This window comes from Pseudoxanthomonas sangjuensis (assembly GCF_010211755.1).
GTDB lineage: Bacteria > Pseudomonadota > Gammaproteobacteria > Xanthomonadales > Xanthomonadaceae > Pseudoxanthomonas_A > Pseudoxanthomonas_A sangjuensis.
On sequence record NZ_PDWR01000005.1, the window covers coordinates 113,410 to 154,025 of the forward strand.

The 40,616-nt window shown below is 70.3% G+C and carries 40 protein-coding genes and 1 pseudogene (1 of these 41 running past the window's edge); 17 read left to right on the forward strand and 24 right to left on the reverse strand.

The genetic code is table 11. The features are described 5' to 3' along the window. The 3 genes in view from recD to recC are tightly spaced (each overlapping or abutting the next) and all read right to left on the reverse strand, a layout consistent with a single transcriptional unit that may run on beyond the window. Positions 1-1,180: the 5' portion of an exodeoxyribonuclease V subunit alpha gene (recD, locus tag CSC71_RS04085; RefSeq protein ID WP_162373068.1), read on the reverse strand. It extends 659 nt beyond the left edge of the window; 1,180 of the gene's 1,839 nt are visible here — the first part of the coding sequence; the start codon lies at positions 1,178-1,180; its stop codon lies beyond the left edge, outside the window. Next, positions 1,177-4,779 carry an exodeoxyribonuclease V subunit beta gene (gene recB, locus CSC71_RS04090; RefSeq protein ID WP_162373069.1) on the reverse strand — a complete coding sequence of 1,201 codons (3,603 nt, stop codon included), beginning with the start codon at positions 4,777-4,779 and terminating at the stop codon, positions 1,177-1,179. The genes recD and recB overlap by 4 nt, the downstream gene beginning before the upstream one ends. Continuing rightward, complete coding sequence (gene recC / locus CSC71_RS04095) at positions 4,776-8,105, reverse strand: exodeoxyribonuclease V subunit gamma (protein ID WP_162373070.1); 3,330 nt, start codon at positions 8,103-8,105, stop codon at positions 4,776-4,778. Before recC ends, recB begins: the two co-directional genes overlap by 4 nt. Positions 8,106-8,278: 173 nt before the next feature. Between recC and CSC71_RS04100 the strand changes: the two genes are divergently transcribed. The 6 genes from CSC71_RS04100 to CSC71_RS04125 all read left to right on the forward strand — a co-directional run bounded on the left by CSC71_RS04100 (position 8,279) and on the right by CSC71_RS04125 (position 12,381). After that, on the forward strand, positions 8,279-9,067 hold the full coding sequence (locus CSC71_RS04100; protein ID WP_162373071.1) for an ABC transporter ATP-binding protein: 789 nt from the start codon (positions 8,279-8,281) through the stop codon (positions 9,065-9,067). Further along, positions 9,067-9,819, forward strand: coding sequence for an MlaE family lipid ABC transporter permease subunit (locus CSC71_RS04105; protein ID WP_162373072.1), 753 nt, complete (start codon positions 9,067-9,069; stop codon positions 9,817-9,819). Before CSC71_RS04100 ends, CSC71_RS04105 begins: the two co-directional genes overlap by 1 nt. 4 nt (positions 9,820-9,823) lie before the next feature. Beyond that, positions 9,824-10,345: an outer membrane lipid asymmetry maintenance protein MlaD gene (gene mlaD / locus CSC71_RS04110; protein ID WP_162373073.1), complete on the forward strand. Its 522-nt coding sequence runs from the start codon at positions 9,824-9,826 to the stop codon at positions 10,343-10,345. Then, positions 10,342-11,004, forward strand: a complete 663-nt coding sequence (locus CSC71_RS04115) for an MlaC/ttg2D family ABC transporter substrate-binding protein (protein WP_162373074.1) — start codon at positions 10,342-10,344, stop codon at positions 11,002-11,004. The genes mlaD and CSC71_RS04115 overlap by 4 nt, the downstream gene beginning before the upstream one ends. Continuing rightward, positions 10,997-11,281: an STAS domain-containing protein gene (locus tag CSC71_RS04120; RefSeq protein ID WP_162373117.1), complete on the forward strand. Its 285-nt coding sequence runs from the start codon at positions 10,997-10,999 to the stop codon at positions 11,279-11,281. The genes CSC71_RS04115 and CSC71_RS04120 overlap by 8 nt, the downstream gene beginning before the upstream one ends. Before the next feature lie 74 nt (positions 11,282-11,355). Continuing rightward, entirely contained in the window at positions 11,356-12,381 is a 1,026-nt protein-coding gene (locus tag CSC71_RS04125; RefSeq protein ID WP_162373075.1) for an MlaA family lipoprotein, read from the forward strand. Between the two features lie 151 nt (positions 12,382-12,532). On the opposite strand, the gene CSC71_RS04130 is transcribed toward CSC71_RS04125, so the two are convergent. After that, positions 12,533-13,078, reverse strand: coding sequence for a glutathione peroxidase (locus CSC71_RS04130; RefSeq protein WP_162373076.1), 546 nt, complete (start codon positions 13,076-13,078; stop codon positions 12,533-12,535). 32 nt (positions 13,079-13,110) lie between these two features. Further along, positions 13,111-14,454, reverse strand: coding sequence for a DNA recombination protein RmuC (locus CSC71_RS04135; protein ID WP_162373077.1), 1,344 nt, complete (start codon positions 14,452-14,454; stop codon positions 13,111-13,113). 171 nt (positions 14,455-14,625) lie between these two features. Here CSC71_RS04135 and CSC71_RS04140 point away from each other — a divergent pair, with 171 nt between their 5' ends. Further along, positions 14,626-16,041, forward strand: coding sequence for an amino acid permease (locus CSC71_RS04140; protein ID WP_162373078.1), 1,416 nt, complete (start codon positions 14,626-14,628; stop codon positions 16,039-16,041). 17 nt (positions 16,042-16,058) lie between these two features. Then, the gene (locus tag CSC71_RS04145) at positions 16,059-16,415 is read left to right on the forward strand and encodes a DUF488 domain-containing protein (protein WP_162373079.1); all 357 of its coding nucleotides are present in this window, start codon (positions 16,059-16,061) and stop codon (positions 16,413-16,415) included. 19 nt (positions 16,416-16,434) lie between these two features. Here CSC71_RS04145 and CSC71_RS04150 read toward each other — a convergent pair whose 3' ends face one another. The 3 genes from CSC71_RS04150 to CSC71_RS04160 form a co-directional block, all read right to left on the reverse strand. Then, a complete protein-coding gene (locus tag CSC71_RS04150) occupies positions 16,435-17,511 on the reverse strand; it encodes a DUF5694 domain-containing protein (RefSeq protein WP_246191962.1) in 1,077 nt (358 codons plus the stop codon). A 91-nt stretch (positions 17,512-17,602) separates the two neighbouring features. Continuing rightward, on the reverse strand, positions 17,603-18,343 hold the full coding sequence (locus tag CSC71_RS04155) for an SDR family NAD(P)-dependent oxidoreductase (RefSeq protein WP_162373080.1): 741 nt from the start codon (positions 18,341-18,343) through the stop codon (positions 17,603-17,605). A 115-nt stretch (positions 18,344-18,458) separates the two neighbouring features. Then, positions 18,459-19,628 (reverse strand): class I SAM-dependent rRNA methyltransferase, encoded by a 1,170-nt coding sequence (locus CSC71_RS04160; RefSeq protein WP_162373081.1) that lies wholly within the window; start codon positions 19,626-19,628, stop codon positions 18,459-18,461. Between the two features lie 72 nt (positions 19,629-19,700). On the opposite strand from CSC71_RS04160, the gene CSC71_RS04165 reads away from it, so the two are divergent. Both CSC71_RS04165 and CSC71_RS04170 read left to right on the forward strand, forming a co-directional pair. Beyond that, on the forward strand, positions 19,701-20,486 hold the full coding sequence (locus tag CSC71_RS04165; RefSeq protein WP_162373082.1) for a rhomboid family intramembrane serine protease: 786 nt from the start codon (positions 19,701-19,703) through the stop codon (positions 20,484-20,486). A 44-nt stretch (positions 20,487-20,530) separates the two neighbouring features. Continuing rightward, positions 20,531-21,652: a glycoside hydrolase family 18 protein gene (locus tag CSC71_RS04170; RefSeq protein WP_162373083.1), complete on the forward strand. Its 1,122-nt coding sequence runs from the start codon at positions 20,531-20,533 to the stop codon at positions 21,650-21,652. Positions 21,653-21,657: 5 nt separating this feature from the next. Here CSC71_RS04170 and CSC71_RS04175 read toward each other — a convergent pair whose 3' ends face one another. Both CSC71_RS04175 and CSC71_RS04180 read right to left on the reverse strand, forming a co-directional pair. Beyond that, entirely contained in the window at positions 21,658-22,308 is a 651-nt protein-coding gene (locus tag CSC71_RS04175) for a DUF2238 domain-containing protein (RefSeq protein ID WP_211367846.1), read from the reverse strand. Between the two features lie 16 nt (positions 22,309-22,324). After that, positions 22,325-24,646: a TonB-dependent receptor gene (locus tag CSC71_RS04180; protein ID WP_162373084.1), complete on the reverse strand. Its 2,322-nt coding sequence runs from the start codon at positions 24,644-24,646 to the stop codon at positions 22,325-22,327. A 187-nt stretch (positions 24,647-24,833) separates the two neighbouring features. On the opposite strand from CSC71_RS04180, the gene CSC71_RS04185 reads away from it, so the two are divergent. After that, positions 24,834-25,847 (forward strand): TIGR00266 family protein, encoded by a 1,014-nt coding sequence (locus CSC71_RS04185; RefSeq protein ID WP_162373085.1) that lies wholly within the window; start codon positions 24,834-24,836, stop codon positions 25,845-25,847. Here the strand turns inward: CSC71_RS04185 and CSC71_RS04190 are convergent. The 4 genes from CSC71_RS04190 to bufA2 form a co-directional block, all read right to left on the reverse strand. Next, entirely contained in the window at positions 25,844-26,323 is a 480-nt protein-coding gene (locus CSC71_RS04190) for a DoxX family protein (protein WP_162373086.1), read from the reverse strand. The two genes, CSC71_RS04185 and CSC71_RS04190, sit on opposite strands and share 4 nt — an antisense overlap. 70 nt (positions 26,324-26,393) lie before the next feature. After that, complete coding sequence (locus tag CSC71_RS04195) at positions 26,394-27,179, reverse strand: HvfC/BufC N-terminal domain-containing protein (RefSeq protein ID WP_162373087.1); 786 nt, start codon at positions 27,177-27,179, stop codon at positions 26,394-26,396. After that, positions 27,176-28,021, reverse strand: coding sequence for an MNIO family bufferin maturase (bufB, locus tag CSC71_RS04200; protein WP_162373088.1), 846 nt, complete (start codon positions 28,019-28,021; stop codon positions 27,176-27,178). Before bufB ends, CSC71_RS04195 begins: the two co-directional genes overlap by 4 nt. 65 nt (positions 28,022-28,086) lie before the next feature. Continuing rightward, entirely contained in the window at positions 28,087-28,395 is a 309-nt protein-coding gene (gene bufA2, locus CSC71_RS04205; RefSeq protein ID WP_211367848.1) for a BufA2 family periplasmic bufferin-type metallophore, read from the reverse strand. 242 nt (positions 28,396-28,637) lie between these two features. Here bufA2 and CSC71_RS04210 point away from each other — a divergent pair, with 242 nt between their 5' ends. Next, positions 28,638-29,558, forward strand: a complete 921-nt coding sequence (locus CSC71_RS04210) for an AraC family transcriptional regulator (RefSeq protein ID WP_162373089.1) — start codon at positions 28,638-28,640, stop codon at positions 29,556-29,558. 18 nt (positions 29,559-29,576) lie between these two features. Here CSC71_RS04210 and CSC71_RS04215 read toward each other — a convergent pair whose 3' ends face one another. The 3 genes from CSC71_RS04215 to CSC71_RS04225 form a co-directional block, all read right to left on the reverse strand. Further along, positions 29,577-29,825, reverse strand: coding sequence for a hypothetical protein (locus tag CSC71_RS04215; RefSeq protein WP_162373090.1), 249 nt, complete (start codon positions 29,823-29,825; stop codon positions 29,577-29,579). Then, a complete protein-coding gene (locus CSC71_RS04220) occupies positions 29,822-30,862 on the reverse strand; it encodes a chymotrypsin family serine protease (RefSeq protein ID WP_162373091.1) in 1,041 nt (346 codons plus the stop codon). The genes CSC71_RS04215 and CSC71_RS04220 overlap by 4 nt, the downstream gene beginning before the upstream one ends. A 134-nt stretch (positions 30,863-30,996) precedes the next feature. After that, positions 30,997-31,482 (reverse strand): Lrp/AsnC family transcriptional regulator, encoded by a 486-nt coding sequence (locus tag CSC71_RS04225; protein WP_162373092.1) that lies wholly within the window; start codon positions 31,480-31,482, stop codon positions 30,997-30,999. 126 nt (positions 31,483-31,608) lie between these two features. On the opposite strand from CSC71_RS04225, the gene phhA reads away from it, so the two are divergent. After that, on the forward strand, positions 31,609-32,496 hold the full coding sequence (gene phhA, locus CSC71_RS04230) for a phenylalanine 4-monooxygenase (protein WP_162373093.1): 888 nt from the start codon (positions 31,609-31,611) through the stop codon (positions 32,494-32,496). Between the two features lie 150 nt (positions 32,497-32,646). Here the strand turns inward: phhA and CSC71_RS04235 are convergent, their stop codons facing one another. Further along, a complete protein-coding gene (locus tag CSC71_RS04235) occupies positions 32,647-33,105 on the reverse strand; it encodes a hypothetical protein (RefSeq protein ID WP_162373094.1) in 459 nt (152 codons plus the stop codon). A 121-nt stretch (positions 33,106-33,226) separates the two neighbouring features. Here CSC71_RS04235 and CSC71_RS04240 point away from each other — a divergent pair, with 121 nt between their 5' ends. After that, complete coding sequence (locus CSC71_RS04240; protein WP_162373095.1) at positions 33,227-33,931, forward strand: 2OG-Fe(II) oxygenase; 705 nt, start codon at positions 33,227-33,229, stop codon at positions 33,929-33,931. Positions 33,932-33,983: 52 nt separating this feature from the next. On the opposite strand, the gene CSC71_RS04245 is transcribed toward CSC71_RS04240, so the two are convergent. Beyond that, complete coding sequence (locus CSC71_RS04245) at positions 33,984-35,084, reverse strand: PA0069 family radical SAM protein (RefSeq protein WP_162373096.1); 1,101 nt, start codon at positions 35,082-35,084, stop codon at positions 33,984-33,986. A gap of 179 nt (positions 35,085-35,263) precedes the next feature. Between CSC71_RS04245 and cls the strand changes: the two genes are divergently transcribed. From cls to CSC71_RS04260, 3 genes are all read left to right on the forward strand, one after another. After that, the gene (gene cls, locus CSC71_RS04250; protein WP_162373097.1) at positions 35,264-36,718 is read left to right on the forward strand and encodes a cardiolipin synthase; all 1,455 of its coding nucleotides are present in this window, start codon (positions 35,264-35,266) and stop codon (positions 36,716-36,718) included. A gap of 80 nt (positions 36,719-36,798) precedes the next feature. Further along, entirely contained in the window at positions 36,799-37,059 is a 261-nt protein-coding gene (locus CSC71_RS04255; protein WP_162373098.1) for a hypothetical protein, read from the forward strand. A gap of 16 nt (positions 37,060-37,075) precedes the next feature. Continuing rightward, positions 37,076-37,828 (forward strand): pyridoxine 5'-phosphate synthase, encoded by a 753-nt coding sequence (locus CSC71_RS04260; RefSeq protein WP_162373099.1) that lies wholly within the window; start codon positions 37,076-37,078, stop codon positions 37,826-37,828. A gap of 10 nt (positions 37,829-37,838) precedes the next feature. Here the strand turns inward: CSC71_RS04260 and CSC71_RS04265 are convergent, their stop codons facing one another. The 5 genes and pseudogenes from CSC71_RS04265 to CSC71_RS04285 form a co-directional block, all read right to left on the reverse strand. Next, the gene (locus tag CSC71_RS04265) at positions 37,839-38,237 is read right to left on the reverse strand and encodes an ExbD/TolR family protein (RefSeq protein WP_162373100.1); all 399 of its coding nucleotides are present in this window, start codon (positions 38,235-38,237) and stop codon (positions 37,839-37,841) included. Positions 38,238-38,457: 220 nt separating this feature from the next. After that, complete coding sequence (locus CSC71_RS04270) at positions 38,458-38,868, reverse strand: ExbD/TolR family protein (RefSeq protein WP_162373101.1); 411 nt, start codon at positions 38,866-38,868, stop codon at positions 38,458-38,460. Between the two features lie 3 nt (positions 38,869-38,871). Then, positions 38,872-39,297 (reverse strand): ExbD/TolR family protein, encoded by a 426-nt coding sequence (locus CSC71_RS04275; RefSeq protein ID WP_162373102.1) that lies wholly within the window; start codon positions 39,295-39,297, stop codon positions 38,872-38,874. Between the two features lie 52 nt (positions 39,298-39,349). Next, positions 39,350-40,111, reverse strand: coding sequence for a TonB-system energizer ExbB (gene exbB / locus CSC71_RS04280; RefSeq protein ID WP_162373103.1), 762 nt, complete (start codon positions 40,109-40,111; stop codon positions 39,350-39,352). Positions 40,112-40,216: 105 nt separating this feature from the next. After that, positions 40,217-40,534, reverse strand: a pseudogene (locus CSC71_RS04285) (energy transducer TonB); the annotation flags it as partial. Positions 40,535-40,616: the final 82 nt, after the last annotated feature.

The window sequence follows — 40,616 nt, forward strand, 5'->3', positions numbered from 1 at the left end:
GCAATTGCAGGGCCGCGTCGGCATCGCCGTCGCGCACCGCCTCGGCCAGCGGCGCCAGTCGCAGCGATTCCTGCTGGCGGTAGCCGCGGCGCAGGTGCACGCGGCGCGCGGCGAAGGCGCGGGGGGCGTCGTCCGCGGCGGGCGACGCAGAGAGCAGCGGTTGCAACAGCCTCGCATCCTCGGCATCGAGGGAAGCGCCGTCGCCGGCCGCGTGCAGGATCGCCGCAAGCACGTCGCCGGCCTCCACCGACGGTAGCTGGTCGGGGTCGCCTAGCAGGATCAGCCGCGCGCCGTCGGCGACCGCTTCCACCAGTTTCGCCATCAGCGGCAAGTCGACCATCGAGGCTTCGTCGACCACCACCACGTCGTGCCGCAGCGGATTGTCCGCGCCGTGGCGGAAGTCGACCGATTCCGGAATCGTGCCGAGCAGGCGGTGCAGCGTGCGCGCCCCGGTCGGCAAGGCATCCAGCAGGGTCGCGTCGACCTTGCCCTGCAGCTTCCGCAATGCCGAACGCAGGCTCTCGGCCATGCGCTCGGCGGCGCGGCCGGTCGGCGCGGCGAGCGCGATGTCCGGCAGCGGCTGTTGCTGCTGCACGGCGCGCGCGGCCAGCAGCACCAGCAGGCGCGCGATGGGCGTGGTCTTGCCGGTGCCGGGGCCGCCGGTGACCAGCAGCAGCTTGTGCCGCAACGCCATCGCCGCGGCGCGCGCCTGCAGGTCCTCGCCGGCTTTCGCCTCGGGGAACAACACGGCGAACAGGTCGCCGAGCGGTTCGACGCCGGCGTTCGATTCCGGCGACGCGGCGATGCGCTGCAGGCCGGAAGCCAGGCGCCGCTCGTATTCGCGATAACGGCGCAGGTACAGCAGTCCGTTCTCGAGCACCAGCGGCGCATCTGCGGGGGAAACTCCGGCCGGCGCCGCCGGCTGCGCCACCCAGCGCGAACCCGCCAGCGCCCGCAGCCAATCCGCCGTCGCCGGCCACGCGAACGCGCCTTCGACGTGCAGCTGCGGCCGCGACGGATCGAACGCCGCATGTCCCTGCGACACCGCCAGCGACGCGAGTGCGGCGGCGGCCAGCACTTCGTCCGGCGTGGCGCCGTCGAGCCGGCGCAGGCTCTGCGCGAAGGCGTGGTCGAGGGTGCGCAGCGCGCCGGCGCGGGCCAGGTCGTCGAACAGGCTCATGCGGCGCTCCGTTCGCCATCGCGACCGAACAATCCGTCGAGTCCATCGACCAGTGCGGCATCGAACTTGCGCTCGTGGATGCCGCGCCCATCGCCGCGCGCCGCGTCGATGCCGCGGCAGAACAGGTAGCGGATGCCGCCGAAGTCGCGTTCGTAGTCGTACTCCGCGCCGCGGCGGAAGCGCAGCCAGCGGTGCAGCGCCACGGTGTAGACCAGCGCCTGCAGGTCGTACTCGCTGTGCCGCATCGCGCGTTCCAGGCCGGCCGCGGCGTAGTCGCCAGCGAGGTCGTTGGACTTCCAGTCGAGCACGTAGCAGCGTCCGCCATGGAAATAGGTCAGGTCGATCTTGCCGGTCATCAGGCCTTCCAGCTGCCGGCGCGCGCCGAAGCCGTTGCGGTCGCGCGAGACGCCGTGCTCGTGCAGCAGCTTCAGCAGCTCCCGTACCGCGGTCGGCTGCAGCGAGAAGTGGAACTCGATCTCGGCGCGACGGCGGTCGCCCGGCACGTCGCACAGGCGCACGCCTTCGGGCATCGTCGCGGTGAGCGCGTTGCCGATCAGCGGCGTCAGCGCGGCGACGCCGTCGTCGAGCGCGTCGTCGGCGAAGCCGCGGCCGATCAAGGCCTCCCGCAGCACTTCGTCCTGCCCGGCCGGCGCAGCCGGGCCGACCCGCCAGCCGCGCCACGCGGCGAAGTCGCAATGCTCCAGCGCATCGTGCAGCGCGCTGCCGTAACCGGTGCCGGCGAAGCGCGGGTCGCGCTGGGCGTCGCCGGATTCCCCCGCGGCGGCGGTATCGTCCTCCGGTTCGTCGGCGGCCGGGCTCTCGTCGAGCGCGGTCGTGGTCGCGCCTTCGCCGGCATCGGCTTTCGACAGCTGGCTGAAGCTGTATACCCACCAGTCGCGCGACAGTTCGACGCGCGGTTCGCGCGCGGCGGCGACCTCGGCGTCGGCTTCCGGCGGCAGGCGCTTCGGCGCGGGGCCGACCTTGCCGTCGTCGAGGAAGATGTCGGCGCAGGCCTCCAGTGCCCCTCTATCCGCGAGCATCTTCCACAGCGGCGTGGCATGCGCGTTGTAGAACGGCCCCGCCGCGATCCACAGCGCGTGCTCGGCGCGGGTCAGGCCGACGTAGAGCAGGCGCGCGTCCTCGGCGCACTGTTCCCGCTTCCAGCGTTCCACCGCATCCTTCCAGCGCGAACCGTCGCCGGCCTTCCAGTGCAGCTCGCGGCCCTTGTCCCTGTCGTAGGCCACGCAGTTGCGGTTCGGCGCCTTGTGGTCGCGGCCGATGCCGGCGTACGGCAGGAACACCAGCGGGTATTCCAGGCCCTTGCTCTTGTGCAGGGTGACGATCTGCACGCGCCGGGCGTCGGATTCCAGGCGCAGTTGCTGCGCCTCGTCGTTTTCGTCGGCCTCGGCGATGCGCCGCTGCAGCCAGTCCGACAGGTCGCGCAGGCCGAGCGTGCGCGCGTGCGCTTCCTGCAGCTGTTCGCCGAGCTGCAGGTAGTTGCTCAGGCGGCGCTCGCCGTCGAGCAGGCCCATCAGCCGCTGCGCGTTGGCCGCGCACAGGTCGGACACCAGCGCGAACGGACCGTTGCGCAGGTAGCGCTCGCGCCATTGCATCAGCGCGTGCAGGCGCGAGCCCATCGCGTTTTCGTCGGTTTCCAGCGCGGCCACCATCGCGGCGCTTTCGCCCAGCAGCACGGTCGACAGCAGCGCGCGCAGCCGACCGGGGTCGCCGGGTTGCAGCAGCGCCTGCAGCAGCGCGGACAGGTCGCGCGCCTCGTCGGTGTCGAACAGGCTGTGCTTGCCGGCGGCGACGGCGGGAATGCCGACCTGCCCCAGCGCGTCGCGGATGCGGGTGGCTTCGTAATGGCTGCGCACCAGCACGGCGATGTCGCCGGGGCGCACCGGTTCGCCGTCGATACTGGCCTTGCCGGCGCGCGCGTCGGACAGCACCGAGTGAATCGCGGCGACGCAGGCGCGGGTGGCGGCATCGCGCGAGTTGCCGGCATTGAGCTCGCCTTGCTTGTTGAGCTTCCCAGCGTCGGGCTCGATCATGCGCACGGTCAGCGCCGGCGCGGGCTTGCCGTTGCGGACGAAGTTTTCGTCCTGGCGCTTGCCGCCGGGGCGGACGGTCTCGAAGGCGATGCCTTCGATGTCGAACGCGGTTTCCTTGCCGGCGATCTCGTACAACCTGTCGATCGCGCGCAGCACGCCGGGGCGCGAGCGGAAGTTGTGCGACAGCGGCGGCGCAGGCGTCGCTTCCCGCTTCGCCGCGAGGTAGGTGTGCACGTCGCCGCCGCGGAAGCCGTAGATGGCCTGCTTGGGGTCGCCGATCAGGAACAGCGCCGGCTCCGTCCCGTCGCCCGCCTCGCCGAACACGTTGCGGAAGATTTCCCATTGGCGCTCGTCGGTGTCCTGGAATTCGTCGACCAGGGCAATGGCGTACTGTCTGCGCAGGTTGCGGCGCAGTTGTCCGGCGTGCGCGCCCTGCAGCGCGTCGGCGACGCCGCCGATCTGGTCGTCGAAGCTTTGCACGCGGCGCTCGCGCTTGGTCGCGGCGAGACGGGTGCGCGCTTCGGCGCGGATGCGGTGGAGAAGCTGGATGCGGCGGCGCTCGGCGTATGCGTCGCAAGCCTCGCGCATCGACAGATACGCCTCGACGGCCGGCGAGAGCGGCGACCTTGGGGTCTTGCCGGCATGTGCCTTCTTTGTGCCCTTTTCCAGCTCCGCAGCGGTCAGCTTGGCGAGCCTCGTCTGCGGCACGGCGCCGATGCCGGCCCCGGCGCAACAGCGGTCGAGCTCGCGGCGCAGCGGTTCGACCCAGTCGCGCCTGTAGCTGTTGCGGTTCATGACGTCGCCATCGATGGCCGACAGCAATGCGTCGAAGAATGCCGCGCCGTGCTTCACGTACGCGGCAACGAGCCCTTCCGCTGCCGCCTTCAGCCGCGGAAACGGGTCCTCGCCAAGCTCTTGTGGCTCCGGCAGCAATACCTTCTGCTTCACCAAGGCCGGCAAATCCTTCGCCAGGTCTTCGGGCTTCGACCACAACGCCGACAAATCCTCGGCCTCGACCGCATCGGCCGCATGCACGCGCCACAGGTCCGCGGCCAGTGCCTCGAACAACTCGTGCTCGCTGCCCAGCAACTCGGGCGCGGCGAAGGCGATGCCGGTCTCCAATGCGTGTTCGCGCAGCACGCGGGCGCAGAAACCGTGGATGGTGAAGATCGAGGCGAGGTCGATCTCCAGCGCGGCGGTGCGCAGGCGGCGCTGCAGGGCGGCCGGGGTTTCCTCGCTGCGTTCGAGATGGCGCTCGACGATCCGGCGGGTCAGCCGCTTTTCCGGGTTTTCGTCGGCGGTCGCCCCGGTGCCGACCAGGCCGGCCGCGAGTGCCAGCCGCTCGCGGATGCGCCGGCGCAGTTCCTGCGTGGCCGCCTCGGTGAAGGTCACCGCCAGCACCTGGCCGATGCGCAACTGCTTCTCGACGACGAGGCGCACGAACAGCGTGGCCAGCGCGAAGGTCTTGCCGGTACCGGCGCTGGCCTCGATGAGGCGGATGCCGTGCAGTTCCAGCTCCAGCCCGGAGTCGTCGCCGCGCGCGGTCATGCGCCCTCCCCTGCATCGGCGAAGCCCGTGAATACCTCGCCAGCGCAAACCGCCTTGAACACCCGATGCGCGGTTTCCGCGAATTCGCGCGACACGTCCTCGCCCGCGAACGGGTCGGCGCCGCGCAGGGCCAGCCGGATCGACGGCGATGCGCTTTCGGCGTCGATGTACTCGCCGCCGTACCACTGGTCCTCGGCCTTCTGCCGCGCGCGATCCGGCCGGTCTTCCTTGTACCAGGCCCAGCCGCTGCGCGGGCCGTACTGCAGCGGCGCGCGCAGGCCGCGCTGGCGCAGGTCGAGCAGCGCGGCGAGCACGCGTTGTGCCTGTTCCTTGTCGAAAGGTTCGAGCACGTGCGGGCCGATGTCGCCTTCGCCATCGTCGACGAACTCGACCAGCGGCAACCGGATGCCCTGCGCCGCCGCGGCCAGGCGGTCGATGCCGTGCCGCACCCACGAGGTGCCGTTGCGCTGGCCGATGCGCACGCGGGCGATGCCCCCGGGATAGGCGTCGACGAGGTTGCCGTGCAGCTTCCAGCCGTCGATGCCGACCTCGACCGGCAACGATTGCGGGCGATCCTCGCCACGCCAGTCGGCGAACTTCGCGGCGTACGGCGCCACCTCGTCGACCAGCTTGCGCAGCCCGCGCCGGCCGACCTCGCCCGACGGCACCAGCGCCCGCGCGCGCAGCCGTGCGTACAGCGCGTCGGGGTCCACGCCGGCGAGCAACGCGTCGAACACCTGCTGCTTCAGCGCCCAGCCTTCCAGCCCGCGCGCGGCCACCTGCAGCGGCTCGACGTCCTCGACCGTGTTGGCTTCCTCGGGCAGGCGCAGGCCGAGGCGCTGCGACAGGAAGCGCCCGGCCGGGTCGAGCAGGAAGCGCTTCAGTTCGTCCAGCGACAGTTCCCGCTCCATGTCCTTCGGCGGCGGCAGCGTCGCATCGAACCATCGCGGCAACGCTTCCCGCGTACCGGAAGCGCCCGCCGCCGCCGGCCGCCATTCGCCGCGATAGCTGAAGCGCCGCGTCTCGGGCTCCTCGTCGCCGCGCCGCTGCCGCTTCGCTTCGCCGAACGCCTGCGGCGAGAACGGCTGCAGCGGGTGGCGCACCACGAATTTCCTGCCGAACGCTTCGTCGTCGGCATGGGGCCGTTGCGCCACGGCCAGCAACTCCGCCACCAGCGGCGAAGGCTCGCGCGTGCTGCCGTCGCGCGGGTCGGCGCCGAGGTAGCTGAGGTAGAACACGTCCTGCGCGGCGGCGAACAGCTGCAGGAACAGGTAGCGGTCGTCGTCGCGCAGCGAGCGGTCGCCGGCGCGGCGCGCCGGCGTGCCCAGCGCGGTCGCCAACCGGTTGAGCCCGGCGGACGGATCGCGGCGCGGGTATTCGCCGTCGTTCATGCCGAGCACGCAGAGGGCGCGGAACGGCAGCAGGCGCAGCGGCACCATGCGGCCGAAGCCGACGCCGCCGCTCATCAGCGGTGCGCGGGTGTCGGCTTCGCCGAGAACACTGGCGAAATGCGCGCGCACCGCCTCGGCCGGCACCTCGCCGTCGAAGCCGGCGTTCGCCGCACCCTTCGCGAATTCGTCGACGTGCCTGCGCAGGCGCTCCAGCGCGCGCTGCGCGTCGTCTTCGCGCGGCTGGCGCGGGAACAGCGCGTCGAGCAGGTCGAGCAGGCGCCGGCGCCATTGCGCCGGCGCCGCCGCTTCGCCCAGCAGCTTCTGCTGCCGCGCGAGCAGGCGCAGCAGCCGCAGCAAACGGTCGAGCGCATCCAGCGCGCTGCCTTCCAGCCGCGGCCACGGCGCGACGCCGCCGATGTCGGCTTCGTCGCCGCTGGCGTGGCCCAGCAGCAGGCGGTCGATGGCGAACGCCCAGGTGCCGGCATCGTCGCGCGGGGCGCCGGCGCGTTCGCGGTGTTCGGCGTTGATGCCCCAGCGCGCGCCGGCCTCGCGCAGCCACGCCTGCAGCTGGTCGAGCTCGGCCGCGGCCAGTCCGCCGTTGCCGGCCAGCGCGGGGCTGGCCAGCAGGTCGAGGATCTCGTGCAGGCCGAAGCGCGAGGCCGGCAGTTGCAGCAGGCGCAGGAACAGGTCGGCGACCGGTTCGCTGGCCAGCGGGCTGGCGTCGGCGACGGTGTAGGGAATGAAGTCGGCGTGGCCGCGGCGGCCGCCGAACACGGCTTCGACGTAGGGCAGGTACGGGTCGATGTCCGGCGCGAGCACGGCGATTTCGCGCGGCTGCAGCGGCGGATCGAAGCGTTCGTCGTCGAGCAGCGCACGCAACTGGTCGTGCAGCACCTGCACTTCGCGCAGGCGGGTGTGGCAGGCGTGGACCTGCAAGCTGGGGTCGTCCCGTTCGATGGCGACGCGCTGCGCGGCGGGCTTCGGTTCCCGGTTGAGCAGGTCGGTTTGCAGCCGGTGCAGCAGGCTGTCGCCGAACGGTTCGGGATAGGTGCCGAGGTCGATGGTCGGGTGCACGACTTCGTAGCCGCCGAGCACGGCCATGAAGTCGCGGCCGACGGCGCCCCAGTCGCGCAGCAGCGGGTTGTCGTCGTCGCCTTCGCCGAAGGGATCGAGGCCGGCGCGGAGCTTTTCCTTCAGCGTCTGCAGGTCGCCCCAGAATTCCCGGGTCGGCGAGGGCAGGTAGAAGTGCAGGGTGCCGGCGCGGGCCTGGGTGGCGATGACGCGCAGCACGTCGGGGGAGACGTTGAGGGTGGCGAAGACGAACAGGCGCGGGGGCAGGCCTTGCGGCACCGCCCCGGTTTCGCCGAAGCGGGCGAGGTAGTCGCCGATCCGGCGGGCGCGGTGCGCTTCGCCCCTGGCGAGGTGACGCCACAGCGTCGCCTGCGGGTCGTCGGGTTCGGCGCCCTGCTCCCAATCGAGCAGCCAGTCGCGGCGCCAGGCCTGGTATTTCTCGAAGATGTCGGCGAGCTCGGCGGCCAGTGTCCAGGGCTTGAGCGGGTCGGCGTCGGCCAGGTAGTCGCGCAGGGGCCGCATCGCCGGCTTGCGCATCAGGGCGGGGTCGCGCAGGGCGGCGTAGAGGCGCCAGTGCAGGGCCGGCGCGTCGAAGGCGTCGCCGCGGTCGCGGAGGTTTTCCTTCAATGCGCGGGCGACGAATTCGCCGGGGGCGAGGAATTCGAGGTTGGCGGCGATGCCGTGGGCCTGGGCCAGTTCCGCCTGCAGCCAGCGCTTCATCGCGGCCTGGGGAACGAGGATCACGTCGGGGGCCAGCAGGTCCTGCCCCGGCGCGGGCCGCTTGAGCTCCCCGGCCAGCAGACCCGCCAGCACCTGCAGCGAGTTGGAGTGGTAAAGGCGGAAGTCGGCGGCGGTCCCCTGCATCAGGCCATGATGCCCAATGGCCATCGCAATTGCCGAGACCTTGCGTTCCGGCGCATGCGGGCGGGCGACGACGCACGTCGAATACCATACCGACGGGTGCAGGTTCGGTTCAGCCCGTACCGGCGAAGCTTGAGCGTTGTTTTTCCGTTAACCCGTTGCCCGCCTCCCCATCGATGACACCCACCGACGTCCCCGCCATCCGCCTTGCCGGCCTGCAGCTGGACCGCGGCGCGCGCACGATCCTGCGCGGCATCGACCTGGTCGTGCCGAAGGGCAGCATCACCGCGGTGCTGGGGCCGTCGGGCTGCGGCAAGTCGACGCTGCTGTCGGCGATCACCGGCGAGCTGGTGCCGGCGGCGGGCACGGTCGAGCTGTTCGGCCGGGCGGTGCCGCGGCGCAGCCGCGAGCTGCTGGAGCTGCGCAAGGGCCTGGGCGTGCTGTTGCAGGGCAACGGCCTGCTGACCGACCTGACCGTGGCCGAGAACGTGGCGTTGCCGCTGCGCACGCACACCAAGTTGCCCGAGCCGCTGGTCCGCCGCATCGTCGACTTCAAGTTGAACGCGGTCGGCCTGCGCAACGCCGCCGAACTGTACCCGCGCGAGCTGTCCGGCGGCATGGCCCGCCGCGTGGCGCTGGCGCGGGCGCTGGCGCTGGACCCGCCGATCGTCATCTACGACGAGCCGCTGACCGGCCTCGACCCGATCGCCAGCGGGGTGATCATGAGCCTGATCCAGCGCCTCAACGACACGCTGGGCCTGACCAGCGTCATCGTCAGCCACCACGTGCACGAGACCCTGCCGATCGCCGACCAGGCGGTGGTGATCGCCAACGGCGGGCTGGTGTTCTCCGGCACGCCGGCGGAACTGCAAGCCTCGCCCGACCCGTTCGTGCGCCAGTTCCTGCACGGCGAACCGGACGGCCCCATCGCGTTCGACGCGGGCAAGCGCGCGGAGGCTGCGTAATGGCGTTCGCCGAATCGGTCCGCGCGCTCGGCTCGGCCGGGCTGTTCTCGCTGTCGGTGCTGCGCGCGTCGAAGCCGACCCGCGACTTCTTCGCCGAACTGACCCGCGAGATCTACAAGATCGGCGGGCGCTCGCTGCCGATCATCGTGGTCGGCGGCGCCTTCGTCGGCCTGGTGCTGACCCTGCAGGGCTACCGCACGCTGACCACGTTCGGCGCGTCGGACGCGCTGTCGACGCTGCTGGGCCTGTCGCTGTACCGCGAGCTGGGCCCGGTGCTGACCGCGCTGCTGTTCATCGGCCGCGCCGGCTCGTCGATCGCCGCCGAACTGGGCCTGATGCGCGCCACCGACCAGATCAAGGCGCTGGAGCTGATGGCCATCGACCCGGTGGCGAAGGCGGTGGCGCCGCGCTTCTGGGCCGCGGTGCTGACCGTGCCGCTGCTGACCGGCTTCTTCTGCTCGCTGGCGATTTCCGCCAGCTGGTTCGAGGCGGTGCGCGTGCTCGGCCTCGACAACGGCACGTTCTGGTCGGCGCTGCAGAACAGCGTCGACTTCTGGGACGACTTCGGCGTGGCCCTGCTGAAGTCGGCGATCTTCGGCGGCACCTCCGCGCTGGTCGCCGCCCACGTCGGCTACCACGCCGAACCGACCATCGAAGGCACCTCGGTGGCGACCACCCGCGCGGTGGTCAACGCCTCGCTGCTGGTGCTGATGTTCAATTTCGTCCTGTCCGCCCTGCTTTTCAGGAGTTGATCCCATGTCCATCCGCGGACCCCGCCTCGAATTCGCCGTCGGCGCCTTCCTGCTGCTGGCACTGGCCTCGTTGCTGGTGCTGGCGATCGCCTCGACCAACCGCAACTTCGGCTTCGGCAAGCACGACTACGAACTGAAGGCGCGCTTCAGCAACCTCGGCCAGCTGCGCAAGCAGGCGCCGGTGAAGATCGGCGGCGTGGTGGTCGGCCAGGTCAGCGACATCCAGCTCGACCCGGTCAAGTTCGATTCGGTGCTGACCCTGACCATCGACGACAGGTTCAAGGACCTGCCCGCCGACACCGCCGCCGGCATCCTCACCAGCGGCCTGCTCGGCGAGAACTACGTGAACCTGTCGCCGGGCGGCGACCCCGAGGTGCTCAAGCCCGGCGACGAGATCGCCTTTACCCAGCCGGCCGTGGACCTGATCCAGCTGGTCGGAAAGTACATGTTCAGCGGCGCTGGGAATAATGCGGCCGGCAACAATCCGCCCCCACCACCTCCGCCGGAGGAAGGAAACGCACAATGAAGTCGAATCTGCTCACCGCCGCCGTCGCCGCCGCGCTGCTGGTTTCGGCCCCGTTCGCCGCCAGCGCGCAGCAGGCGCAGGCCACCGCGCGCGTCGCGCCCGCGCCGCAGAGCAGCGCCAGCAAGCTGGTGCTGGACAGCAGCACGCGCATCCTGACCACGCTGGAGAAGCGCCGCGCCGAATTCCGCGCCAGCCCGGCCGCGCTGAACGCCTACGTCGACAGCGAGTTCAACCGCCTGTTCGACCGCGAGTACGCCGCGCGCCTGGTGCTGGGCCTGCACGGCCGCGGCGCCAGCGACGCCGACGTCAAGCTGTTCGCCGACGCGCTGGCCGACAACCTGCTGGCGCGCTACGGCACCGCGCTGCTCGATTTCGACGGCCAGCTGAAGGTGCGGATCAAGTCCGAGGCCGCGCTGCCCGGCGGCCGCGGCGTCAAGGTGTCCAGCGAGTTCCTGCGCGCCAGCGGCGAGCCGGTGCCGGTCGACTACCTGATGCGCAACACCGGCGGCCAGTGGAAGCTGTTCGACGTGATGATCGAAGGCATCAGCTACGTGCAGACTTTCAAGAACCAGTTCGACGCGCCGTTGCGCACCAAGAGCATCGCCCAGGTCGCCGCCGACCTGCGCGCGGGCAGGCTGCAGGCCGGTGGCAATAACTGAGGCCGGCTGCCGCCGCGACGGCGACGCGCTGGTGTTCGCCGGCGCGCTCGACCGCACCGCCGCGGGCGCGTTGTGGACGCAGGCCAGCGCCGCGCTGGAGGGCGTGCAACGCTTCGTCCTGACTTCGGTCACTACCGTCGACAGCGCCGGGCTGGCATTGTTGGCCGAACTCGCCGCGCGCGCGCGCGCGGCGGGCGCGGCACCGGCCATCGAGGGCGAACCGCCGGGGCTGTCCGACCTGCGCGCGGCCTACCGGCTGACCTCCGGCCTGGCCTGATCCGCACCGGCGCGACGCCCCGCTCCGGCATCTCCAGACGTCCGTTCCGCGCTTCACCAAGGACCCCCACCCCAATGAAGCCGTACCGCCTCGCCATCGCCGCCGTTTTCGCCGCGCTCGCCTCGGCCTGCGCCAGCGCGCCGCCGTCGGCCGCATCGGCCGATCCCGTGCCGCAGATCGTCGCCGCCGACGCGCCGGCCGACGCCACCGCCGACGACGCGGGGCCCGCGGCGGAAGCGCCGCCCGCCGAAGCCGCCGCGGACGAACCCGCGGCCGCCAGCGCGGCCGAGCAGGACTTCGCCGCGATCTACGGCCAGGACTACGACCCGGTCGCCGACCCCACCCTGCCGCCGGAAGCGCAGCTGCCGGTCAGCTACGACCCGTGGGAGAAGTACAACCGCAAGATGCACGCGTTCAACAACGCGGTCGACCGCGGCATCGCGCGGCCGCTGGCGCGCGGCTACGTCAAGGTGGTGCCGAAGCCGGTGCGCACCGGCGTCAGCAATTTCTTCGACAACCTGCGCTCGCCGCTGTCGATGTTCAACCTGTTCCTGCAGGGGCGGCCGAAGGACGCGTGGGACACGCTGGGCCGCTTCCTGATGAACACCACGTTCGGCATCGGCGGCCTGTTCGACCCGGCGAGCAAGGCCGGCGTCGCGCGCCACAATGCCGACTTCGGCCAGACGATGGCCGTGTGGGGCTGGCGGCGCTCGCGCTATTTCGAACTGCCGCTGTTCGGCCCGCGCACCGTGCGCGACGCCTTCGGCGTGGTCGGCGACATCCCGCTGTCGCCGACGCACTTCATCGAACGGGACGCCGTGCGCGTCGGCCTGCAGGGCGTGCAACTGGTCGACACCCGCGCGCAACTGCTGCCGCTGGACGGCATGCGCGACGGCGCGCTCGACGAATACGCGCTGGTCCGCGACTCCTGGCTGCAGCGGCGCAACTACCAGATCCAGCAGCGCGTCGGCGAGAAGAAGGACCAGGACGAGTCGCTGCCCGACTACCTGCGCGAACCCGACAGCATGCCCGACGTGCCGGCCAACGCGATGCCGATCCCGGTGACGCTGCCGGTGCCGAGCATCGACGGCGGCGGCTGAGCCGCCCTTCCCGCGGCATCGCGAAAAATTGCCGGGAGCAAATTTCGGCATCGCGTCGGCGATGGCCCGAAGGGTTGCCGCCATGGATGGCGGCAACAAAAAAGACCGCCGGATGGCGGTCTTTTCCGTTGCGGGGAACCCGTCGCGGGCGTCAGGCGGCCAGCGCCGCGTCGATGGCTTCGCGCAGGCGCGGATCGTCGGCGCCGATGTCCGGCGCGAAGCGGGCGGCGACCCGGCCGTCCTTGCCGACCAGGAACTTCTCGAAGTTCCACAGCACGCCCGGCGGCGGATTGACCGGAATGCCGAAGCCTTCCAGCCGCGCGCGGTGCGGGCCTTCGCCGATGCGTTCCGGCTGCGCTTCGGTCAGCGCGCGGTACAGCGGATGGGTCGCGTCGCCGGTGACCGCGATCTTCGAGAACAGCGGGAAGGTCACGTCGTAGTTGGTACTGCAGAACTGCGCGATCTCGGCGCCGCTGCCCGGCTCCTGCTGCTTGAAGTCGTTGGCCGGGAAGCCGAGGACCTCGAGGCCGGCGGCGCGTTTTTCGCGGTACAGCTTCTCCAGCCCCTCGTATTGCGGGGTGAGCCCGCACTTCGACGCGACGTTGACCACCAGCAGCACCTTGCCGGCGTAGTCGCCGAGCGTGGCCGGGTTTCCGTCGATGGTCGTCAGCGGGATGGCTTGCAGGGGAGTCGTCATGGCGGTCGTCCGTGGCGGGGGAGAAACGGCCATTATGCGCCGTCGTCTCCCGCATCGCCGAGCAGGCGCTGCGCATCCTCGCCCGGCAGGGCCTCGATGCCGCGCAGCTGCCGCTCGATCGCGCGCGTGCGCACGCCGGCCTGCTTGATGCTGTTCTGCACGGTATCGAGCTGGCCGTGCGCCTTCTCCAGCACGGTGGCGAACTTGCCGAACTCGGTCTTCACCGCGCCGAGCAGCTGCCGCACTTCGCTGGAACGCTTCTCGATGGCCAGCGTGCGGAAGCCCATCTGCAGGCTGTTGAGCAGCGCGGCCAGCGTGGTCGGGCCGGCGACCACGATGCGGTGCTCGCGCTGCAGCACGTCGACCAGGCCCGGCCGGCGGATCGATTCGGCGTACAGGCCCTCGGTGGCGAGGAACAGCACCGCGAAGTCGGTGGTGTACGGCGGCGCCACGTATTTCTCGTTGATCGACTTGGCCTGGACGCGGATGGCGCGCTCCAGTTGCGTGCCGGCCGCACGCATCGCCTCGACGTCGCCGCGCTCCTGCGCGTCGAGCAGCCGCTCGAAATCCTCGCGGGGGAATTTCGCGTCGATCGGCAGCCACACCGGCACATCGCCGTCGTCGCGCCCGGGCAGGCGGATCGCGAAATCGACCATCTCGCCGCCATCGGGCCGCACCTTCACGCCGCGCGCGAACTGCTCGGGCGCGAGGATCTGTTCGAGCAGGCTTTCCAGCTGCACCTCGCCCCAGCCGCCGCGATCCTTGACGTTGGTCAGCACGCGCTTCAGGTCGCCGACGCCGGTCGCCAGCTGCTGCATCTCGCCGAGGCCGCGCTGCACCGCTTCCAGGCGCTCCGACACCAGCTTGAAGCTCTGCCCGAGCCGCGCCTCCAGCGTGCTCTGCAATTTTTCGTCGACGGTGGCGCGCATCTGTTCCAGCTTCGCCGCGTTGTCGCTCTGCAGTTCGCGCAGCCGCGACTCCAGGGTGGCGCGCATCTCGCCGATGCGCTGCTCGTTGCGCTGGGTCAGTTCGCGCAGCTGCGCGGCCAGGGTGTCGGCGAACTGCTGCTGGCGCACGGCCAGCTCGGTGCGCGACTTGTGCGCGTCGTCGGTCAATGCGGCGCGCAGTTCGTCCAGCCGCTGGTCGGTGCGCAGGGTCAGGTCGGTGAGGCTGCGGCCGAAGCCGTCGATGCGGGTTTCCTGCTGGCGCGACAGGCCGTCGAGCTGCTCGCGCAACTCGCCGCGGCCTTCGCGCTGTTCCTCGCGCAATGCCTTTTCGAGCCGGGTTTCCGGGCGGCGCAGCAGCAGCGCGACCAGCAGCACGATGACGACCGCCACCAGGACGACGAGTACGACGAGCAGGGTTGGGGAATCCATGCGCACAGTGTAGCCGGGGCGGTCTCAACGGCTGCTACCGCGCCCGCTTCGCCGGGGCGGTCGCGTCGTACCGGCGGGAAACGAAGGCAGCGGCGCGGGCCTGCCCGGCTTCCCGGCCGCCTCCGCCGCCATGCGAGAATCCCGGCATCGACATCGAGGGGAAGGGACCGCATGAGCTGGCTGCGCCGCAAATCCATCGACCTGGTCACCGCGCACGAGGAAGGGCGCCGGCTGCTGCCGACGCTGAGCTGGCCGCACCTGGTCGCGCTGGGCATCGGCGCGATCGTCGGCACCGGCATCTACACGCTGATCGGCGTCGGCGCCGGCCTCGCCGGACCGGCGGTGCTGGTGTCGTTCGTCGTCGCCGGCGTGGTCTGCGCCTGCGCCGCGCTGGCCTACGCCGAGATGGCCACGATGATGCCGGCCGCCGGCAGCGCCTACACCTACAGCTACGCGGTGCTCGGCGAGACGCTGGCGTGGATCGTCGGCTGGAGCCTGATCCTCGAATACACGCTGGTGGTCAGCGCGGTCGCGGTGGGCTGGTCGGGGTCGGCGCAGGAATTCCTCGCCGGCATCGGCCTGCCGCTGCCCGCGGCGCTCGCCGCCGGGCCGCACGCCGGCGGCATCGTCAACCTGCCGGCGGTGCTCATCACCTTCGTCGTGGCCGGCCTGCTGATCGTCGGCACGAAAGAGAGCGCCACGCTCAACGCGGTCCTGGTGGCGGTGAAGGTGGTCGCGCTGACGGTGTTCGTCGCCATCGCCCTGCCGCACTTCGACGCCGGCAACCTGCATCCGTTCATGCCGCACGGCTTCTTCGAGAGCATCGGCGCGGACGGCAGGAAATACGGGGTGATGGCGGCGGCGGCGATCATCTTCTTCGCCTTCTACGGCTTCGACGCGATCTCGACCGCGGCCGAGGAAACCAGGAACCCCGCCCGCGACCTGTCGATCGGCATCGTCGGCTCGATGCTGGCCTGCACGCTGATCTACGTGCTGGTCGCGCTGGCCGCGGTCGGCGCGCTGAGCTATGCCGTGTTCACCCAGAGCGCGGCGCCGCTGGCGCTGATCATGCGCGAGCTGGGCCAGGGCACGGCGGCGGGGATCGTGTCCGGCGCGGCGGTGGTCGCGCTGCCGACCGTGCTGCTGGCGTTCTTCTACGGGCAGAGCCGCATCTTCTTCGTGATGTCGCGCGACGGCCTGCTGCCGCGCTCGCTGTCGAAGGTGGGCAGGCGCGGCACGCCGGTGGCGATCACCGTGTTCACCGCCGTGCTGACCGGCGCGCTGGCCGGGGTCGCGCGCCTCGACGAAATCGCCGCGCTGGCCAACGCCGGCACGCTGATCGCGTTCGTCGCCGTCGCCGCCTGCCTGCTGGTGCTGCGCAAGCGCGAGCCGCAGCGCCCGCGCGTGTTCCGCACGCCGCTGGCGTGGCTGGTCGGGCCGGTCGCGATCCTCGGCTGCGCCTACCTGTTCTGGAGCCTGCCGACGAAGACCCAGCTGTGGTGCCTGCTGTGGAACGCGTTCGGGCTGGTCGTCTACCTGGCCTACAGCCGCCGCCGCAGCCTGCTGGCGAAGGGCGTGGACGCATGAAGGTGTAGGATGTCCGCATGGACATCCGGCTCAAGCGCGCCTACGAACCGCCGTCGGCCAGCGACGGCGCGCGCATCCTCGTCGACCGGCTGTGGCCGCGCGGGGTCAGGAAGGAAGCGCTGAAACTGACGCTGTGGTGCAAGGACATCGCGCCGAGCCCGGCGCTGCGCCAGTGGTTCGACCACCGCGCGGACCGGTTCGACGAATTCGCCGCGCGCTATCGCGCCGAGCTCGCCGCGAACCCGACGGCGACGGCGGTCCTGCGCGACCAGCTGGCGCACGGCCGCGTCACCCTGGTGTACGCGGCGCGCGACCCGCAGATCAACCAGGCGGTGGTGCTGCGCGACTGGCTGCGCACGCACGCGAAGGGCTAGGGCGCCCGGCCGGTCCGCCTCACTCCAGTACCCGCTCCGCATCGACGATCTCGACGCCCTGCATCTGCCCGAGCAGGGAATCGAACCAGGGCTTGTGCGTGGAGCCGACGACCGACAGCACGCGCGCGCCGGGATGGGTGCGGAACGTGGCGCGGATGTTGGCGACCATGCGCAGGTTGCGGGTTTCCCAGCCGGCCACGTACCAGCGGCCGTAGTGCCGCGGGCTGGGTTCCTGCACGGCCGCGCCCATGTCGCCGCCGATCTGCACGCGCAGGGTTTCCGGATCGTTGACGAAACGGTACAGGGCGAGCAGGTCGCCCTCCTCCACCAGCGCCCGCATGCGTTCGCGCAGCGGCCCGGTGCGCGGCCTGGCCGAGTCCCACGCGCCGCGGATCGCCTTCTCGAAGGCGGGCTCGTCGTCGATGTCGTAGCTGTCGCCGGTGTGGTCGTCGATCGGATGCACGCGCTGCAGGCCCAGCCGCGCGGCCAGGCGCGCGGCGATCCGGTAATCCTCGTTGTTCGACGCCTCGTACTTGCGCAGCTGCGCCACCAGCGCATCGTCGAGCCCGTCGCCGGCGCGGCGCTCGGCTTCCGGCAACTGCAGCCACTGCACCAGCGCCGATGCCGCCTCGTTCGCGGCGAGGAACAGCGCGGCGAGGCGGCGGCGCTGCGCCGCGGTCGGCCGCTGCGGCCAGTCCTTCAGCGTCTGGTGCGCCGCGGCGATCGCCGCCGGCACGTCCAGCCCGGTCGCGGCATGCGCCGCGGCGTTGTCGTGGCAGTAGGGATTGTCGGCGATCGGCCCGTAGACGGCGGGATGCCGCGCCATCAACTCGCACTGTTCGCCCGGGATCGACTCGATGGTGACGATGTCCGGCTTGAACGCGGCCAGCCGGTCGAGCACGGGCCGCAGCGCCGGGTCCGGATCGAAGTCCTTCGGCAGGTCCTGCGACAGGTGCACGGTGCCGAGCACCAGCACCTGCGCGGGCGCGCCGGCCAGTTCCGCGTCCAGCACCGACAGGTCGACGGACTGCGCCGACGCGGTGCCCGCCATCGCCAGCGCGAGCAGGGTTGCAGGGGTTGCCAGTCGCGGGCGCATGCCTGTTCCTCCGGATAGCCTGCCGCGCAGGTTACCCGCCGCGGCGCCGGCCGCGTGTGTGCTATTGGTTCACCAACCTAAGGGACCGCGATCAGCGCGCGGTGTAGCCGCCATCGACCAGGTGGTAGCTGCCGGTGATGAACGAGGCCTCGTCCGACAGCAGGAAACAGGCCAGCGCCGCGACCTCCTCCGCGGTGCCGAGCCGGCCGGCCGGGTGCAGCGCCTTCAGTCCGTCGTAGGTCGCGCGGTCCAGGCCCGACAGCAGCGGCGTGTCGATGAACGCGGGGCCGACCGCATTGATGCGCAGGCCCTTGTCCGCGTATTCCAGCGCCGCGGTCCTGGTCATGCCGACCAGCGCGTGCTTGGCGGCGACGTAGGCGATCGAGCCGGGCCAGCCGACGCTGCCGAGGATCGACGACATGTTGACGATGGCGCCGCCGCCGGAGGCGAGGATCGCCGGGATCGCGTATTTCATCCCGTAGAACACGCCGTGCAGGTTGACGTCGATGACGTGGCGCCAGTCCTCGATGGGATAGTCGGCGGTCGCATGGCCGGGTCCGCCGATGCCGGCGTTGTTGACCGCCAGGTGCAGGCCGCCGAAGGCGTCGGCCGCGCGCGCCACCAGCCGCTGCACCGCCTGCGCGTTGGCGACGTCGAGCTCGAAGGCCAGCGCGTCCTTCAGGCTGCCGGCGACCTTGCTGGCGCCGTCGCCGTTGAAGTCGGCCACGACCACCTTCGCGCCGCCCGCCGACAGCCGCCGCGCGATCGCTTCGCCGATGCCGGACGCACCGCCGGTGACGATGGCGACCTTGCCGCTGAATTCCTGAGCCATGGCGACGCCCTCCGGGCCGTGGAAGTGCGCCGAGTATGCGGCGCCCCGGATGGCGGCGCTTTGATCTGGATCAGCCGGGAACGGCCCCGTCTCCCGCGTGCAGGGGGACGGGGATTCAGTCCAGCACGCGGCAGAACACCGCCTTCAGGTAACGCGATTCCGGCACGTTGACCAGGAACGGATGGTCGGCGCCGGCGCCGGCGACCTTGACCACCTGCACGGTACGCCCGGCGTAGAACGCGGCGCGGCGCAGCATGTCGAGGAACTGTTCCTCGCCGACCAGGCCGGTGCACGAGAACGTCGCGAACAGGGCGCCCGGCTTGCACACGCCCAGCGCCAGCTTGTTCATGTCCAGGTACTTCTTCAGCGCGTTGATGACCTGGTCGCGGTCGCGGGTCATCTTCGCCGGGTCGAGGATCACCACGTCGTACCGCTCGCCGCGCGCGGCGGCGTCGCGCAGCCACGGGAAGATGTCGGCCTGCACGAAGCGCGGCTTCACCCCGTTGAGCTTCGCGTTGCCCTTGGCGATGTCGATCACCGCCTCGTCGATGTCAATGCCCAGCACTTCGCGCGCGCCGCGCACCGCCGCGTACACCGCGAAGCCGCCGGTGTTGCAGCACAGGTCGAGCACGCTCTTGCCGGCGACCTGGTGCGACAGCCATTCGCGGTTCTCGCGCTGGTCGGCGAAGAAGCCGGTCTTGTGCGCGCCGGCCGGGTCGGCGCGGAACTTCACGCCGTATTCGGTGATGACCGCCGGCGCCGCCGGCTCGCTGCCGCGGAAATCGAACGATTCCTGCTTCTGCACGTGCTCGTCGGCGAAGCTGTGGAAGCGGCAGCCGGGGAAGTGGGTGCGCAGCGCGTCGTAGATCCACTCGCGGTGGCGGAACATGCCGGCGCTGAAGAACTCGACCACCAGCAGGTCGCCGTAGCGGTCTACGACCAGGCCGGACAGGCCGTCGCCCTCGCTGTGCACGACGCGCCAGGCGTCGCTGACCGCGTCGAGCCGGAGGATCTCGCGGCGCAGCTTCACCGCCTCGCCGATCTTGCGCACGAACCAGTCGCGATCGACCGCGACCTCCGGATCGGTTTCGAGGATGCGCACGGCGATGCGCGAGTGGCCGTTGTAGAAGCCGCGGCCGATCCACGCGCCGTCGACGCCGAACACGTCGACGATGCTGCCCGGCCTGGGCTTGGTCGGCGGCTTGTCGACCAGCTTCTGGAAGATCCACGGGTGGCTGGATCGCCAGGCATTCTTCAGGCGGACGGTCGGCAGTGTTTCGTTCATGTGCGCATTTTCGCACGCTTTCGCCTCCCCTCCGGCCCTTGCAATCGCCCCGGGCGCCGCCATTGCTGGAACATGGACCCGCGCGCCTTTCGACAACACGATCCCGACGACCCGCGCTTCGACGCCGAGGCGCAAAGCCGCTTCGACCGCCGCCGCATCCTGCGCGCGTTCAACCTGAGCCTGGCCTTCGTGCTGGCGCTGGTGCTGGCGTATTCGGCGCAATCCGGCTTCGACTGGCGGCCGCTGGCGGTGGCCCCGTGGAGCGCGCCGGGCCTGCTCGGCGTGCTGACCGCGCCGCTGCTGCACGGCTCGATCGAGCACATCGCGGCGAATTCGGTCTCGCTGCTGATCCTCGGCACGCTGGCCGGCAGCGCCTACCCGAAGGCGACGCCGCGCGCGCTGCCGCTGCTGTGGCTCGGTTCCGGCCTCGGCGCCTGGCTGCTCGGCGCGCCGGGCACCTACCACCTCGGCGCCAGCGGGCTGACCCACGGCCTGATGTTCCTGCTCTTCATGCTCGGCGTGCTGCGCCGCGACCGCGCCGCGGTCGCCGCCGGCATGATCGCCTTCCTGTTCTACGGCGGCATGCTGCTGACCGTGCTGCCGCGCGAGCCCGGCGTGTCGTGGCAGGCGCACCTGGGCGGCGCGCTGGCCGGCGTGGTCGCGGCGTTGCTGTTCCGGCGCAAGGATCCCGAACCGCCGCGTAAGAAGTACAGCTGGGAAATCGAGGAAGAGAACCTCGAACGCATCGACGACGAACTGGAGCCGCCGCCGCCGCGCGACGTGCCGGTGCGGTGGCAGCGCCCCGACGGCGAGACGCGCCGCGTGGTGCTGCGTTTTCCGTCGCAACCGCGCGAGTAGCAGGGCTTCGTTCTATAGTTCGACTCCGTTTTCCGGAGCCGGCCATGTTTCGCACGCTCGCGTTGCTGTTTCTAATCCTTGTTTCGACGGTCGACGTGGCGGCATCCGCCGAACGCGCGCCGTACCGCATCGTCGGCTACGTCTCCGATGGCGCGGCCCTGCCGAAGATCAGCGCAAGCAAGCTGGACGTCGTCAACTTCGCCTTCGCCAGGGTCGGCGAAGACCATCGCGTGTTCCTGCCGACGCCAACCGCGCCGCAACGCCTGCGGGAACTGGGCGAATTGCGCCGCGACAATCCGCGGCTGAAGATCGTGCTCTCGGTCGGCGGCTGGGGCGCGGGCAATTTCTCCGAAGCGGCGGCGGACGCGGCCGCGCGCAAGGCCTTCGTCGACAGTTCGGTCGAACTGGTCCTCGCCCACGACCTCGACGGCCTCGACGTCGACTGGGAATACCCGACCCGGCCCGGTCCCGGCATCAGCCATTCGCCGGCCGACCGCGGGAACTTCAGCCTGTTGCTGGAGGCGCTGCGCGCGCGCTTCGATGCGCTCGGCCGCGAGCGCGGCCGGGAGTACCTGCTGACCATCGCCGCCGCCGACGGCGAGGCCGCCAGCGGACTGGAAATCGCCCGCATCGCGCGCACGCTCGACTGGATCAACCTGATGAGCTACGACTTCTACGGCAGCCTGTCCAAGACCACCGGCCACCACGCCTCGCTGTTCCGCAGCGCGTCGGCCAGGCCGGGCAGCCGCACCGCGCAGCAGGGCGTCGAGGAATTCCTGCGCGCCGGCGTGCCGCCGCGCAAGCTCAACCTCGGCGTCGCCTTCTACGGCCGCCATTTCGACGAGGTCGAGCCCGGCAACGACGGGCTCAACCGGCCCTACCACCGCGGCGGCGGCTACCTGTCGTGGCGACAGATCTCGACCGATTACCTGCACCGCGAGGGCTACGTGCGCCATTGGGACGAACGGGCGCAGGCGCCGTGGCTGTGGAACGCGCAGCGCCGCCACTTCATCAGCTACGACGACCCGCAATCGCTGCGCGCCAAGGCCGCGTTCGTGCGCGAGCAGGGGCTCGGCGGGATCATGTACTGGGAGCACGCCACCGACGCCGACGAACAGTTGCTCGACGCGGTCGACGCGGGCTTGCGCGAAGCGGCGAAGCCCTGAAGGCGTCACTTGCCGGCGAGCACGTCCGCGCCCAGCTGGCGGTCGTGCAGCCGCGAGAACAGCAGCAGCGAGGCCGCCGCGCCGCACAGGCACAGGAACATGTCCCACTGGGTGTCCCAGACGTCGCCCTGGGTGGCGAGGAACGCATCGGCATCGGCACCGAAGGCCAGTGCCGACCACCATTCGATCAGCTCGAAGAACGCGCTGAAGCTCAGGCAGGCCGCCAGCACCAGGTAGGCCAGCCAACCGCCGCGGCGCAGCGGCGTCAGCCGCAGCAGCAACTCGCGGGCGAGGATCGCCGGCACGAAGCCCTGCATCCAGTGCCCGAGCCGGTCCCACGGATTGCGCGCGGTGCCCAGCAGTTCCTGCAGCCAGAACCCGCCCGGCGTCTGCGCATAGGTGTAGGCGCCGCCGTGGATCAGCACCAGCGCGTGCAGCGCCAGCAGCCAGCACAACAGGCGCGTCAACGGGAACCGCCGCCAGCGCCAGGCGAGCAACAACAACGCCGCGATCACCCACACCGTCTCGAGCAGCCAGGTCAGGCGGTCGCGCGCGATCCAGAACGAAACGGCGAGCGCGAGCGCCACCCCGCCGGCGAGCAGCCAGCGCTCGCCGCGGGCGGGTGGGCGCCGGATGGCCGGTGCAGCGATCGTCACGGCGGCGCGCGGCGCGTCAGAACTTCCAGAGGAATTCGGCGCCGAGCGTGCGCGGCTCGTTGATGAAGCCGGTCAGGTTGTTGAAGTCGATGCCGCCGACCACCTGCACTTCGTTGGTGATGTTGCGACCGAACAGCGCCAGCTCGTAGTCGCCGTAATTCCAGGTGTAGCCGACGCGCAGGCCGCCCTCGAGCAGCGACTTGCCGGTGAACTCGGTCGAGTCGTACAGGAAGAAGTTCACTTCGCTGCGGTAGGCCCAGTCGGTGAACACGAAGAACTCGGCGCCGTCGCCGGCCGGGATGCCCCAGCGCGCGGTCAGGTTGTGGGTCCACTTCGGCGCCTGCGGCAGCGGGTTGCCGTCGATGTAGTAGCGCCCGGTGGGCTGGTTGGTTTCCGGGTCGAGCTCGGGCCGGTTGGTCACGGTGCACGCGGCGCAGCCGGCCACGCGCAGGTCGGCGTCGTCGATCTCGGTGTCGTTGTAGCTGCTGCCGAAGGTGAGCAGCAGGTTGTCGAGCACGTAGGCCTGGAAGTCGAGCTCGAAGCCCTGGCCGATGGTCTTGTCGGCGTTGAGCAGGATGTTGGCGTTGGCCGCGCCGCCGACCGCGGTCAGCTGCTGGTCCTCGACCTCGTAGCGGAACACGCCGAAGGCGATGCGGCCGCGCTTGTCCCACAGGTCGGCCTTCACCCCGGCCTCGAACATGGTCGAGGTTTCCGGCCCGGCCACCGAGGTGCGGTTGAACGCGCCGGCGGCCTGGATGCTGCTGCCGCGGTAGCCGGTGGCCACGCGCGCGTACAGGTTGGCGTCCTCGTTCAACTTGTAGACCGCCGACAGGTCCCAGCTCAGCTTCTTGTCTTCCGGCGCGCGCGACAGGCTGCCGCCGGCGCCTTCGGCGGCCAGCAGGTCCGCGCGCGAGCACAGGACCGGCGGCGGCAGGATGCCCAGGGTCGGGCCGACGCAGGCGGCGAACCCGCTGTTCCAGTAATCCTCGACGGCCAGCTCCTTCTCGTCGACGGTGTAGCGCAGGCCGCCACGCAGTTCGACGGCGTCGCTGAGCTGCCAGGTGCCGGCGGCGAACACCGCCCACGAGTCGTTGGTCTGGCGGATACGCTCGTAGCCGTCCTGCGCGCCGCCGGCCAGCGAGTCGTAGCTGAAGCTTTCGACCTTGTAGTCCTCCTTGAAGTAGAACAGGCCGGCCTGCCAGTCGAAGGCGGTGCCGGTGTCCGATTCCAGGCGGAATTCCTGGGTCCACTGCGAGTGTTCGGGGATGCCGTCGGCGGTTTCCGAGGCGAACGGGATCTCGGGGGTGAAGTACGGCCCCGCGCTGCCGTCGATGTCGCCCCGGCTGTAGGTTTCGACGCTCTCGTAGCCGGTGATCGAGTGCAGCTTGTAGCCGCCGAAATCCCAGCGCAGCCGCGCGTTGGCGCCCTTGCTGTCGAGCTCGGAATGGTTGAGGCCGTCCAGCGCGACCCTGGTTTCGTCGAAGCCGTCGACCAGGTCGTTCGTGCCCGGCTCGATGATGTTGGCGCGGAACAGCCGCGCGGTGCCGTTGAGGTGGCGCGCGTGCGCGCCGAACAGCGCCTCGAAGCCGTCGCCCTCGTACAGGAACTGCACGCGGCCGGCCGATTCGTCGTAACCCTCGTAGCCGTCGTTCTCGCCCGGACCGGTGTTCTCGACCCAGTCGTCGCGGCGCTGGAACAGCACCGAGGCGCGCGCCGACCAGGCATCGGTCAGGCCGCCGCCGACCGCGCCCTCGAGGTTCCACATGTCGTCGCTGCCGTAGCCGACCTTGGCGTAGCCGTCGAACTCCTGGCTGGGCCGCACCGATTCGAACTTGACCACGCCGGCCGGGCTGTTGCGGCCGAACAGCGAACCCTGCGGGCCGCGCAGCACTTCGATGCGGTCCAGGTCGAATACCGGGAAGCCCTTCAGGATCGGGTTTTCCTGCACCACGTCGTCGTAGACCAGCGACACCGGCTGCGAGGTGTTGAGGCGGAAGTCGGTGTTGCCGTAACCGCGGATGTAGAAGCGCGGGAAGGCGCGGCCGAACGACGATTCGATGTTCAGGCTGGGCACGCGCGCGGACAGGAAGCGCACGTCGTTGCCGCCGGAGCCGAACACCGCGAGCTTTTCGGCGTCGAGCGCGCTGATCGACACCGGCACGTCCTGGATGTTCTCGACCTTGCGCTGCGCGGTGACCTCGACGGTGTCGAGCGTGGCGGCTTCCTTCTCCGCCGGAGTCTGCGCCGCTTCCTGGGCAAAGGCCGGCGCCAGCGGCAGCAGGCCGACGATGGCGAGGGCGAGGCGGTGCGGACGCGGGTGCAGCGGGTTCGGGGACATGGCGAGGTTCCGGGCTGGGTGGTGGGAACGGCGGCGCTGGCACGGCTATGTTGCAAAACGGCATACCCCGCAGCAACCCTTTTTTAACGCATCCCGACCTGCGGCCAATGTGACTTCAGGCGCTTGCGGACACGGCCGCGAGCCGCTGCAATGCCGCGCATCCACCATCCCCCGCAGGAGCCCGACCGTGAGCCAGTGGTTTCTCTTCGATACCCGCAGCAACCAGCGCACCGGACCGTTCGACGAAGCCGCCGCGCGCGCGCAGGCGCAGGCCAACCCGGGCCTGCTGTGCTGGCGCGAAGGCATGCGCGAATGGAAGCCGGTGCGCGACGTGCCCGAGTTCGCGGCCGCCGGCGCCAGCCCCGCCCCGCCGCCGCCGCCGGGCAGCGGCGGCCGCCAGCGCGCCGACGAGATCGACTTCCGCATCGTCGGCGGCGACATGCAGTTCGTCGAAGTGGAACTGGACCCGGGCGAGAGCGCGATCGCCGAGGCCGGCGCGTTGATGTTCAAGGACGCCGCGGTGCGCATGGACACCGTGTTCGGCGACGGCTCGGCGAGCTCGGGCGGCGGGATCATGGACAAGCTGTTCAGCGCCGGCAAGCGCGTGATCACCGGCGAAAGCCTGTTCACCACGGTGTTCACCCACGGCGGCAGCGGCAAGGCCAGGGTCGCGTTCGCCGCGCCTTACCCGGGCACGGTGCTGGCGCTGAAGCTGGACGAGCACGGCGGCCGCCTGATCTGCCAGAAGGACAGCTTCCTCGCCGGCGCACGCGGCGTCAGCCTGGGCATCTTCTTCCAGCGCAAGATCCTGACCGGCCTGTTCGGCGGCGAGGGCTTCATCATGCAGAAGCTGGAAGGCGACGGCTGGGTGTTCGTGCACGCCGGCGGCACCGTGGTCGAGCGCGAACTCGCCGCGGGCGAACGCATCGACGTCGACACCGGCTGCGTGGTCGCGTTCCAGGGCCAGGTGAGCATGGACGTGAAGCCGGTCAGCGGCATCAAGAGCCTGTTCTTCGGCGGCGAAGGCATGTTCCTGGCCACGCTGACCGGCCCGGGCAAGGTCTGGCTGCAGTCGCTGCCGTTCTCGCGCCTGGCCGGGCGCATGCTGCAGGCCGCACCGCAGATGGGCGGCGCCAACCGCGGCGAAGGCTCGGTGCTCGGCGGGCTGGGCCGCATCCTCGACGGCGACAACGGCTTCTAGCCGCGGCCGAAGCGCCGCGCGATCAGGTGGTCGAGGCTCGCCTTGCCGGGCCCGGCCACCAGCAGCCAGAACAGCACCAGTACGTACAGCACTTCGTCGAGTTCGACGAACCAGTCGAGCTTCGAATACGCCGGGTCGAGCTGCGAGGCGCCCGGCAGCACCACCACGGCCAGCGCGACCAGCATGTTGAAGATCATCGGCAGCGTGGCCAGGCGCGTGCCCAAGCCGAGGATCAGCAGCGCGCAGCCGATCAAATCGGTGGCGCCGCTGAGATAGGCGCTGAGCGACGGCCACGGGATGCCCCAGTCGGCGAAGCGCGCGGCGAAGCCTGCGTGGTTCTGCAGCTTGGCCCAGCCGGTCTCGAACCAGAAATAGCCGAACGCCAGCCGCAGCAGCAGCGGCGCCAGCCAGTCGCAACGCGCGGTGAAGCGCAGCAAGGCATCGTGGAGGCGCAGCGGCAGGGCCGGCGTCGCCATTCCGGCATCGGCAGCGATCGCGTTTCCGCTTTTTCTCGCATAGGTGGCGCAGCGTTGCATCGTGGTTTCCTCAGGCAGGTGGATCGGTTTGCAGCGCGGCGACCAGTCCGTCGGCCAGCCAGCGCTTGAGCAGGCCGGCGGCGCGCAGGGCCGCGTCGGTTTCGGGGAGGTCGTCGCCGAGCCGTTCGCACAGTTCGGCGAAACCGGCGCCGTCGCGCGCCAGCGCCAGCAGTCCGGCTTCGCCGGGCTCGGGCCTTCGCCAGAACACTTCGAAGCCGCGCCGCCACAGCAGCCAGTCGGCGATCTCGCCGGCGGCGAATGGCGGCAGCGGACGGCCCGCGTTGTGCGCTTCGACCAGCGCGGGAATCGCGGCCGGCAGCGCGCGCAGCCGCATCGCCGGCTGCAACTGCAGGCGCAGCGACGGCCACGCCGCCGGCGGCAACCGGGCGGCGTCTTCGATCGATGCGACTGGCGCGTCGACCGCATCGAAAACCTCGCCCTGCAGCCATTCGAATTCGGCCAGCTCCGCCCAGCCGGGCGCCGTGCCTTCGCGCTCGCGCAACCAGGCGGCGAAGTGGCGGCCGAAGTGGCGCACCGACGGATGCCGCGACGGATGCGCGCGCAGGTAGCTTTCCGCGAGTTCGCCGAACGCGTCCTCGCCGATCCATGCGTGCAGCACCGGGAAATCGTGGGCGAGCACGTCGGCCAGCCGCAGCCGGTAGGCGTCGGCATAGATGCGCAGGCGCGCGTCGCGGCGCTCGGCGGGCAGTTGCGCGGCGACGCCGGCTTCGCCGTGCATCAGCCAGCGCTGCAGCGCGGCCTGGCGTTCGAATAGCGCGGAGGCCGGCGCGTTCATGCCGCCTCGCTCCGCCGCAGCGCCGCAGCGGCGATGTCGCGCGCGTGCGCGAGTTCATCGAGCAGTTCGGCCAGCGGCGGGATGTTGTCGTCGCGCTCGATCATCGCCGGCACCTCGCCGAAGCGGCGCACCGCGTGCGCGTACAGCGCCCAGACCTCGTCGCAGACCGGCGCGTCGTGGGTGTCGACCAGCAGGCCGCTGCCGAGCGCGTCGATGCTGTGCCCCGCGAGGTGGATCTGCTTCACGCTGCCCGCGGGCAGCGCGTCGAGCAGCGCGACCGGGTCGTAGCCGTGGTTGCGGCTGTTGACGTAGACGTTGTTGACGTCGAGCAGCAGCGCGCAGCCGGATTCGGCCACTACCGCGGAAAGGAATTGCGCCTCGTCGAGCGTGTCGCCGGCGAAGCGCAGGTAGCTGGAGACGTTCTCGACCAGGAACTGCGTGCCGAGCGCGTCCTGCACCTGGCGCAGGCGTGCGGCGACGTGGCGCACCGCTTCCTCGGTCTGCGGCAGCGGCAGCAGGTCGTGCAGGTTGACGCCGTCGCCGCCGGTCCAGCACAGGTGGTCGGAGACCAGTCGCGGCTTCACCCGCTTCGCCAGCGCGGCGAGCCGGCGCAGGTAGTCGCGGTCGAGCGGGTCGCGGCCGCCGATGTCCAGCGACACGCCGTGCATCGCCAGCGGATAGCGTTCGCCGATGCGGTCCAGCCAGTGCAGCGCGCGGCCGCCGTCGACCATGTAGTTCTCGCTGATGATCTCGAACCAGTCGGCCGTGCAGTCCATGGACAGCGCGGCCGCGTAGTGCTGCGCGCGCAGGCCCAGGCCGAATCCGTGCAGTCGGTTGTTCATGGCATCGCGTCCGGACGGGGTGGCTCGCTTCCCGCCGCGCGATCGCGCGACGGGAAGCGCGTGGTTCAGTACTTCTTCTCTTCCTGCTGCTTCGCCTCGCCGGCCTTGGCCTGCGGCTTCTCGAAGCGGCCGCCGGCGGTTTGGCACTGCTGCTCGGTGGTTTCGGTGAAACCCTGGCCCTTGCACGCGTTCTGGCCCTTGCAGGCGTTGCTCGCGGTCTTGCACGCGCCCTGGCCCTTGCAGGCGTTGGCGCCCATGCAATGGCCGGTGTCCGCCTTCGCGGCGGTCTGCGCGGCTACCGGCGCGGACATGAACAGGGCCGCGGCGGCCATCGCCACGGACAGTCCGGAGAGGGTTCTGATCTGCTTGTTCACGGGAAATACCTCGATGGTCGGATCGACGGGAATCGGATTGATGGGGAACTGCGCCGCCGCGGCTGCGGGCGGTGCGGAGACATTCCACCCCCGGGCCCGACCGCCGCCTATTCCCGTGCGTTCCGCGGTTATGCCCGTGCGTCCGGACGTCATCGCCGGTTAAGCCTCGCCGGACGATCGGGCATGAACCGGCGCAAACCCGGTCATGGCCGCACCCCCGCGCTTGGCCTACGATGCGGCGCATGGAAGCCGACAGCGCCCCCGCCGAGGTACCGGAGCAGATCGACCGCGTGCTCGAAACGGTGCTCGGCGCGTACCGGATGCGCGTGGAGATCACCGCCGACGTGCGCTATTGCGGCACCTGGTTCGACCGCGAACCGGCCACCGATTACGGCCAGTTCCACCTGGTCACCGAAGGCGAATGCTGGGTCGGCGGCGAGGCGTTCGCCGTGCCGCTGCACCTCGGCGCCGGCGACATGATCGTGTTTCCGTCCGGCGTGCGTCACCTGCTGTCGTCGAGCGCGGACGCGCACCTGCCGGAAGCCGCCTGCGACCCGACCGACACCTGCATGCTGTGCGGCGAGCTGGAGTTCCTCGGCGGCAGCGGCAACCCGATCATCAGCGCCCTGCCCGCGTACTTCGTCGTGCGTTCGCGCGAAAGCGGCGAGGAATTCCGCCAGCTCGCCGCGCTGCTCGCCGCCGGCAGCCGCGACCGCCGCTGGGGCCGCCAGGTGGTGCAGAACAAGCTGGCCGATTCGCTGTTCACGATGGCGGTGTGCGAATACGTGCGCTGCGCCGACGAACCGCGCGGCCTGCTCGCCGCGCTGTGCGATGCGCGCCTGTCGAAGGCGCTGGCGGCGGTGCACGAGCGCCCCGGCGAGGACTGGACGATCCAGTCGATGGCGCACGCCGCGGGCATGTCGCGCACCTCGTTCGCCGAACTGTTCGCGCACACCGTCGGCATGCCGCCGATCCAGTACCTGGCGCACTGGCGCGCGACCGAAGCGCGGCGCCTGCTGAAGAACCGGCGCTTCTCGGTCGCCGCCGTCGCCGAGATGCTCGGCTACCGCAGCGAGGCCGCGTTCCGCCGCTTCTTCAAGCGCCTCGAGGGCGTCGGCCCGGGGCACGTGCGCAGCCACGGCGACGACGCGGACGCGGGCTGATCGCCCGGACGCCCCGCGTCAGTCCGCGCGCAACGCGCCGGTCTCGCGGATCTCGACGGCCACGCCGTCGATCTCGTCCGGGATTTCCATGCGCAGGCGCCCGCTCGCCTGCTGCACCGAGACGATGATGCCGTTGCCACCGCTGGCGGTGCGGCCGATGCCGACCGCGACCACGTCCGGCAGCGCCAGCCAGCGCGCCTCGTGCGCCTGCTTGACCGCGCGGATCTCGGCGATGGCGGCTTCGGGCGGCGGCTCGGCATCGATCATGGCAGGTCCACCTGCAGCGCCGCGAACACGTTCTGGATGCGGTTGATTACCGTGGTGTTGGTGCTGCCGGCGAACAACAGGCCAACCAGGCGGTTGTCCATGTCGAAGATCGCCGAACCGCTGTCGCCGCCCTGGCTCATCGCGCCGGCCATCAGCTGGTCGGTGAAGGGCGCGGTACGGCCGGAGCCGTAGTCGACCTGCGCGGTCACGTCGACCTGCTCGATCTCGCCCGTGGTCAGCCCGGTGGTGCGCCCGCTCTTGCGGATCGGCATGCCCAGCCCGCCGTCGGCGACGCCGGCGATGCGGCCGATTTCGAGGATGTCGGCGCTGACACTGGATGGATCCAGCGGCGCGGCAATCGCGCAATCGACCAGATTGGTCGCGGCGGGCGCCGCCTCGCGCACCGCACGCAGCCGCGTGCGGCTGCCGACCGCGGCGGCGGCGGCATTCAGCATCCCGGCCGCGATGCCGCCGATCGGGCACGGGCTTTCGCCGCCATCGCCACCGCCATTTCCGTCGCCATCCGCGCCGTCGAAGACGATCGGCGCCCACTCCACCAGCCGCGCGATCTGGTCGGCCGGATCGCGGCCGCCGTCGGCCGGACCGGGCTGCAGGATCGCGTCGCCGACACTGGCGTCGTTGCTGTTGGCCAGCACGTGGTTGTTGGACAGGATGTGCGGGTTGCCGCTCTTCAGCACCAGGCAGCCGAGCGTGCCGGCGGTGATGCCGATGTGGCCGATGCTGACCCCGCCCGGCGCCGGACGCACGCGGCCGGTGCGCGACTGTTGCGCGAAGATCGGCCCACTCTGCACCACGTCGGTCGGCACGCCCTGCACCGTCGCCGGGATGCGATCGCGCAACGCCAGCGACTCGAGCGGACGCTTCGCGCGCACCGAACATACGATCGCCAGGCCGCCAGTCGCACGGCCGCCCGTGCGCTTGTAACCGACGCCCACTGCGACGACGTTGCGCCGCGCCAGCAGTCCGTTGCATGCGCCGGCATGCACGCGCCGTACTTCATTCAACGAGGCAGCCATGGCGCTTCTCCCGTGAAGTTTCGGCGCCTGCAGCTTGGCACCATTCGCCGCTTCAGGGTTAACCGCGACGAAACTCGCAGGGTTCAGCGATGTGCGCGTTGCGTTTCGCGCAGGTGAAAGACGCGGCGCGCGGCCTACGGCTGCAGGTGGCCGAACGGCAACGCGCCCGCCTGCTTCACCGTGCGCAGCACGAAGCTCGAATTGGCGTCGGCGACGCCGGCGTCGTTGAGCAGCTTGTCGAGCAGGAAGCGCGAGAAGTGCTCCAGGTCCTGCACGACGACGTGCAGCAGGTAGTCCATGTCGCCGGTCAGCGCATGGCAGGCGACGACCTCGTCCCAGTCGTTGACCGCGGCGACGAAGCGCTCGATCGCCGGCTGTTCGTGTTTCTCCAGCTGCACGCGGACGAAGGCCTGCAGGCCCAGCCCGACCGCGCGCGGGTCGATCCGCGCCGCGTAGCCGGCGATGACGCCGCCGGCCTCGAGCCGCTGGATGCGGCGCAGGCACGCCGACGGCGACAGGTTCACCTGCGCGGCGATCTCGGCGTTGGTGGCGCGACCCTGCCGCTGCAGCAGGCCGAGCAGGCGCAGGTCGGTGCGGTCGAGGGTGACGGTTTCGTTCATTGTTGCTTCGCAGCATTATATGACGCAACAAGATTGCGCCGAAAGCGGCATATTACGCAACTTTGCAAGCCCGTTGCGCGGTTTCGGCGCTAGCATCGGATTCGAAACCATTCCCGGATTCCCGCCATGAACCAGCCGCGCCGCGTCGAGAACCAGCTCACCGACAAGGGCTACGTGCCGGTGTACACCACCGCCGTGGTCGATCAGCCGTGGGCCGACTACAGCGCCGCCGACCACCGCACCTGGGGCACGCTGTACCGGCGCCAGCGCGAGCTGCTGGTCGGCCGCGCCTGCGACGAATTCCTGCAGGCGCAGGACGCGATGGGCATGGACGCGGCACGGATCCCGCGCTTCGACCAGTTGAACGAAGTGCTGGGCGCGACGACCGGCTGGAAGCTGATCGGCGTCGAGGGCCTGCTGCCGGAACTGGATTTCTTCGAGCACCTGGCCAACCGCCGCTTCCCGGTGACGTGGTGGATCCGCCGCCCGGAGCAGATCGACTACATCGCCGAGCCGGACCTGTTCCACGACCTGTTCGGCCACGTGCCGCTGCTGATGAACCCGCTGTTCGCCGACTACATGCAGGCCTACGGCAAGGGCGGGGTGAAGGCGCACGGGATCGATCCGGATGCGCTGCAGTTCCTGACCCGCCTGTACTGGTACACCGTGGAATTCGGCCTGATCGACACGCAGGACGGGCTGCGCATCTACGGCGCGGGCATCGTGTCGTCGAAGGGCGAGTCGCTGTATTCGCTGGAATCACCGGCACCGAACCGGATCGGCTTCGACCTGGAGCGGATCATGCGCACCCGCTACCGCATCGACACCTTCCAGAAGACCTATTTCGTCATCGACAGCTTCGAGCAGCTGATCGACGCCACGCGCCCGGACTTCACCCCGATCTACGCGCGGCTGGCGGGGCAGGAGGCGATCGCCGCGGGCGACGTGCTGGACAGCGACCGCGTGATCACGCGCGGGACGGGCGAGGGTTGGGCCAAGGACGGCGACGTCTGATCGTCTCTCACCTCAAACGCAAGGCGGGTTAAAACCCGCCCTGCGCCACCCCGAAATTCATAGGGCGGGTTTTAACCCGCCTTGCGTGTTCCCACGTATCCGGTATCGGTTTCGGCATGGCGAAGCCCGCCCGCGAAGCAGCGCTGGCCGCTACGGCCGGACCACGCCGGCGAGCGACAGCAGGAAAAGCAGGCCGCCGATGAACGCGACGACGGCATGGGGCAGCGCCACGTGCGGCCAGAGCAGGAACCGGGTCCAGCCCTGGTGGCCGCCGGCACCCCAGTGGCGGAACCAGGTGGTTCCTATCTGAAACGGCGCGGAAAGCGCTTGCGTACCGGCGAAGTGGCGCTCGATGGCTTCCGCGCGCTTGTAGTACCCGGCCTGGAACGACTTCCAGATCGCTTCCAGCAGCCAGAACAGCAGGGCGCTGATGAAGGCCACCAGGAACACCACGTGCGCATGGCTCGCCAGCGCGCTGGCGATCGCGGCGAGACTGAAGGTGACGCTCCAGGCCTTGATGGTGAGTGCGCGCGAATCGAAGTCCTCGATGACCTTCTGCACGTAGAAGTACTCGGCCTGGAGCGCTGCATCCAGCTGGTCGTCTTTCATGGGCCATCCCCGGGACCGGAGGCTGGATTGGAGCGTAGCGCAAACCCGGCATCGGGGGTGTCGGGTTTTACCGCCCAGCCCGCCGCGACGCACCGATCGGCCGCCCGCTAGAATCCCCTCAATGGACGCCCCCGCCGATTTCATCGAAGTCTATCCCGACGCGGTCGGCCACGACGACTGCGCGGCCATCGTCGCGCGCCTGCGCCAGAGCCCGCAGCTGCAGCCCGGCCGCATCGGCGGCGGCGTGTTCCCCGAGCTCAAGCACAGCCGCGACCTGCGCATCAGCGGCAATCCGGAATGGCAGGACGTCGACGCGCGGCTACAGCAGGCGGTGTTCGCCGGCCTGCTGCGCTACCTGCGCAAGTTCCCGCAGGCGCTGATCTCGCCGCTGATGCTGCAACAGCCCGGCGCCGACGGGCAGCCGCGCCGGCTGCAGGCCGAGGACTTCGAGCGGATGCCCGATGCCGCCATCGCCGACCTGGCCCGCACCTGCCTGCGTCCCGCCGCGATCAACCTGCAGTGGTACGCGGCCGGCGAAGGCGGCTATCCGTACTGGCATTGCGAGCTGTACCCGCGCGACGCCAACGCGGAGACGCTGCACCGCCACCTGCTGTGGACGCTGTACCTCAACGACGGCTTCGACGAAGGCGAAACCGAATTCCTGTTCCAGCAGCGCAAGGTCGCGCCGCGCGCCGGCAGCCTGCTGTTCGCGCCGACCGCGTTCACCCACACCCATCGCGGCAACCGCCCGCGCAACGGCGACAAGTTCATCGCGACCAGCTGGATCCTGTTCCAGTCGGCGCAGCACCTGTTCGCGGCGGGCTGAACCCGCCCGGCGCTTCGCGCCTTTCCTCCCTTCCGCGCCGGGGAGAGGAAGCTCAGAACAGTTCGCCCTGCGGCGACGGCTTCCGCGGCGGAACGAACTTCGCGCAATCCATCGCGCCGTACCAGTGCCGGTCGTAGCCGAAGCGCTTCTTCGCCAGTTCGAAGCGCCGCGCCAGCAGGTCCGCGAACACGCCCTCGCCGCGGAAACGCTTGCCGAAGGTCGCATCGTAGTCCTTGCCGCCGCGTTGCTGGCGGATCGCGCTCATCACGTGCGCGGCGCGGTCCGGCACGTGCGCCTGCAGCCAGTCGCGGAACAGCGGCGCGACCTCGTGCGGCAGGCGCAGCAGCACATAGCCGGCCGCGGTCGCGCCGGCGCCGCGCGCGGCTTCCAGCACCGCTTCGAGTTCGCGGTCGTTCACCCACGGGATCGCCGGTGCGAACATCACCCCGACCGGCACGCCGGCATCGGCCAGCGCGCGCACCGCGCGCAGCCGCGAATGCGGCGCCGACGCGCGCGGTTCCAGTTTCGACGAGAGCTGGTTGTCGAGGGTGGTGATCGACAGGAACACCCGCACCAGGTTCTCGCGCGCCATCGGCGCGAGCAGGTCGAGGTCGCGCTCGACCAGCGCGTTCTTGGTGATCAGCGAGAACGGATGCTTCGTCTCCGCCAGCACTTCGATGATGCGCCGGGTCAGTTTCAACTTGCGCTCGGTCGGCTGGTAGGCGTCGGTGTTGATGCCCAGCGCGATCGGGCTGACCTTGTAGCCGGGTTTGGCCAGCTCCCCGCGCAGCACGTCCGGCGCGTTGGTCTTGGCGAAGATCTTGGTCTCGAAGTCCAGGCCCGGCGACAGGTCGAGGTAGGCGTGCGACGGCCGCGCGAAGCAGTACGAACAGCCATGCTCGCAACCGCGGTACGGGTTCAGCGATTGCGAGAACGGGATGTCCGGCGACTGGTTGCGGCTGATCACGCTGCGCGCGCGTTCCTCGCGGACTTCGGTCTGCGGCGCGGATTCGATCTCGCCTTCGCGGTCGCGCTCGTGCCAGCCGTCGTCGGCCTTTTCGGCGATGGTCTTGGCATAGCGCCCCGGCAGCCAGCCGGTCGAGCCGCGGCCCTTGATCGCCTGTCCCCGGTGCGTGCCTTCGCCTTCGTGCATGCGGCCACCCTACTCCCGCGCCGTCTCAGTCGCGGCGACACGACGGTTGCTTTGCCGGGGCGTCTGGGCGCGACCGCCGCGCCCAGACGCGCCGCGGAGGGTTTCACGGGGCGACGGCCTTCGCGGCCGCGCCCCTGCGGGCCGCCACAAGGTGCAGCCCGCGACAATAGAATGCGGACATGCCGGGAACCCTTCACGACCTCTGGACCACCTTCTGGGCGATCCCGCATATCCGCAGCTGGATCACCCTCGCGTGGCTGCTGTACCTCGTGCCGCTGTGCGCCTGGATCGTGCTGCAGAAGCGCGAGCCGGTGGCGACGCTGAGCTGGCTGCTGTCGCTGTCGCTGCTGCCTTACCTGGGCTTCGCGATCTACTTCCTGTTCGGCCCGCAGAAGATCGTGCGCCAGAACCTGCGCCGCCACCTCGCGCGGCGCGGCATGGGCGAACATGCCGCGTTGTGCCCGGCCGATGCCGACTGCGCCGAGCTGGCCCTGCTGGCGCAGGCGACGACCGGGCTGCCGCCTTCGACCGCCACCGCCGCGCAGCTGCTGATCGACGGCGGCGCGACCTACGAGGCGATCCTCGACGCGGTCGCCACCGCGCGCAACCACGTGCACCTGGAGTACTACATCTTCGAGCCCGACCGCACCGGCACGCGGCTGCGCGACGCGCTGGTCGAACGGGCGAAGGCGGGCGCCAAGGTGCGCCTGCTGCTCGACGCGGTGGGCTCCTCGCGGGTCGGGCGCCGCTTCCTGCAGCCGCTGCTCGACGCCGGCGGCGAGTTCGCCTGGTTCCACCCCTCGCGGCTGCACCTGTTCGCGCGGCCGTGGCTGAACCTGCGCAGCCACCGCAAGATCGTCGTCGTCGACGGCCGCATCGCCTTCACCGGCGGCATCAACATCACCGACGAGGAAGACGAGCGTTTGCGCGACGACGCCTACCGCGACCTGCACCTGCGCCTGGAAGGCGAGATCGTGCGCAGCGTGCAGCAGGTCTTCGTCGAGGACTGGGCCTACGCCAGCGGCCACGGGCGCCGGCACTTCGTCGGCACCCACCTGTGGCCGCACGACCGCGTGCAGGACGGCGGCGGCATCTCCGTGCAGACCCTGGTGTCGGGGCCGGATTCGTCGTGGGAGGCGATCCACCGCCTGCACGTCGGCGCGATCCACGAAGCGAAGCGCCGGGTGTGGCTGGTCACGCCGTACTTCGTGCCCGGCGAGGCCGCGCGCATGGCGCTGACCTCGGCCGCGCTGGGTGGGCTCGACGTGCGCGTGCTGGTGCCGCGGATCAGCGACTCGCGGCTGGTGACGTGGGCGGCGCGCTCGTATTACGACGAGTTGCTGGCGGCCGGCGTCGAAGTGCGCGAGTACGGCCCGCGCATGCTGCACAGCAAGGTGCTGCTCTGCGACGACAACCTGGCCATCGTCGGCAGCGCGAACTTCGACAACCGCAGCTTCCGCCTGAACTTCGAGCTGTCGATGCTGTTCCGCGACCCGTCGTTCTGCGCGACGCTGGCGCAGTTCCTCGAGCGGGAACTGGCCCGCGCGCAGCGGGTCGACCCGCGCCGCCCGCGACCGCCGTGGCGCGACCGCCTGCCGGAGGCGCTGGCCCGGCTGGCCTCGCCGCTGTTGTGATCGCGAGTTGCGACCGTTGCCGCTTCGCAACGGCGCCGAAGCGGTAAACTGCCGGCCACCGTCCGCATGGGGTTGCGAGCATGTACTGGCTGTTCCTGCTGTTCGCCATCGGCGCCCTGGCCGTGGCCTTCACCACCACGTCGACCGTGGTGCTGCTGCTGTGCCTGCTGGTCTCGCTGGCCTGCTTCGTAGCCTGGGCGATGGGCTTCTATTCGGCGCGGGTCGGCAGCGTGCGCGACAACGCGGCGCCGATGATCGACCCGGTGGAACTGCGCCGCCTGCGCGAACAGGCCGAGGCGCGCAAGGCCGCGGCCGAGCACCAGTCGCCGGGCGAGGGCTGAACCGTACCGCTTCGCGATGGCCCTGCTCAGCGTCAACGTCAACAAGATCGCCGTGCTGCGCAATTCGCGCGGCGGCGACGAGCCGAGCGTGCTGCGCGCGGCGACGGCCTGCCTCGACGCCGGTGCGCACGGCATCACCGTGCACCCGCGCCCGGACCAGCGCCACGTCCGCGCCAGCGACGTCGACGCGTTGGCCGAGCTGACCGCGCGGCGCGGGGTCGAATTCAACATCGAGGGCAACCCGTTCGCGCCGCCGCGCGAAGGCTATCCGGGCTTCATCGAACTGTGCCGGCGCGCGCGCCCGGCGCAGGCGACGCTGGTGCCGGACGGCGACGGGCAGATCACTTCCGACCACGGCTTCGACTTCGTCCGCGACGGCGAACGGCTGCGCCCGCTGGTCGCGGAACTGAAGTCGCTTGGCTGCCGGGTCAGCCTGTTCGCCGACGCCGGTTGCGCGGGGCTGGAACAGGCCGCCGCCTGCGGCGCCGACCGCATCGAAATCTACACCGGGCCGTTCGCCGACGCCCACGCGCGCGGCGACGCGCGCGACGCACTGGCGCTGTGCGCGGATACGGCGCGGCGGGCGCAGGCATTGGGGCTCGGCGTCAACGCCGGCCACGACCTGAGCCAGCATAACCTCGGCGACTTTTTGCGCGCGGTGCCGGACGTGCTCGAAGTGTCGATCGGCCACGCATTGATCGGCGAGGCGTTGTACGCCGGGCTGGACGCGACGGTGCGCGCCTACCTGGCGATCCTCGCAGCGCGCTGAGCGATGCGGGCTACGGCTGGGCCACGCTGATGTTGTCGATGCCGCGCCGTTGCGCCTCGGACAACAGCGTCGCCAGCCGCTGGTAATCGGCATCCGGCTGCGCGCGCACCACCAGCAGGCTGCGCGGGTCCGACGCCACCGCGGCTTCGATCCGCAGCCATAGCGCCGCGTCGTCCAGCGCGCGTTCCCCGAGCCGGTAGCTGCCCTCGCCGGTGATGCCGACCTCGAGCGTCGTCGGTTTCCTGTCTTCCCTGGTATCGACGGGCTGCGGCAGGCTGGCCGCGAGCGGCCGCGCGACCATCGGCGCGGCGACGATGAAGATGATCAGCAGGACCAGCATCACGTCGATCAGCGGCGTGATGTTGATCTGCGCGACCGGACTGCCGGGGATGCTGCGGGAGAAAGCCATGGCGCACTCTCCTTCGCTGTGGGTCGCTGCCGACACTACGCCGGTCCGCGAGGCCGAGCAAACCCCCTCCTGTGCCGGAGCGGAGCACGCGAAATCGCCGGGAGCAGCCGATGGCATCGCGCCGGCGACGGCCCGGAGGGTCGCCGCCATGGATGCCGGCAACAAAAAAAACGCCGCCCGGAGGCGGCGTTTCGAAGGCGTCATGTGCGGTGCTGCGGGATTACTCGACGAACTTGATCTTCAGCATCTTGGCGTTCTTGGCCGCGGCCAGGACCTTCGCCATGACGTCGTAGTGCGAATCCGCGCTGGCGTTGATCAGCAGGTCCGGCTGGTTGGTCGGATCGCGCTGCACCTCGTTCTCCATCATGCTCTGCAGCGCCGACACCGCGACCGGGCTGTTGTTCCAGTACACCGTGTTCGACGCGTCGATGCGCAGGTCGATCGGTGGTGGCGGCTCCTGCGTCTGCGGCGGCGGGTTGATCACGCGCTGCGGCAGGTCCACGTCGATCGGGTAGGTGGTGATCGGCGCGGTCACGATGAAGATGATCAGCAGGACCAGCATCACGTCGATCAGCGGCGTGACGTTGATCTCCGACATCGGGCCCTTGTTGCTGCCGGTAGAAAATGCCATGGCTCAGCGCCCCTTTTCCTTGATCGAGACGAAGCCGATGTCGAGCATGCCCTGGCTGGTCGCGATCTTGGTGATCTCGTTGATCGTGCCCATCTTGGTGGTCTTGTCGCCACGCAGGTTCAGCGGCGGCTGCGGGGTCAGCTGCGCGGCGCTGGACAGGCGCGACTCCAGGATTTCCTTGGTGATCGGCTCGTCGTTCCAGAACAGCGAGCCGTCTTCCTTCACCGCGACGGTGATCGGGCCGACGCGCTTATCGAGCTCTTCCTTGTCCGGCACGAAGTTCGTTTCCGGCAGCTCGACCTTCACCTTGTGCGACATCAACGGCGCGGTGATGATGAAGATGATCAGCAGCACCAGCATCACGTCCACCAGGGGCGTGACGTTGATGTCGGTCATCGGACCACTGCTGTTACCACTACTGAAGGCCATTTCCGGGCTCCGTCAAATCTGACTTGCGGGTTCTCGCTCGGCGACGCGCGTCTTACTTGACGCGCGAGCCGGTGGCGAAGAAGTCGTGCAGGTCGTGCGCGAAGGTGTCGAACTTGGCGATGGTCGCGGCGTTGTTCTTGCTGAAGAAGTTGTAGGCGAACACCGCCGGGATCGCGACGAACAGGCCGATCGCGGTCATGATCAGCGCCTCGCCCACCGGGCCGGCGACCGCGTCGATCGAGGCCTGGCCGGTGGCGCCGATGCGGATCAGCGCGCCGTAGATGCCCCACACGGTGCCGAGCAGGCCGACGAACGGCGCGGTCGCGCCGACGGTGCCGAGCAGGGTCATGCCGCTCTGCAGGTTGCCGCTTTCGCGGGTCACCGCCTGGCGCAGCGCGCGGTCGACGAATTCGGAACGGCTCAGCGATTCGCCGAGGCCGGTGCCCGCGGTGCCGGCGCGCTGGTGGTGCGCGGCGGCCTGGGCGGCGTCGAGGGCGATCTTCGAGAACGGTTCGTTCTTCGGCTGTTCTTCCATCAGGCGGATCGCGTCCTGCGCGTTCGGCGTGTCCCAGAACGCGTTGACCACGCGGTCGGCCTGGCCCTTCAGGCGGACGTTGCGCAGCGCGTTGATGACGGTCCAGTACCAGGACAGCGCGGACATGACGACCAGGGTCAGCAGCACGGCCCAGGAGACCGCGAACTCGCCCGGCTTGCTGGTCATTTCGCCGATCAGGTGCTCGAAGCCCATCTGCGTGAGGGCATTCGCGGCATTGTTGCCCCCGGCTGCGGCGGCGATGAGGATTTCTTGCAGCATGACGCGTACCTTTGTTTGATGATTGAGATGTTGCGGAGACTAGCGTTCGGTTGGTTAACCGGTTCTTTTGAAACGTGGAGGCTTTGGTAAATCGGTTCGGCTCGGTCAGCCGCCCAGCTTGAAGTCGACCGGCACGCGCACGCGTCCCGCCGCCTTCTGGCCGTTGACGATCGACGGATTGAAGCGCCACTTGCGTGCGGCTTCCATCGCGGCGCGGTCGAGGTCGCGGTTGCGGCTGGACTTCTCGACCGAAACCTTGGTGACGTTGCCGTTGGCGTCGACGTCGATGATCAGGATCACCGTGCCCTCGATGCCGGCGCGCTGCGCGGCCGGCGGGTAGCGCGGCGGATTCATGTTCTTCGAGGAGATGTCGACGCTGGCGCCGATGTCGGCCACCGGGGCCGGCGGGGGCCGGCCCCGGGGGCCGGAACCTGGACCCTTTTCACACCTCCCCGGCCCCGCGGACAAGAGCGACATCGCATATGCCGCTCTCGCCTTGTAAACA

Bases quoted from the DNA above. Each gene is read 5' to 3' on its own strand.
- recB (WP_162373069.1), bottom strand. From the start codon at position 4,779: ATGACCGCGCGCGGCGACGACTCCGGGCTGGAGCTGGAACTGCACGGC.
- recC (WP_162373070.1), bottom strand. From the start codon at position 8,105: ATGCAGGGGACCGCCGCCGACTTCCGCCTTTACCACTCCAACTCGCTG.
- CSC71_RS04100 (WP_162373071.1), top strand. From the start codon at position 8,279: ATGACACCCACCGACGTCCCCGCCATCCGCCTTGCCGGCCTGCAGCTG.
- CSC71_RS04105 (WP_162373072.1), top strand. From the start codon at position 9,067: ATGGCGTTCGCCGAATCGGTCCGCGCGCTCGGCTCGGCCGGGCTGTTC.
- mlaD (WP_162373073.1), top strand. From the start codon at position 9,824: ATGTCCATCCGCGGACCCCGCCTCGAATTCGCCGTCGGCGCCTTCCTG.
- CSC71_RS04115 (WP_162373074.1), top strand. From the start codon at position 10,342: ATGAAGTCGAATCTGCTCACCGCCGCCGTCGCCGCCGCGCTGCTGGTT.
- CSC71_RS04125 (WP_162373075.1), top strand. From the start codon at position 11,356: ATGAAGCCGTACCGCCTCGCCATCGCCGCCGTTTTCGCCGCGCTCGCC.
- CSC71_RS04130 (WP_162373076.1), bottom strand. From the start codon at position 13,078: ATGACGACTCCCCTGCAAGCCATCCCGCTGACGACCATCGACGGAAAC.
- CSC71_RS04135 (WP_162373077.1), bottom strand. From the start codon at position 14,454: ATGGATTCCCCAACCCTGCTCGTCGTACTCGTCGTCCTGGTGGCGGTC.
- CSC71_RS04140 (WP_162373078.1), top strand. From the start codon at position 14,626: ATGAGCTGGCTGCGCCGCAAATCCATCGACCTGGTCACCGCGCACGAG.
- CSC71_RS04145 (WP_162373079.1), top strand. From the start codon at position 16,059: ATGGACATCCGGCTCAAGCGCGCCTACGAACCGCCGTCGGCCAGCGAC.
- CSC71_RS04150 (WP_246191962.1), bottom strand. From the start codon at position 17,511: ATGCGCCCGCGACTGGCAACCCCTGCAACCCTGCTCGCGCTGGCGATG.
- CSC71_RS04155 (WP_162373080.1), bottom strand. From the start codon at position 18,343: ATGGCTCAGGAATTCAGCGGCAAGGTCGCCATCGTCACCGGCGGTGCG.
- CSC71_RS04160 (WP_162373081.1), bottom strand. From the start codon at position 19,628: ATGAACGAAACACTGCCGACCGTCCGCCTGAAGAATGCCTGGCGATCC.
- CSC71_RS04165 (WP_162373082.1), top strand. From the start codon at position 19,701: ATGGACCCGCGCGCCTTTCGACAACACGATCCCGACGACCCGCGCTTC.
- CSC71_RS04170 (WP_162373083.1), top strand. From the start codon at position 20,531: ATGTTTCGCACGCTCGCGTTGCTGTTTCTAATCCTTGTTTCGACGGTC.
- CSC71_RS04180 (WP_162373084.1), bottom strand. From the start codon at position 24,646: ATGTCCCCGAACCCGCTGCACCCGCGTCCGCACCGCCTCGCCCTCGCC.
- CSC71_RS04190 (WP_162373086.1), bottom strand. From the start codon at position 26,323: ATGGCGACGCCGGCCCTGCCGCTGCGCCTCCACGATGCCTTGCTGCGC.
- CSC71_RS04195 (WP_162373087.1), bottom strand. From the start codon at position 27,179: ATGAACGCGCCGGCCTCCGCGCTATTCGAACGCCAGGCCGCGCTGCAG.
- bufB (WP_162373088.1), bottom strand. From the start codon at position 28,021: ATGAACAACCGACTGCACGGATTCGGCCTGGGCCTGCGCGCGCAGCAC.
- CSC71_RS04210 (WP_162373089.1), top strand. From the start codon at position 28,638: ATGGAAGCCGACAGCGCCCCCGCCGAGGTACCGGAGCAGATCGACCGC.
- CSC71_RS04215 (WP_162373090.1), bottom strand. From the start codon at position 29,825: ATGATCGATGCCGAGCCGCCGCCCGAAGCCGCCATCGCCGAGATCCGC.
- CSC71_RS04220 (WP_162373091.1), bottom strand. From the start codon at position 30,862: ATGGCTGCCTCGTTGAATGAAGTACGGCGCGTGCATGCCGGCGCATGC.
- CSC71_RS04225 (WP_162373092.1), bottom strand. From the start codon at position 31,482: ATGAACGAAACCGTCACCCTCGACCGCACCGACCTGCGCCTGCTCGGC.
- phhA (WP_162373093.1), top strand. From the start codon at position 31,609: ATGAACCAGCCGCGCCGCGTCGAGAACCAGCTCACCGACAAGGGCTAC.
- CSC71_RS04235 (WP_162373094.1), bottom strand. From the start codon at position 33,105: ATGAAAGACGACCAGCTGGATGCAGCGCTCCAGGCCGAGTACTTCTAC.
- CSC71_RS04240 (WP_162373095.1), top strand. From the start codon at position 33,227: ATGGACGCCCCCGCCGATTTCATCGAAGTCTATCCCGACGCGGTCGGC.
- CSC71_RS04245 (WP_162373096.1), bottom strand. From the start codon at position 35,084: ATGCACGAAGGCGAAGGCACGCACCGGGGACAGGCGATCAAGGGCCGC.
- cls (WP_162373097.1), top strand. From the start codon at position 35,264: ATGCCGGGAACCCTTCACGACCTCTGGACCACCTTCTGGGCGATCCCG.
- CSC71_RS04255 (WP_162373098.1), top strand. From the start codon at position 36,799: ATGTACTGGCTGTTCCTGCTGTTCGCCATCGGCGCCCTGGCCGTGGCC.
- CSC71_RS04260 (WP_162373099.1), top strand. From the start codon at position 37,076: ATGGCCCTGCTCAGCGTCAACGTCAACAAGATCGCCGTGCTGCGCAAT.
- CSC71_RS04265 (WP_162373100.1), bottom strand. From the start codon at position 38,237: ATGGCTTTCTCCCGCAGCATCCCCGGCAGTCCGGTCGCGCAGATCAAC.
- CSC71_RS04270 (WP_162373101.1), bottom strand. From the start codon at position 38,868: ATGGCATTTTCTACCGGCAGCAACAAGGGCCCGATGTCGGAGATCAAC.
- CSC71_RS04275 (WP_162373102.1), bottom strand. From the start codon at position 39,297: ATGGCCTTCAGTAGTGGTAACAGCAGTGGTCCGATGACCGACATCAAC.
- exbB (WP_162373103.1), bottom strand. From the start codon at position 40,111: ATGCTGCAAGAAATCCTCATCGCCGCCGCAGCCGGGGGCAACAATGCC.